The sequence below is a fragment of the Aquicoccus sp. genome (assembly GCF_041686535.1).
Lineage (GTDB): Bacteria > Pseudomonadota > Alphaproteobacteria > Rhodobacterales > Rhodobacteraceae > Aquicoccus.
The window spans coordinates 1-57139 of sequence record NZ_JAWLDS010000001.1; the positions used below are offsets into that span (position 1 = coordinate 1).

Sequence of the window (57139 nt, forward strand, 5' to 3'; positions counted from 1 at the left end):
CGGGCTTGTGCTCCATGATCCACTTGTCGGCCAGATAGTCGGTGCGCATCTTTTCATTCTGGACAAGGGAAATGGATTCGACCCCGCCGCCGACGGCGATGTCCATGCCGTCATGGATCACCTGCTTGGCCGCAGTGGCGATCGCCATCATCCCCGACGAGCATTGCCGGTCGAGGCTCATCCCCGCGACCGACACGGGCAGACCCGCGCGAATCGCCGCCTGGCGACCGATATTGCCGCCGGTGCTGCCCTGCTGGAGGGCCGCGCCGATGATGCAATCCTCGACTTCGGAGCCGTCGAGCCCGGCACGCGAAACCGCGTGGCTCACCGCGTGGCCGATGAGGGTTTGCGCCGATGTGGCGTTGAACGCACCGCGATAGGCCTTGCCGATCGGGGTACGGGCGGTGGATACGATAACTGCGTCACGCATGTCTTAATCCTTTTGGTCGAGTGAGATGCCACGCAACTGCGCGGCCATCCGGATATACTTGTTGGTCTGGTCGAAGGCCCCGGGCATTTCGGCCTGACCTTCCGGGTCGCGGATACGGGCCATGTTGGCCATCACCGCCTCGGGCGTCAAATCATCATCGCCCAGCGCCACGCCCGGCGTTTCGTAAACCTTGGTTTCGGCAAAGCACCCGCCGCCCGCGCCAAGGATCATTTTCGAGGGCGCGTCCTCGGCCACCAGCGCCAGAAGGCCCGGGGTGATGGTTTCGGGTTTCAGCAGAGGCAGCACCTCGGGCGGCAGCAATTCCTCGGTCATGCGCGTCGCCGCCGTCGGGGCGAGCATGTTGACGCGGATATTCTTGCGGTGGCCCTCCTGGTGCAGCACGTTCATCAGGCCAAGCATCGCCGTCTTGGCCGCGCCATAGTTCGACTGGCCGAAATTGCCGTAAAGCCCCGAGCCTGACGTGGTAAAGACAATGCGGCCGTATTCGCGTTCGGTCATGTGACGCCAGAGCGCATGGGTGCAGTTGACGCTCCCCATCAGGTGGACATCCATCACCAGCTTGAAATCCTCAAGGCTCATCTTGGCAAAGGTCTTGTCGCGCAGGATGCCCGCGTTGTTCACGAGGATATCGACATGGCCGTATTCGGCAATCGCGGCGCTCACCATCTCCTGCACCTGGTCGGGGTCGGCCACGTTGGCGCCATTGGCGATGGCATGTCCTCCACCCTCGCGGATCTCCTTCACGACCGCCTTGGCGGCCTCGCTCGATCCGCCCGATCCGTCGCGCGCAGCACCCAGATCGTTGACCACCACCTTGGCCCCGCGCGCGGCCAGGCCCAGCGCATGGCTGCGGCCAAGTCCAGCACCGGCACCGGTCACGATGGCCACGCGGCCGTCAAATCGAACTGTCATGATTCTCCTCCGAAATAGCGCCGCCCGATCCAGTCGGCGGCCAGCGCGGGTTTCTCCTCGCCCTCGATCTCGACCTCGACCGAGGTATGGGTGGTCACGAAGCCGGGCTTGCTCTCATCGAGCGCGGTCAGCGTGAAATGCCCCCGGATGCGTGCACCCGCCGGCACCGGCGACAGGAACCGCACCTTGTCGAAGCCGTAATTCACCCCCATCGCCACGTTTTCCAGCACCGGCATTTCATAGACCATGGCCGAGAGCATCGAAAGCGTCAGGAACCCGTGCGCGATGGTCGTGCCGAAGGGGGTTGCCTTCGCCGCCTCCAGGTCCACATGGATGAATTGCCAGTCCTCGGTGACATCGGCAAAGGCGTCGATGCGCTTCTGGTCGATGGTAAACCAGCTCGATGTGCCCATCTTCCTGCCCACGAGGGCGCGCATTTCCTCCAGTGTCAACGTTTGTGCCATGTCACAGATCCTCGTTGAACAGGCTGCCCTGCGCCTTCGACTGCATCCCGCCCGACAGCGGCAGGATCGCACCGGAAAGATAGGCTCCTCCCCGTCCGCAAAGGTATTGCAGCGCACCCGCGATATCCTCCGGGCTGCCCACGCGGCCCAGCGGCACGCCTTCGGCGGCCTTGTCCTGGCCCTCCTTGGTGGCAATGGCAAAGGCCGTCATCTTGGAGACGAACGGCCCCGGCGCGATGGCGTTCACGGTGATATGCTCGGGCGCAAGGTCGTTCGACAGAACCCGCGTCATGTGATGCACCGCCGCCTTGGACACGGCATAGGAATAGGTCTGCGTTCCTTTCGGAATATCCCCCATGACCGAGCCGACGTTGACCACCCGCGCCGGATCATCCCGCGTGGCCGCCTTGCGCAACAGCGGCAAGAGCTTCTGCGTGAGGTGGAACATCCCCTGCACGTTGAGCTTCATGAGCTTGTCCCACGCCTCGTAAGGGTGCTCGCCCAGCGGCGCCCCCCATGTGCGGCCCGCGTTGTTCAACAGGATATGCAGGGTGTCGGTGCGCGCCTCGACCTCTTTTGCGATGGCGTCGATGCCCGCTTCGGTCGCCACGTCGCCGCCGAACCCCTCGACACGGCCGGGCAGGCCCAGCGCGTTGACCTCGTTTGCCACCGCCTCGCAGGCATCGGCCTTGCGTGAACAGATCAGAACCCGCGCGCCTGCAGCGGCCAGCCCCTCGGTCGCCATGCGCCCGATTCCCGTCGCGCCCCCGGTGATAAGCGCCACCTTGCCGCTCAGATCAAACAGTGCCGATGGTGTCATGGTGCTCATGCTCATTCCTCCCTCAAAGCCCGCGCATGGCCGCGACGATCGCTGCATGGTGGCCGTAATCGCCGAGCCATTCTGCACCAACGCGGGCGCGTTTCATGAAAAACCCTGCGTCATAGTCATCGGTCATGCCGATGCCGCCATGCATCTGCACCCCCTCCATGACGGCCAGTTTCGCGGTCTGCGTCGCCCGTGCCTTGGCCACACTCACCGCCAGCTGCGCATCCTCCGGCGCCTGGTCGAGCACCCGGCCCGCATGGGCCACGGCGCTGGTCGTCACCTCGATCTCGGCGAAAAGATGCGCGGCGCGGTGTTGCAGCGCCTGGAACGATCCGATGGCGCGGTCGAACTGCTTGCGCTCCTTGAGATAGCCCAGCGTTATCGCCGAAATCCCCGCCGTGAGCCCCGAAATCTCGGCCGCCAGCGCCGCCTGGCCCGCGCGCAGGCCCGGGGCCAGCGCGGCCAGCCCGCCGCCGACCTCGCCCACCACGTCATCGCCCGTGGCCTCGACATCCTCGAATTCGAGCGTCGCGAAATCGCGCGCGTCGATGCTGTCTGCCGCGCCGCGCGCAAGCCCTGCGCGGTCTGCCTCGATGTCGAAAAGCGTGAGCCCCTCGTCGCCCTCGCCGCTTCGCGCCAGCACAAGCACCCGGTCGGCGCTGGCCCCGTCAGCGACGAACACTTTCCGCCCCGAAAGGCGGAACCCGTTGCCCTCTGGCCGCGCGTCCATCGCGGTCAGGTCTGGCGCATGCTTCGGCCCCTCGTCCACGGCCAGCGCGTAAAGCGCCGCGCCCTCGGCGATCTGAGAAAGCCGCTCCGACCCCGCCGCGCGCAACGCGCTGGCCGCGATCACCGCCGACGACAGGAACGGAGAAGCGGCAAGCGTCCGCCCCATCTCCTCGGCCAGGATGCCCGCCGCCCGGTGGCCCATGTCGGCCCCGCCATGCTCTTCGCCGATCAACACCCCGGCCCAGCCCATCTGTGCCATCTCGCGCCAAAGGCCCGGATCGAACGCCCGGCCCGCATCGCGGTTGGCGCGAAACGCGCTCACCGGTGCATTTTCATCCAGAAACCCGCGCGCAGCATCGCGCAGCATCACCTCGTCTTCGGTATCGACAAGTCTTTCCATCACCCGGCCCCCCTTATTTCGACGGCAATTCGAGAACGCGCTTCGAGATGATGTCGAGCATCACCTCGGACGTGCCACCCTCGATCGAATTGGCCTTGGAGCGCAGCCACGGCGCCGCCAGTCCTTCGCTCCAGTCGAGCGCATCGGAGCCGCGCGCCGACATGACGATCTCCTGCCGCCGCTTGTTGAGTTCGGTGCCGTAATACTTGAGCATCGCCGAGGCATGGCCCACCCCCGCGCCGCTTTCGGCGATGTCCTTGTAACGCTCCATGGTCAGGCCAAAAGCCAGGGTGTCGACCTCGAGCTCCATCGCCTGCGCACGGATCACCGGATCGGCCCCGGCCACCATGTCCATGTCGCCGATCGCCTCCGACAGGGTCGCGCCCGCGATCAGCCCGCCACCGCCCCCGCCGATCATCTCGCGTTCATGGGTAAGCAGGTATTTCGCCACGTCCCAGCCGCGATTCATCTCGCCCACGATGGCGCCCTCTTTCGGCACCTTCACGTTGTCGAAAAAGGTCTCGCAAAACGGCGACGCGCCCGAGATCAGGCGAATGGGCCGGGTCGTCACGCCGGGCGTTTCCATGTCGATCAACATGAAGGAAATGCCCAGGTGCTTGGGCGCCTCGCGGTCGGTGCGCACGAGGGCAAAGATCTTGTCGGCCTTATCCGCGTATGAGGTCCAGATCTTCTGGCCATTGACCAGCCAGTGATCGCCCATGTCCTCGGCCCGGGTCTGCACGTTGGCCAGGTCCGACCCCGCGCCCGGCTCGGAATAGCCCTGGCACCAGCGGATGCGTCCGGCCGTGATCTCGGGCAGGTGCTCGGCCTTCTGCGCATCGGTGCCGAACTTCAAGAGCGCCGGGCCCAGCATCCAGATGCCGAAACTCTCAAGCGGCGATGGCGCGCCCGCACGGTTCATCTCGTCGCGCAGGATCTTTTCCTCGTCCCGGCTCATGCCCCCGCCGCCATATTCCACGGGCCAGCGCGGACAGGTCAGCCCGCGGGCATGGCACCGCTCCAGCCAGTCCTTCTGCGCCTGCGAACGGAATTGCCATTTGCGCCCGCCCCAACAGATCGTATCCTCATTTCGCGGCTGCCCACGCAATTCTTCGGGCAGGTTGGCCGCGATCCATTCGGCGATCTCGGTGCGAAAGTCTTCCAGCTTGTCGGGCATCTCCGGTCCTCCCTGAAATGATGGGTCACGGCACACCGGAATCCGGCATGGTGCAAGAGGGCAGCGTACCTGACGGTGCGTCATTTGATCCATGCCGCAACGTCCCGCGCCGACCCCGGGGTTCTTTCTTGGAACAAATACTCAAACCCCGGCCCGACATCCGGTCAGGCACCGCGAGGACGCGGCACGGTTCAGCGCAGCACCTTGCCCTCCGGCCATTCGAGGCTGTAGTTCAGCTCGATCTCCCGCGTCTCGCCCGCACCAACCTCGATCTGCCAGCCCAGAACGCCCTTTCGGTCGTCCACGTCCACCTCTTGCGGGCGCGGTTGCGCGTTCCAGGTGATGACCAGGTCCTCCTGTTCGGAATAGGGCACCTGGTCGAGCAAGCGCAGGCGCCAATCCTCCCCGGTCAGGTTCTCCGCCTCGATCCGCACCCTCTCGGCCAGCCGGGTCGATCGGCTCAGAATGCCGCGGTCGCCCTCGACCCGCTCGGCCAGACGCTTGAGCCGCAATCCCTCGATCGGCCCGAATCCAAGCCGCGCCTTGCCGCCCGCCGGGATCATGCGCCCCCGCGTCTCACCCAGGTAGTCGCCATCGCGGAAAAGCTGCGTGGCGACGCTGGGCAGGATCATCTCGCCGCTCGTGTTGGTGAACTCGGCCACCAGGAATGCGGTCTCGTCACGCTTGGGCACGGCCAGCGCCATGACCTCGGCTGCCAAGGTCAGATCGTCCAGCGCAAGCCGCGACTGGTCCGCGCCCGAGGCGAGGTCAAGCGCGCCCTCGTAGCTGTAGGTCACGCTGAACCTGCCGATCTCGGTCTCGGCGCGATCCTCCGTCACCATCGCCTCGGCCGTCGGCATGTCGGCCATTGCCCCCGACTCCGCCTCTTTCTGCGATCGGACCATCGGCCCGATCTCCTCTGGGTCGCCGATGCGCCGCAATTCCGGCCAAAGCTCACCGGGCTCCACTGCGCCGCTGGGCTGATTGGTCGAAAGGCTGAGCGCGACCTCCTGCCAGTTCTCGCCGGTCTCCTGGTGCACCAGCGCCCCGCGGCCCAGCGTGATCTCCCCGGCCTCCATGTCGAGATACGCATCATAAACCGGGCTCCAGCCAGCATCGGGGTGGAAATAGGTGATCTCCAGCATCCCCTCAGTCGCGTCCTGCGCCGTGATGCCCACCGTGACAAGGTTGCGTGACCCGCTCTCGGGCACGAGTGCGGCCAGCGCCTGCCTTGCCGTCTCAAGCTCCCGCTCCAATGCCTCGACCTCGCGATCGACGGCGCGGGCCTCGCCCTCGGCCGCCAGCGCAGCCTGCCGTGCGGCCAGCGTTTCCTCGCCCACCATGCGCGCCACCTCGCGCAGCGTGTCCGCACCAACCCCGCTTAGCGCATCCCCCTGCCCGAGCTGGCGCAAGAAGGCGATACGCGTATCCGCTGCCTCGCCTGCCGCCCGGATCGCCGCGGCCTCGTCCGACTTGGCGCGCACCGCCTCTTCCAGCCGCGCGACCTCGTCGCGCGCGGCCCGCACGGCATCGCTCTCGTCGTCGGGGCGTGGCGGCACGAAATCCTCCCGCGTCGATACCGCCCCCATCCTGGCCCCCGTGACCCCGATTCGCAGGCTTTCCATCGGCGTGCCGCGGGGCAGGTCGATCAGGCGCAGCTCATGCACGCCCGCCGGGGCCTCGAACGGCACCGCCCGCGTGATGCGGGCCCCTTGCGGAAACAGCGTCACCTCGCCGACCCGGCTGGTCAGCGGGATCGTCTCGGCAAGCGCCAGGCTGGGCAAGAAGACGAGAACAAGGGGAAGGGCACGCATGGTCGGACTCTCCGGGCAAGAATACTGTCCCGATCAAACCCCATCGTACCTGCAATGAAAAGGGGCGCCCGCAAGGACGCCCCCTCGATACGCGACCTTTGGCCGGTCTCAACCCTTCTTGAGAACCTCGCGTCCCAGCAACTCGGCGATCTGAACCGCGTTGAGCGCCGCACCCTTGCGCAGGTTGTCGCTCACGCACCACAGGTTCAGCCCGTTGTCGATGGTCGAATCCTGTCGGATGCGGCTGATGAAGGTTGCGAAATCGCCGACGCATTCCACCGGTGTGACGTAACCGCCATCCTCGCGCTTGTCGATCACCATGAGCCCGGGGCTTTCGCGCAGGATGTCGCGGGCCTCGTCCTCGTCGAGAAACTCCTCGAACTCGATATTGATCGCCTCGGCATGGCCGACGAAGACCGGCACCCGCACACAGGTCGCAGTGAGCTTGATCGCCGGGTCGATGATCTTTTTCGTCTCGACCACCATCTTCCACTCTTCCTTGGTCGAGCCGTCCTCCATGAAGACGTCGATATGCGGAATCACGTTGAACGCGATCTGCTTCTGGAACTTCTTCGGCGGCTTGTCGTCGGTCGGGTTGTAGATCGACTTGGTCTGATCCCAAAGCTCGTCGATTCCCTCTTTCCCGGCGCCCGAAACCGACTGGTAGGTGCTCACCACCACGCGCTTGATCCGCGCCCGGTCATGCAGCGGCTTGAGCGCCACCACCATCTGCGCGGTCGAGCAGTTGGGGTTGGCGATGATGTTCTTCCTGGCATAGCCATGCACCGCCTGCGGATTCACCTCGGGCACGATCAGCGGCACCTCGGAATCATAGCGATAGAGCGACGAGTTATCGATCACCACGCAACCGGCCTTGGCCGCCTTGGGCGCGTAATCCCTGGTCGCCTCCGAGCCCACGGCGAAAAGCGCCATGTCCCAGCCGGTGAAATCGAATTGGTCGAGATCTTCGGTCTTGAGTGTCCTGTCGCCAAAGCTCACCTCGGTACCAAGGCTCCGGCGCGAGGCGAGAACGGCGATCTTGTCGATCGGGAATTCACGCTCGGCAAGGATGTTCAGCATTTCACGGCCCACATTGCCCGTGGCGCCGACAACGACGACATTATAGCCCATTTCGGGGTCTCCCATGTTTCAACGACGCGGGTCATACATGAGCCGCGCCCGGGTTGAAAGCGAAACCCGGGGCAGGACGCATGACTATGCCGTCCGGTCCTCGGCAAAGAGATAGATCACCAACCCGATCAGAACCGCGATGGCGAAAAACCCGAACAGCACCTGGTAGGAGTAATCCACGCCCCGCCCCGCGCCCTCGGCCGCGGTGTAAAGCTTGCCACTCGCCACCTGCATCAGGCCCACGCCACCGATCCCGAAGAGGTTCATCAACGTGACCCCCCGCCCCACCAGGTGCGGGGGATAGAAACTGCGCCCATGCGCCATGAGCACGGGAAACGAGGCACCGAAGAACCCCACCGCGGCACACAGGACCACCGCCCGCCAGACCACGTCATGCGGCAGCACCGCCAGCGCCGTGACCGCGGCAAGCCCGACAAGGTTGCCGAAAAAGATCACCCATTTGCGCGTGCCCATGATCCGGTCCATCGGCCCATAGGCAAAGGTACCCGCGATCATCGCCACCCCCATGATCAGCGTGACATTGCCCACCAGCGCGGGCGAGGCGGCAAACACATCCGCGAAATAGGGCCCGATCCACAGTCCCCTCAATCCCGCCGCCGGGGCATACTGGACCGCCATCAGCGGAAAGATCAGCCAAAGCGCCGGCATCTTCAGAAGATCGAGAACCGAACCGCGCGCCTCGCTCGCCACCTTGTCGGGGTCGCGCACCATCACGAAAAGGCCAAACGCCGTGGCCGCGCTCACCGCTGCCATGATCCACATCACCGGCCGCCAGCCCAGCGCCTCGACCGCCAGCGTCAGCGGCAGCGCGCTGGCCAGGTTGCCCACCGACCCCACGCCCAGGATCACCGCCGCAAGCGTGGCAAAGACCCGCGCCGAATAGACCTGCGCGAAAATGAAATAGGACGCCATCAGGACCGGCGAACAGCCCACCCCGATCAACAGCATCGCGGCACTCACATGCGCGGGGCTCTGCGCCAGCGCGAAAAGCACGGCCCCTCCACCACCGCCGATGAGCAGCAACACCGACGCGGTCAACCGCGGCCCCACCTTGTCCAGCGCCCAGCCCACCGGGATCTGCATCAGCGCGAAGGAGAGGAACCAGAACCCCGAAGCGGTGGCCAGCGCCTCGGCGCTCGCCCCGATATCGCGCCCGAGGACCTCGGTCAGAACCGCGAGAAACGCGCGGTAGAACTGGCTCAGCACATAGGCGAATGTCAGCAGAATCAAATCGGCGCGCATGGTCTCACTCCCCTCGTTCACGGGTTAAGTGACACGGGCGCGCCGGATGCACAAGATTTGGGCAGAAAAGAAATACCGCCCTTTCATCTTGCCCCAAATACTCCCGCCCGAGGCCTCCGCGGACGAAGCCGCAAGGCCGCGGACGAGATATCCTGCGCGGCGCAAGCGCTCCTTTTCGGTCGGCACGGGCGCATGAGGCCACATGAATGTTCCATCATCCGAGCAAAAGCGTCGGCAAGACCAGTGCCAGAGCTTTCGGATTGTGACCTGTCCGCTTGATTTTGAAGAATGGTTTTCCGTCCCGCATGTGCGGCCATTCGCTGCGCGACGCCGGAGTGACAGATATGCGGGACACTGCAGTCATTCAACTCGACCCAGCGAGTGTCCGGTCTTGCGCAGGACAACATGAGCCGCGTCCATACCAGTCGGGCCTTTTGACAATGATCAATGCGCGGCTTCTCCGCTTAAATAGACTGACTGCGCACACGCTCTCAGTTGGTGTTGTTTGAATCCAAGGATTTGGAATACGGGAGGCGTCGAAATGAGTGTTCCACACGACAGCTATGCAGCACGTGATTATTTGCGACCGTACCTGCCGTTCCTTCCGGATATGATGCGATTGCCAAGGGAACCGGATGAGGAGTGGTGGGCATGGCGGGATAGCCAGGTCCATCTCGACCGGATCGACGCCGATGGTGCCCCCCTGAAGATCATTCTCTTGCATGGCGGCGGCGGAAACGGTCGCGTTATTGGGGCCTTTGGAGCCCTCGTGCACAGCCTCGGCTATAGCTACGTGGCCCCCGATCTGCCCGGGTTTGGGCTGACGGTGCCCGGACCGGATTACGACCCCGATTACCGGTCGTGGGTCGCCCTGGTGGCGGATCTGATCGAACGCGAGCAAAGCCGCGATGGCCTTCCTGTCGTGGCCTTTGGCGGGAGCCTGGGCGGCATGCTGGCTTACAACGCGGCGGCAGCAAGCGGTAAGGTCCGGGGCGTGATCGCCACGACCCTCGCCGATCCCCGCAACATTGAAACCCTGGACGCGTTGGCCCGCAGCAAACTCTGGAGCCGGGTCGGCAATCTGTTCATGAACGTATTCCCGCAACTCACCGATCGCGTGACGATCCCGGCGCGCATGATTTCAAGAATGGATGCGATGACCAACGATCCCGCCTTTTCGCGCGTTTTCGTCGAGGATCCGCTGGTCGGCGGCGCGTGGGTGAAAATCGGCTTCTACCGGTCCATGGCACGCTATGATCCGCCCATCGCACCTGAGGCGTTCGACCTCTGTCCACTGTTGCTGGCACACCCCGCCGAAGACACCTGGACGCCGTTGTCGGTCAGCCAGCCGTTCTTCGACAAGCTCGGGTGCGACAAGGAGTTGGTGATGTTGGAGGGCTGCGGTCATCTTCCGTACGAGGAGCCCGGAGTTTCTCAATTGCGCGAGGCGGTCCGGCGCTTCTTGGATGGCATTGTTCAACATTCAATCACATAGGTCCGACTCAATCTGCGGGTTCTAAGGGTTGTTTTGCGGCTACGCTGACTGATGGAATTCGCCCACTGTTGCCGCGAAGGTAGTAGAAGCCGCCTCGAAAAGGATGTGTCAAAGCCGACATTCGTTCACGTCGCAGCATTCGGTACTACTGGGCTCCAACCCGCCGGTCGTTGCACCCTGCGCAAAAGGCCGCTCTCGGTGAGGGGCCGGGCCGCCTGATCCGAAACAGGATCAACCCCATCGGCCCGAAGCCCCCCGTCGCCTGACAATTCACCTCAGATACAGCGCCCGCCATCCACCTCCATGCAGATGCCGGTGATCATCCCTGCCTCTTCGCTGCACAGGAAGGCCGCCGCGTTGCCCATGTCCTCGGGCGTCGAGAACCGGCCCAGAGGGATGGTCGAGAGGAATTTCGCGCGCATCTCGGGCGTGTCCTCGCCCATGAACGAAGACAAGAGCGGCGTCTCGCCCGCCACCGGGTTGATCGCGTTCACCCGGATGCCGCGCGGGGCAAGCTCCACCGCCATCGCCTTGGTCGCGGTGTTCACCCAGCCTTTCGATGAATTGTACCAGTTGAGGTTGGGCCGCGGGCTCAGCCCCGCGGTGGACGACACGTTGAGGATCGCGCCGGTCCCGCGCTCCTTCATATGCGGCACCAGCGCCCGGGCAAAAAGATAGATCGACTTGCAGTTGACCGCGAAAACCCGGTCGAAATCCGTCTCGCTCACCTCCTCCATCGGGGCGGGCATATGCGTGACCCCGGCATTGTTCACAAGGATATCGACCCCGCCGAATACCTCGCGCGCCTCGTCCACCACGCGCGAAACGTCGTCCAGAACGGCCACGTTCGCTGCCGATCCGAACGACCCCGCGCCCAGGTCTTCGGCCATTTCCATCGCGCCTTTCTCGTTGATGTCCACCACCATCACCTGCGCGCCCTCTTCCACGAACTTGCGCGCGATCCCCGCGCCGAACCCGCTTGCCCCGCCAGTCACGATGGCGGTCTTTCCGTTCAATCTCATGCTCTCTCTTCCCTTTGTCTCATCGCGCCATCCGGCGCCGTTTGCTCAACACGCGCCCGCCACAGCGGCAACAGGCGCCGTGTCACGCGCTCGCGATCCTCGATCCATTCCGGCTCGGCCCTGTCATGGCCCTCGTGATAGCGCGGATCATCCGTGCCGGTGACGATCACCGGCGCGTCCCCGAACTGATCGGCGGTGATATCGACGATCCGCGGCAGATCGCGCACCACTACCCAGATATGCCCGCGCGTGCCCTGCGGCGCACAGAACCCGCAATCACAGCCCATCGGACAGCCGAAGGCAGGCCGGGCATCGAATCCCGCTTCCCGCAACACCTCGACAAGGAACCGCGACGACCGCCCGCACGTCCCTTGCGAAAGGCTGCGCAAACCCTTGAGGGAACCGGTCTTGCGGTGCCATTCCGCCCAATGTGGTTCAAGAAACGCACGCACCTCGCGCGCGATCCGTTCCAGTTGGGCGACGTCCTCATCCATGGAAGGCCGCAACCGTCTTGAGCACGGTGAACCCATAGAGTGCCTCGAAGCCTTTCTCGCGCCCGTGGCCCGATTTTCCCATCCCGCCAAAGGGCAGTTCGACCCCGCCCCCGGCGCCGTAATTGTTGATGAAAACCTGCCCCGCGCGGAGCGCCTTGGCAAGCCGCATCTGCCGCGCGCCGCTCTCGCTCCAGACCGATGCCACCAGCCCGTAATCGGTGCCATTGGCGATCGCCACGGCCTCCTCCTCGTCGTCGAAGGGAATGGCGACCTGCACGGGGCCGAAAATCTCGTCGCGGGCCAGCGCATGTCCTGCGGACACGCCGGAAAAGAGCGTCGGCACCACGAAATTGCCACCCTCGGGCGTGTCGATCAGCTGCGCCTGCCCGGCGGTTTCAAGGTCCGCACCCTGATCGAGGAACCCGCTCACGATCCCCTTTTGCTTGGCGGAAATCAGGGGCCCCACATCCAGGTCGCTCATCGCCTGGCCGACCCGTAATTGCCCATAGCGTTCGGCCATACGGCCCACGACCTCATCGTAAACCCCGCGCTGGACGAGGATGCGCGACGAGGCCGAACAGGTCTGCCCCGCGTTCTGAACCCCCGCATTCACGAGGAACGGCAGCGCCGCGTCGATATCGGCGTCATCGAACACGACCTGCGGGCTTTTCCCGCCCAGCTCCAGCGTCACCGGCACCACGTTCTTGGCCGCCGCCGCCTGGATCATCGCGCCGGTGGCGACCGAGCCGGTAAAGCTCACATGGTCTATGCCGGCATGCCCCGAAAGCGCGGCCCCGGCCTCGCTTCCCAACCCCGGCACCACGTTCAGAACACCATCGGGCAGCCCCGCCGCCTTGGCCAGATCGGCAAAGGCCAGCGCGGTCAGGCAGGCATCCTCGGCCGGTTTGAGAACACAGGCATTGCCCGCCGCCAGCGCGGCGCCGACGCTGCGCCCGATGATCTGCATCGGGTAGTTCCACGGCACGATATGTGCCGTCACCCCGTGCGGCTCGCGCAGCGTGTAAACCGTGTAACCATCGAGATAGGGAATGGTTTCCCCGTGCAGCTTGTCCGCCGCGCCGCCGTAAAACTCCATGTAGCGCGCCAGCGCCACCGCATCGGCCCGCGCCTGTTTGAGCGGCTTGCCCACGTCCAGCGCCTCCAGCCGGGCAAGCGCATCGACCTTTTCCTCGACCAGCTTTTGCAACCGCATCAGGATACGCCCGCGCTCCACTGCCGGGGTGCGCGACCATACGCCATCATATGCCTTGCGCGCGGCCGCAACCGCCGCGTCCACATCCGCCCCTTGCCCGCGCGCGATCTCGCCGATCTGCTCCCCGGTCGAGGGGTTCATCAGCGGCAGCGTCTGGCCAGACGACGGCGCCACCCATTCCCCCGCGATCAGGCATTTCGACGGGTCGAACCACAGGTCATCAAGGCTCATCTCACTTCCTTTCCTTCAGGCCGCGCCACGGTCCGGCAGAACCGGCGCCGCCGCGATCAGTGTTTTGGTATAGTCATGTTGCGGCGCGTCGAACACAAGGGCGGTCGGCCCTTCCTCGACGATCTCGCCCGCCTGCATCACCATCACCCGGTCGGTGATCGTGCGCACCACGCTCAGGTCGTGACTGATAAAGAGATAAGTCAGCCCGAACCGCCCCGACAGATCGGCCAGCAGGTCGAGGATCTGCGCACGGATGCTCACGTCAAGCGCGCTCACCGCCTCGTCGAGGATGATCAGCTCGGGCTTGATGATCAGTGCCCGTGCAATCGCGATCCGCTGCCGCTGTCCGCCGCTGAACTCGTGGATATACTTGTGCCGGTCCTCGGCCGAAAGTCCCACGCTTTCCAGCGCCTCGGCAATCGCGGCATCCCGCCTGGCCCCCGTGGGCGGGTCGTCCAGAAGGTGAAACGGCTCCGTCACCAGCGGCCCGACCTTCCAGCGCGGGTTGAAGCTTCCGAACGGGTCCTGGAACACCACCTGCATCCGGCGGCGCACCTCGCGGTTGGGCCGGTGCCCGGTAAAGACCGGCTCACCGTCCAGCAGGATCTCGCCCGACTGCACCTCTTCCAGTCCCAGGATGGCCCGGGTCAGGGTCGATTTCCCACAGCCCGATTCCCCCACGAGGCCAAGGCTCTCGCCCTTCGCGATCTCGAAACTCACACGGTTCACCGCGCGGAAATGCTCCTGCGGCGCGAAAAGCCGCGTGCGCGGCAGGGCATAGTCGCGCACCACCTCCCGCACCTGCAAGAGCGGCACGTCGCGTCGGGTCTCGTCGCGTTCGGGCTGATGCCCCGACGCCTCGAAGAGTGCGCGGGTATAGGGGTGGCGCATCTCGGCAAAGACCCGCCCCGTCGGCCCCGCCTCGACCACCTCGCCATGCCGCATGATCACGATCTCATGGGCCATGTCCGCCACCACCGCGAGGTCATGCGTGATCAGCATGAGGCCCATCCCGTCCTCGTCCACCAAGCGCCGCAACAGCCGCAGGATCTGCGCCTGCGTCGTCACATCGAGCGCCGTGGTCGGCTCGTCCGCGATCAGGAGCTTGGGGCGCAGTGCGATCGCCATGGCAATGACCACCCGTTGCCGCTGCCCACCCGAAAGCTCGTGCGGATAGCGCGACAGCGGGAATTTCGCCTCGGGCAGTTCACAGCGTTCCAGCGCCTCGCGCGCCCGCGCCATCGCCTCGGCGCGGCTCACATCGTCGTGGATCAGGATGGTCTCGGCCACCTGCGCGCCGATGGTCTGGATCGGGTTCAGCGCCGTCATCGGCTCCTGGAACACCATGCCGACCTCGTTGCCCCTGAGCCGGCACAGGCTCTGTTCCGACAGCGCCAGCATCTCATGCCCGTTCAACGTGACCCGCCCGCGGCACATCGCCCCGTCGGGCAAGAGCTGCATCACCGAGAACGCGGTCATCGACTTGCCCGACCCGCTCTCGCCGATCACCCCCACGATCTGCCCCGGCGCAACTCCAAGCGACACCCCCTTGAGGATCGCCTCGCCATGGATGTCCAGATCCAGCCCCTCGATCTCCAGAAGGCTCATCGTCCCACCCTCCTGATCTTCGGATCGAAAAGATCGCGCAGCCCGTCGCCCATCAGGTTCAGTCCCAGAACCGTCAGAAGGATCGCCAGCCCCGGGAAAATCGCCATATGCGGCGCGATGGAAATCATCGTCTGGCTGTCGGCCAGCATCCGCCCCCAGCTTGGCAGCGGCGGCTGCGCCCCCAGCCCCACGTAAGACAACGCCGCCTCGGCCAGGATACCGAGCGAGAACTGGATCGTCCCCTGCACGATCAGCAGGTTGGTCACGTTGGGCAGGATATGCTCGAAACTGATCCGCGTTGCCCCCTTGCCCGCCACCCGCGCCGCCATCACGTAATCGCGGGTCCAAAGCGACAGCGCGCCCCCCCTTGTCAGCCGTGCAAATACGGGAATGTTGAAGATCCCGATCGCGATGATCGCGTTAAGCGCCGAGGCCCCGAAAACGGCGGTGATCATGATCGCGATCAAGATCGACGGGAAGGCAAAGACGAGGTCGTTGCCCCGCATGATCACCTCGTCGAGGAGGCTGCCCTTCCTCGCCGCCGCCGCCAGGCCCAGCGGCACGCCAAAGCCCATACCGATCCCGACCGCCACCACCGCCACCGCGATCGAGGTGCGCGCGCCGACCATGATCATCGACAGGATATCACGCCCGAAATGGTCCGTGCCCAGAAGGTGCGCCCCGCCCGGGCCCTTCATCCGGTCGGGGACATTCATCGACGTGATGTCATGCGGCACCCAGGCAAAACTCACCACCGCGGCCAGCACGAAAACCGCCGTCAGGACCGCTCCGAGGACAAGGCTGCGCGAACGCAGCGCAGCGCCAAGAAACCCGGTTTCCGTCATCCCCGCACCCTCAGCCTTGGATCGACCGCCGCATAGGCGATATCGACCGCGAAATTCACCACGATCACCGCAAAGACCAACAGCATCACCACCGATTCCACCACGATCAGGTCACGCGCGCTGATCGCCTGGAACACCATCCGCCCCAGCCCGGGCAGGGAGAACACGTTCTCGATGATGATCGCACCGGCCATGAGGAACGAGAATTGCAACCCGATGATCGTGAGCACCGGGATGAGCGCGTTCCTGAGCGCATGGCGCCACAACGCCTGGCGCTTGGTAAGCCCCTTGGCCCGCGCCGTGCGAATGAAATCCTCCGACAGCGTGTCCAGCAGCGATGAGCGCATCACCCGCGCAAGGATGCTCGCCTGCGGAAGGGCCAGCGCGATCGCGGGCAGGGTCAGCGATTTCATCGCCGGAAGGAACCCGGATTCCCAGCCCGCAAAGCCCCCCGCGCTGAACCAGCGCAGGTTGATCGAGAATACCAGCACCATCAGCATCGCGAACCAGAAATTCGGAATCGCCACGCCCAGTTGTGTCAGCCCCATCACGCTCACATCCGCAACGCTGCCACGCTTGCTGGCCGCCCAGATGCCCGCCGGAAAGGCGATCAGCGTCGAAAGCGTCAGCGCATAAAGCGCCAATGGCAGCGAAATCCAGAGCCGCTCGCCGATCATCTCCGAAACGGGCGTGCGATAGGTATAGGAGGTGCCGAAATCACCACGCAACATCCCCCCGACCCAGGAAAGGTAACGCTCCACGAGCGTCCCGCTCAGCCCCAGCTGATCGCGCAAGGCCGCCAGCGTCTCCTCGGTGGCATTCATTCCCAGCATGTAGGCCGCCGGATCGCCCGGCACGACCTCGACGAACAGGAAAATCACCACGCTTGCCACGACGAGCGAAAGCGAAAGCGATACCAGACGTTTGAAAGCAAATCTCAGCATTTACGCGGCACCGCGCATGGCTTCTTCCCCATCTTTCATCTTGCCGGAAGTACTCCCCGCCGGAGGCCCCGGCCTGCACCTGGCACAGCTGGGCTGCCGCGCCCCCCGCCCCCCGGGCGCAAGGGGGTGGGTGGGCGGGCCTTGCGCCCGAGGGGGCGGCCCGCCGCGTTTCCCTCAACCTATTCCCAGTAAACCCCGGTCATGTCCACGGCCTGGGTCGGCGCGTCCTTCCAAAGGCCCCGCACGCCCGCCTTGGCCACGGTCGGCGTGGCCAGCTGGAAGAGATAGCCGTTCACGTAATCCTCGCTGATGATGGTCTGCGCCTGTTTGAGAAGTTCACTGCGCGCCTCCGGGTCGGTGGTGCGGCTCAACTCGTCCATCAACGCCTGGAAATCCGGGTTGTCATACTGGAAATAGTAATCCGGCCGGGCATAGATGTTGATGTCCATCGGCTCGGTGTGGCTGACGATGGTCAGCCCGAAATCCTTGCCGTTAAACACCTGTTCCAGCCATTGCGCCCATTCGAGGTTGGAAATCTCGGTCTCGATACCCACGGCGCGCAACTGCGACGCGAGGATCTCGCCACCCCGCCGCGCATAGGAGGGCGGCGGCAGCTTGAGCGTGGTTTCGAACCCGTCTTCATACCCTGCCTCGGCCAGAAGCTCTTTTGCCAGTTCCGGGTCATGTTGCGAGTTGCCGGTCAGATCGACGTAATCGGGATGGTGCGGCGCGAAATGCGTGCCGATCGGCGTGCCAAGGCCGAATTGCGCCCCGTCGATGATCGCCTGGCGGTCGATCGCATGGGAGATCGCCTTGCGCACCTTCACGTCGTCCAGCGGCTCGACCTTGTTGTTCATCGCCAGGATCGTCTCGCCCTCGGTGCTGCCCACGATCACCTCGAATCGCGGATCGTCCTCGAACTGGGGCAGGTTTTCCGGCGCGGGAAAGGCGGTGAACACATCCACATCCTCGGCCATCACCGCGGCAAAGGCTGCGGTCGGGTCGGAAATGAACTTGAACGTCACCTTGTCGAGCTTCGCGGCCTCGCCCCAGTAATCGGGGTTGCGCTCAAGCGTGATGTTGTCGCCCTGCACCCAGTTCGCGAACTTGAACGCGCCGGTGCCGATCGGCGCCTGCTTGATATCGTCGATGCTCTCGGGCGCCACGATCACCGCGTCGCCCCAGGCCATGTTGAACAGGAAGCTGCCATCGGGCTCCGACAGCGTGACCCGGACGGTCAGCGGGTCGACCACCTCGACCGTCTCGATCCCCTCGAAAAGCACCTTCTGCGCGTTGGCGCTGTCCTCGGCCCGGGCGCGGTCGAGGCTGAATTTCACGTCCTCGGCATCCATCGTGGTGCCGTCGTGAAACGTCACCCCCTCGGCAAGGTTGAAGGTATAGGTCAGCCCGTCCTCGGAAATCTCCCAGTCACGCGCCAGCCCGGGGATGATCGACCCATCGGCGTCGAATCGCGTCAGCCCTTCGAATACGTTGGAATAAAGCACCGAATCGATGGCGCCCGCGGCCGCGCCCGTCGGGTCGAGATGCGGCGGTTCAAGCTGCATCGCCACCACGATATCGCTCTTGGCCAGCGCCCCGCCCGTGGCCATCATCATCGCAAGCGCACTTGCCGCGCCCAGTTTCATGAAAGACATCCCGTTTCTCCCCGTCTTGTCCGGCCGCAATCGCGGCACCTCAATGTCATCTGCGCCACTCTCGCCGCAAAACCTCGCGGGATCAAGCAACTGCATCCCGGCAATCAGATCACCGCCTTTTCCAGGAACGGCCGCCCGCTCACTACCCGCTCGAACCCGAGCGGCGACAGGTCGAGCGTGCGAAACCCGCCATGCGCGATCAACTCGCTCACCCCGCGCCCCGTGGCCGGCGCCTGTTGCAGCCCGTGCCCCGAGAACCCGTTGGCAAACATGAAATTCTCCACCTCCGGGTGCGGCCCGATCACCATGTTGTGGTCCAGCGTGTTGAACGCGTAATGCCCCGCCCAGAGGTTGACCACCTTCACCGCCTCGAACGCCTCGGACCGTTCGGCCAGAGCGGGCCAGATCACCTCTTCAAAGATATCGTGATGCGGCTCGAAATCGTCCCAGTCCACGGCCACGTCCTCGGCCGGCGGACAGCCGGTGAGGAAATACCGCCCCTCGGGCCGGCAATAGACCCCCGTGGGGTCGATCATCAGCGGCAATTGCCCGCCCTTCACCCGCGCGCTGCCCTGTGGCGAGCGGGCACAATCGAACACGAACTGCGTGCGCTTGCGCGGCTCGACCGGAATGTGCAGTCCGGCCATGCCCGCCACCCGTGCCGCTCGCGGCCCGGCGGCGTTGACCACCCAGCCCGCGCCAATCTCCTCGCCGCCGGCCAGACGCACTCCCGTCACCCGCCCGGCTTCGCGCGCGATGTCCACGACTTCGCCGGTGACATAATCCGCCCCCAACTCCCGCGCCTTGCCGCGAAACCCGCGGATCAGCCCGGTATTGTCGAACCAGCCCTCGCCCGACCGCCCGTAAGAGGCCAGCCGGATGTCATCCACCCGCAGATGCGGAAACGCCTCGGCCAGTTCATCGCGCTCCCAGAGCACCACATCGGCCCCGCAGGACAGCTGCACCGCGTGGTTCTCCCGCAGGATCGCCTCCTGCTCCGGCGTGCGCGCAAGGAACAGGTATCCCCCCTCGTGGAAATTCAGATCGATGCGCGTGTCCCCCACCTGTGTCAGATCGGCAAAATCGCGGATCACCTGCCCGCCATACTTGCTGATCTCGACATTGATCGCGTTGGAAAACTGCGTGCGAATACCCGCCGCCGAAAGCGCAGTGGAACATTGCGCATAGCTCGGGTCGCGCTCGACCACGAGAACCGAGCCGTCGAAATCGGGGTTCGATGTCAGGTAATAGGCCACGGCCGACCCGATCACCGCGCCGCCCACGATCACCACGTCATAGCGGTCCCGCATCACGCTACCCCTCTTGCGCCGCAAGCGCCGCTTCGCGCATCTGGCTAAGCGTCACCCGCGGGGTCAGCGCCTCGGGCGAGATCACGAGGTCGAGCACCGCACCCCCCTTGGCCGCGCGCGCCCGCTCATAGGCGGCGGCGAAATCCGCCGTGGTCTCGACCCGCTCCCCATGAAAGCCATAGGCGCGGGCCAGTGCCGCGAAATCCGGGCTCAGCATCGTCGTGCCCGACACGCGGGCCGGATAATGGCGCTCCTGGTGGGCGCGGATCGTGCCGTATATCCCGTTGTTGAGGATGAGGATGATCGGCTGCGCGCCCGCCTGTGCCGCGCTGGCCAGTTCCTGGCAATTCATCTGGAAATCGCCATCACCCGCGAAACACACCACCTCGCGCGCCGGATGGGCCAGCTTGGCGGCGATCGCCGCCGGCACGCCATAGCCCATGGCGCCCGATTGCGGGGCGATATGGCGCATCGCCGGGCCATACTTGATGAACTTGCCCGGCCATATCGCGAAATTCCCCGCGCCATTGGTCACGATCGCATCCTCAGGCAGGACCGCGCGCAGATGCGCCATGACCCGCCCCATGTCCACCGGCGAAGGCTGCTCGGGCAAGTCGAACCCCGCCTCATAGGCCGCGCGCCCCGCCTGCCGCCACGCTGCCCAGTCGCCCGTCACCGGCCCCTCGGCCAGGGTCATGGCAAAAGCGTCATGCCCCGCCTGGATGCCCAGCGCGGGCTGATAGACCTTGCCAAGTTCCCCCTCGGCCTGGTGCACATGGATGAGTCGCTGTTTCGGGATCGGCACGTCAAGAAGCGTGTAACCGTCGGTCGAGTTTTCGCCAAAGCGGTTGTTGATCGCAAGGATCACATCCGCCTCGCCAATCAGCCGCTTCACCGATGGCACCATGCCCACCCCGGCCTCGCCACAGAAAACCGGCGAATTGTTGTCGAACCGGTCGGCAAAACGAAAGGCCGTCACCACCGGAATGTCGCTCGCCTCGGCAAAGCGTTGCAGTGCCGCGCGGCCCGCATCGCTCCAGTTGCTGCCGCCGTAAAGGATCACGGGGCGCTTCGCCGCGCCAAGTATCGCGCGCGCCTCTGCCACCGCCTGCGGGTCGGGCTGCGGTTCGGCGAGCCGTGCCATTGCCTCCAGCGGCGCGGCATCGCTCCGGCTTGTCAGCATGTCCTCGGGCAAGGCCACGACCACCGGCCCCGGCCGCCCCGTGGTGGCGGTTTTCCACGCCCGCGCCAGGATCTCGGGAATGCGGTCCACGTCGTCGATCTCGACCGCCCACTTGGCGACCTTGCCATACATCGCCGGATAGTCGATCTCCTGGAACGCCTCGCGCCCCTTCATCGCGGTGCCGACCTGCCCGACCAGCAGGATCATCGGCACGCTGTCCTGCATTGCCGTATGGACCCCGATCGCGGCATTGGTGGCGCCGGGTCCGCGCGTGACCATGCAGATGCCGGGGCGCCCGGTGATCTTGCCCCATGCGGCGGCCATGAACCCGGCCCCACCCTCGTTCCGGCACAGCACGAAATCGAGGCTCCCTTGCGTGTCATGCAGCGCGTCCAGCACCGCGAGGTAGCTTTCCCCCGGCACGCCAAAGGCTTTGGTGGCGCCCAGCCCGACAAGGCTTTGCACCAGCAGTTCACCACCGTTCCGCATCATGTCCCACTCCCTGTTCCAGCGACGCGATCACGGTTCGCGCGCCGCGTTAACCCTTTTTCGCCCCGTCACCCGCGGTGCGACCCGGCAGCCGGGAATCATACGCCCGGCAGCCGGATGTCACCCCCCGATTTCTCGCCGAAAAACCGTGTTAACCCCGCCGGCCGGACCGTTAACGCAAGAGGTCGAGCAATGACCGCCCCATCACCTGCGCGCTCTCGACCATATCGTCGATCCCGACATATTCATCAGGCTTGTGCGCAAGGTCCAGGATACCCGGCCCATAGGCGATGCAATTCTTGAGCCGCCCGATCCGGTCGATATGCTTTTGATCGTAAGTTCCTGGCGAGACAACATAATTTGCCTCCTTGCCCATCACGTCGGAAATCGCGCGGGCGACCGATTGCACCACCGGCGCGCTTTTCTCGGTCATCGAGGGCAGCACGCGCTGCAACTCGCGCACGTCGAAGCGGAAATTCTCGCGCCGGCCCTGCACCGTGGTCAGCACGTTAAGAATTTCGGACTGAACCTCGTCGATATCCTCCTCGATCAGAAACCGCCGGTCGATCACCATCCGACAGCTATCGGGCACGCAAGGACTTGGCAAACCTGTATAATCTTCTGCCTGCTCGTTCTCGCCGCCATGGATCGAATTTATGTTGAGCGTCGATTGCTTGGCCCCTTCCGGCACCACCGGCATATCGGTCCGCTTGGTCGCCAGGAGCGGAAACAGGCTCGTCTCCATCTCCGCCATCACCGCCCCCATGTGCCGCACCGCGCAATCGCCCAAAAACGGCATCGAGCCATGCGCGATCTCGCCATGGGTCTCGATCTCGGCCCACCACACGCCGCGGTGGCCAAGGCAGATCCGATCCTTGTTGAGCGGCTCGGGAATGATCACATGTTGCACGCGATCTGGGGAAAAGTATCCTTTTTCAGCAAGATAGGCGACGCCACCAAAGCCCCCCGACTCTTCATCGGCGGTCCCGCTGATCTCGATCGCGCCCTTGAAATCCGGGCAGACGGCGATAAAGGCTTCGGCCGCAACGATGCTCGCCGCGAGGCCGCCCTTCATGTCACAGGCCCCGCGCCCGTAAACCTTGCCGTCCTTCACCTCGCCGCCGAACGGGTCGGTGGTCCAGCCGCGCCCGACCTCGACCACGTCGATATGCGAGTTGAAATGCACGCATTCTCCGGGCTGTGCGCCTTCTTTACGCGCGATTAAGTTCCAGCGCGGATACTTGTCGCTGTCACCGATCGCGCCTTCGGCACGCACGAGTTCGGTCTGAAACCCGTGCCGCACCAGCCGCCGGTCGAGAAAATCACAGATTTCCCGGTAATTATCACCGGGCGGGTTGAGCGTGGGAATCCGAATCAGTTCCTGCGTCAGTTCCACCAGATCGGCGCGGCGCGCCTCGATTTCCAGCATGAGTTTTTCGGCAAGATCCATGTGACGCACTCCCTTTCAATTCCGGCGCGATGATGCGCGCGACTTTCGGAAGAGTGCAACCCCCAGTGCCCGGGGAATGTTGCATCGAGCTGATCGAAACCGGGGCGTGCAAACAGCACCCCGTTCAGAAGCGTTCACGAAACGTGCCCTGCCCGCTTTCCCGAGATTCGCGCCACGCCCAACATATCCAGCACCTTTGCCTCGATATGCTCGGCGCTCAGCCCTGCACGGGCATACATTTCGTCTGGCGCCCCCTGGTCGAGAAAGGCATCCGGCAACACCATCGAGCGGAATTTCAGCCCTGTATCGAACACGCCCTCATCGGCCAGCAATTGCGCCACATGGCTGCCGAAGCCGCCCACGGCCCCCTCTTCGATAGTGATCAACGCCTCGTGCCGCGCCACCAGGTCAAGAATCATCTCGCGGTCCAGCGGCTTGGCAAAGCGTGCATCGGCCACCGTCGGGAAAATGCCCATGGCTTCAAGGGCTTCGCACGCCTTCGTCACCTGGGCCAGGCGCGTGCCAAAGGACAGGATCGCGACCCGCGCACCCTCGCGGATGATCCGGCCCTTGCCGATCTCCAGCACTTCCGGCACCTCGGGGAGTTCCACGCCCACGCCCTCGCCCCGCGGATAACGGAACGCGATCGGGCCGCTGTCATGCGCCGCCGCCGTCGCCACCATGTGTCGCAACTCCGCCTCGTCGGCGGCGGCCATCACCACCATGTTGGGCAGCGTCGCCAGATAGGTGATGTCGAAACTGCCCGCATGGGTGGCCCCGTCGGCCCCCACCAGCCCCGCCCGGTCGATCGCGAACCGCACCGGCAGGTTCTGGATCGCCACATCATGCACGACCTGATCGTATCCGCGTTGCAGGAACGTGGAATAGATCGCGCAAAACGGCTTCATCCCCCCCGCGGCCAGCCCGGCACAGAAGGTCACGCCATGCTGCTCGGCGATGCTCACGTCGAAGCACCGGCTCGGGTAACGCTCGGCCATCAGGTTGAGGCCCGTGCCATCGGGCATCGCTGCCGTCACGGCGCAGATCTTGTCATCCTTCGCGGCCAGTTCCACCAGCGTTTCACCGAACACGCTTGTATAGCTCGGCGCGTTGCTGGGCGCCTTCTTCTGCGCCCCCGTCACCACGTCGAACTTCGCCGTGGCGTGGCCCTTGTCATCCGCGCGCTCGGCCGGGGCATAGCCCTTGCCCTTGCGCGTCAGCGCATGGATCAGTATCGGCCCCGTCGCCCGCGCCTTGACCGTGCGCAGCACCGGCAAGAGCTGATCGAGGTCATGCCCGTCGATCGGCCCGAGATAGGAAAAACCCAACTCTTCGAACAACGTTCCGCCCACCGTCATGCCCTTGAGCATGTCCCTGGCCCGCTTCGCCCCCTCCTGGAAGAATGGCGGCATCAGGCTCACCGCGCCCTTGGCGGCGGCCTTCAGTTCCTGGAACGGCGGCTCGGCATAAAGCCGTGTGAGATATGAAGAAAACGCTCCCACCGGCGGCGCAATGCTCATGTCATTGTCGTTCAGGATCACGATCAGGCGCTTCTTCAGGTGCCCGGCATTGTTCATCGCCTCGAACGCCATGCCCGCGCTCATCGCGCCGTCACCGATCACCGCCACCGCATCACCCAGCCCCTCGGGGCAGGCCCCGCCCAGATCACGCGCCACGGCAAAGCCCAGCGCCGCGCTGATCGAGGTCGAGGAATGCGCCGCCCCGAACGGGTCATAGGGGCTCTCGCTCCGCTTGGTGAACCCGCTCAACCCATCCTTCTGCCTTAACGTGCGGATGCGGTCGCGCCGCCCGGTGAGGATCTTGTGCGGATAGGACTGGTGCGACACGTCCCAGATGATCTTGTCCTTGGGCGCATCGAACACCGAATGCAGCGCCACCGTGATTTCGATCACGCCCAGCCCGGCCCCCAGATGCCCGCCGGTCTCGCTCACGGCCGAAATCGTCTCGGCCCGCAGTTCCGCGGCAAGCTGCTTCAACTGCGCATCGCTCAGCCGTTTGAGATCGGCCGGCGCATGCACCGTATCGAGCAAAGGAGTATGGGGTCGTTCGGCCATGGTGCCGCCTGAAACCTGTTCACATCTCGCGGGCAATAACGAAGCGCGCGGCCTCCCGCAAGCATTCGGCTTCCGCTCCGTACCCAGATAATGCCTCGCAGGCCACATCGACAAGCTCTCTCGCGCGCCCTTTCGCCGCATCCATCCCCAGCAGCGAGACAAACGTGGCCTTGCCGGCCTCGGCATCCTTGCCCACCGCCTTGCCCAGCGCCTCCGGGTCGCCCTCGACGTCCAGCACGTCATCGGCAATCTGGAACGCAAGGCCCAGCGCATCGCCGTAGGCTCTCAACGCAGTTGTTTCGGCGTCAGCGAGCCGCGCCCCGCACGTGGCCGACCAGGTGATGAGCGCCCCGGTCTTGCCCGCCTGCAACCGCGTGATCTCGTCCAGCGTCAGGGACCGCGCCGCGCTCTCGGCGGCAATATCCAGCGCCTGTCCCAGAACCATGCCCTGCGCCCCCGCCGCGCGCGCCATGCTCAGCACCAGGTCGGCGCGCACCTGCGGGTCGGGGCTGCATTCCTCGCGCGCCAGCAACTCGAAACACAGGCTTTGCAACGCATCACCCACCAGCACCGCAGTCGCCTCGTCCCATTTGCGATGCACCGTCGGCAGGCCCCGCCGCAGATCGTCGTCATCCATGCAGGGCAGATCGTCATGCACCAGTGAATAGGCGTGCAGGCACTCCACCGCGCTGGCCGCCCAGATCGCCTGATCGTCGGACATCCCGTACAGCCGCGCGCCCTCCATGACCAGGAAGGCGCGCAACCGCTTGCCTCCCGCACTGGCATAGCGCATTCCCTCGGCGACAGGCTCTTCGCCCAGCGGCGTCATCACCTCGCCCAGATGCGCCGCGACACGCGCCACAACCTCTGCTAACCGGTCCTGGAACATGGGCTATTGCCCTTCGACAGGCTTCAACCCCGCCGGGTTGCCCTCGTCATCGAGCGTGATCGCCGCGACCTTTTCCTCGGCTTCCTTGAGCTTGCTTTCGCAGCGCTTTTTCAACTCGGCCCCCCGCTCGTAAAGCGTGATGGATTCCTCCAGCGCCACGTCACCGCGTTCCAGCTTGCCAACCACCTGTTCCAGCTCGGCCATGGCCTCTTCGAATGTCATCTCTGAAACGGGTCGATCGGTCATCTCGTGCTCCTTGGCGGCCTGTTTGTCGCGCCACCATATCCGCGCCCGTCGCAGGGTTCAATTCGCCTCGTCTCATTTGAGTTGACGCGGCCCCATGCCCACCGGATGCTGCGGCCATGACCATCCTCGACAAGGACAATATCAAGCTCTACCCCGACGCGGCGCTGGACGCGCTGACCCGGCTCGAAACGCTTCTTGGCCAGATCCTCCCCGGAGCCGACGTCGAGCAGGCCCTGCGCCTCGTTCCCGGGAAACGCGCGGTTTTCCGTGGCCGCATGGCCGGGCACGACGTGGTGTTCCGCCTGCCGCTCGACGAGGCCAACCGCAAGGGCTTTGCCGAGGAATGGAACGAACTCACCCGTGCATGGGGCCACATGGCACAGGGTGCGAGTCGGGTGGCCGAACCGCTCTTTTTCGACCCTGACTCGGCGCTGATCGTTATCGCGCATGTCCCCGGCGAACCACTCCTCATGCATCTTTGGTCACTCGACGCCCCCGATCGCCTGCCCCTCGTCACCCACGCTGCCGGGTGGCTTCACGCCTACATGGCACCCACGATCACAAGCCGCGGCATCAATCGCCGCCCCTGGCGCAGATGGGCCGCCGCCGCCACCGCGAAACAGACCCATCCCGAACTGGCCGGGATAGAGACCCGCATCCTGCAAAAAATGCACAAGCTCTCGCGCCAGATGGGCGATCCCGACTGGCGTGTCGCCGTCCCGCACGGCGATTTCCACCTCAACAATCTGATCCTCGATGGCGACACGCTCACCGGCATCGACACCGGCGGCTCGAACCGGGCACCGATCTACAAGGACATGGCCCGCGCCCTCACCCACATGGCACGGCGCGGGATGCTGCCCTCGGGCCAGCGGCGCTTCGGCGTGGACGCGGGCGCGCTCGACGCCTTCACGGGCGCTTTCGCCCTTTCGGAGCGCGAAACCGACGCCTTCCTGCCCTACATGATCGCCTACGAGACCCTGATCCGCGTCGAACATCCGCAGATGTCGGCCGACCGCATCGCCCACGCGCGCGCCATGTCCGAAGCCCTGTTCGAGGATCTGCGCCAAATCACCTGAACCGTCACGCCACCCTCAATGCCTGAACATGCGCCGCCGCGCTCCGGCCAAGCGCATCGAGGTCATAACCTCCCTCCAGCACCGAAACCACGCGCCCGCCGCAATGCAGATCAGCCATGGCGCAGAGCTTTTCGGTCAGCCAGACAAAATCCTCCTCGACCCAGTTGAGGTTGGCAAGCGGATCGTCGGCATGGGCATCGAATCCCGCCGAGACAATGATCAGCTCCGGCTGGAACGCATCGAGCCGTGGGAAAACCGTCTCCTCGTATTCCGCCCGCATGACCGCCCCGTCACTTCCCGGCGCCAGCGGCACGTTCAGCACATTGTCATGCGCGCCGCGCTCGCTCGGGTCGCCCGTGCCCGGCCAAAGCGGCATCTGCTGCGACGTGGCAAGGAACGCCCGCGGCTCATCCCACAGCAGATCCTGCGTGCCATTGCCATGATGTACGTCGAAATCCACCACCGCCACCCGGCTCAGGTCATGGAAATCGAGCGCGTGTTTGGCCGCGATAGAGACGTTTCCGAACAGGCAGAACCCCATCGGCCGCGCCGTCTCGGCATGGTGGCCGGGCGGGCGGGTGGCGACAAAGGCATTTTTCACCTCGCCTGACAGGACCGCGTCCACCGCGGCCACGGCACCGCCCACGCCCCGCCGCGCTGCCTGCATGCTGCCTTCCGACATATGCGTGTCGGCATCGAGCGGCCCCGGCCCATGCGTCGCGATCATGTCGAGATACTTGCGCGGATGACAGCGCAGGATGTCCTCGTCCCGGCCGAGCGGCGCCTCGCGCCGATCCAGCGTGTCGAAATGCGCCAGCGCCGCCTCGACCGAACGCATCCGCGCCACCTGCTCCGGGTGGCCCGGTGGCGTGACGTGATTCAAACAGTCGGAATGGGTGAACAGTACCGTCATGTCTTTAGTGCCTCTTTCAGTTCATAGAGTGCCTGCAACGCCTCGCGCGGCGTCATTTCATCGGGATGAATCGTCTCTAACATGGCCTCAATGGCGCTTTCCTTCGCCACCGACGCGGGCGCCTCGACCGGCATGGCCGCGAAGAGCGGCAGATCGTCGATCAGCGCCTTCTTGGCATTGCCGCCCTCGCGCTCCCCCTTTTCCAACGCCTCGAGCACCACCTTGGCCCGTGCCACGACCGCCGGGGGCAGCCCTGCCAGCTTGGCCACCTGCACGCCGTATGACCGGTCCGCGGCGCCTTTGCGCACCTCGTGCAGGAAGATCACGTCGCCTTCCCATTCCTTGACCGCCACGGTCGCATTCTCGACCCGCTCCAACTTGGCCGAAAGCCCGGTCATCTCGTGGTAATGCGTGGCAAAGAGCGCCCGGCAGCCGTTCACGTCATGCAGATGCTCCAGCGTCGCCCAGGCGATCGACAACCCGTCATAGGTCGCCGTGCCGCGCCCGATCTCGTCAAGGATCACCAGCGCATGATCGTCCGCCTGGTTGAGGATCGCCGCCGTCTCGACCATCTCCACCATGAAGGTCGAGCGCCCCCGGGCAAGATCGTCACTGGCCCCCACCCGGCTGAAAAGCTGGCTCACCATCCCCACATGCGCCGCCCTGGCCGGCACGAACGATCCCATCTGCGCCAGCACCGCGATCAGCGCGTTCTGCCGCAGGAAGGTCGATTTCCCCGCCATGTTCGGCCCGGTCAAAAGCCAGATATCCTCGTCGGTCCCAAGGCTGCAATCATTGGCAATGAACGGCTCGCCCTCGGATTTCAGCGCCTGCTCCACCACCGGATGCCGCCCGCCCTCGATCACCAGCGCGCGGCTGTCATCGACCTTCGGCCGACACCAGTTCTCACCCCGCGCCAGATCGGCCAGCGCCACGCTGAGGTCCAGTTCGGCCAAGGCCCGGGCAGCGGTGAACAATCGGTCGGAAACACCAAGAATGGCCTCACTCAGCCAGGAATAGAGCCGCTTTTCGATCTCGATCGCCCGCCCCCCGGCATTGAGGATCTTCGTCTCCATCTCGGACAGGGGCACCGTGGTAAACCGCACCTGGTTGGCCGTGGTCTGGCGATGCTTGAATGCGTCGTTCCCGTGCATCTTCTCGGCATGGGTTGCCGTCACCTCGACGAAATAGCCCAGCACGTTGTTGTGCTTGATCTTCAGGCTCTGAATACCTGTTTCGCGCTGATATTCCGCCTGCATCGCGGCAATCACCCCGCGCCCTTCGTCCCGCAGCCGGCGGCAGTCGTCCAGTTCCTCGTCAAACCCTTCTGCGATGAAGCCGCCATCGCGCGCCAAGAGCGGCGGCTCGGCCACCAGCGCCCGGTCCAGCAGGTCGAGCAGTTCCCCGTGCCCCTCCAAGTCATCCACCGCCCCGGCCAGAAGCCCAGGCAGCTCCTCCCCGGCCAGCGACGCGGCTATCGCCTCGGCCTGGATCAACGCATTTCGCACCGCGGCAAGGTCGCGCGGCCCGCCCCGCTCCAACCCCAGCCGCGACAGCGCACGGTCAAGGTCCGGCACGCGCCGCAGCGCCTCGCGCAGATTGTCCGCGATTCGACCCTGATCCAGCGCAAATTGCACCGCATCGAGCCTGTCGCGCACCACCTCCAGCACCCGTGAGGGCGACGACAACCGCCGCTCCAGCAATCGCGCGCCCCCGGCCGTCACCGTCCGGTCGATCGCCGCCAGGAGCGAACCCTGCCGCCTGCCCGAAAGCGACCGGGTCAACTCGAGATTGGCCCGTGTGGCGGCGTCGATCTGCATCACCCGCGCAGCACCTTCGCGCACCGGCGCGCGCAGGATCGGCAACTTGCCTTTCTGCGTGATCTCGAGCCATTCGACAATCGCCCCCATGGCCGACAGCTCCGCCCGCCCGAACGCCCCGAACGCATCGAGCGCGCCAACGTCGAACAGCGCCTTGAGCCGCTTTTCCGCCGACCCGGAATCAAATGCCGACCGGGCCAATGGCGTCAACGACGCCCCCGATTCAGTCACTATTCCGGCCAGATCGCCCTCTTTCGCCTCCGACACCACCACTTCCGACGGCATCAGCCGCGCCAGTTCCGGCCCCAGCCGCACCGGCGCAAGCGGCATTACGTGAAACGCCCCCGTCGAGATATCCACCCAGGCCAGCGCCGCCTCGTCCCTGACCTCGGCATAGGCGGCGAGGTAATTGTGCCGCCGCGCTTCCAGCAGGCTTTCCTCGGTCAGCGTCCCTGGCGTGACAAGCCGCACCACCTCGCGCCGCACCACCGCTTTCGATCCGCGCTTCTTTGCCTCGGCCGGGTCTTCCATCTGTTCGCAGACCGCCACCCGAAACCCCTTGCGGATGAGCGTGAGCAGATACCCCTCGGCCGAATGCACCGGCACCCCGCACATCGCGATATCCTCATCGAGATGTTTGCCCCGCTTGGTCAGCGCGATATCCAGCGCCTCGCTCGCCGCCACCGCATCGTCAAAAAAGAGCTCATAGAAATCGCCCATCCGGTAGAACAGGAGCGCCCCGGGATACTGCGCCTTGATCTCCAGGTACTGCGCCATCATTGGCGTGACTGCGGATTTTGCGGATGTCACGAAAGCCCCCCGGTTTCCCTTTTGCCGACCTTACAAACCCCGCTCGCGACGCGAAAGGGCTTGTTTGTGTTGAGACGCGCCCCGGCCCCGTGTAAGAGACCCGGACCCCAGCCGAGGCGAACCCGATGTCCAAGACCAAGTACACCCGCGAAGACGCGCTGCAATTCCATCTCGAACCCACCCCGGGAAAATGGGAGGTGCAGGCCACCGTTCCCATGACCACCCAGCGCGACCTGTCGCTCGCCTATTCCCCCGGCGTGGCCGTGCCCTGCGAGGATATCGCCGAAAACCCCGAGCTCGCCTATGATTACACCAACAAGGGCAACCTCGTCGCGGTGATCTCGAACGGCACCGCGGTCCTGGGGCTTGGCAATCTCGGCGCCTTGGGCTCAAAGCCGGTGATGGAGGGCAAGGCGGTGCTCTTCAAACGCTTCGCTGATGTCAATTCGATCGACATCGAGCTCGACACAGAAGACCCGCAGAAATTCATCGACGCGGTCAAGCTGATGGGCCCAACCTTCGGCGGCATCAACCTCGAAGACATCAAGGCCCCCGAATGCTTCATCATCGAGCAGACGCTCAAGGAAGCGATGGACATACCCGTCTTTCACGACGACCAGCACGGCACCGCCGTGATCTGCGCCGCCGGGCTCATCAACGCGCTGCATCTCTCGGACAAGAAGATCGAGCATTGCCGCATCGTCCTCAACGGCGCGGGGGCCGCCGGTATCGCCTGTATCGAACTGCTCAAGCGCATGGGCGCCAGGCATGAAAACTGCATCGTCTGCGACACCAAGGGCGTGATCTGGCAGGGCCGGACCGACGGCATGAACCAGTGGAAATCCGCCCATGCCGTCAACACCGAGCTACGCACCCTCGAAGAGGCGATGAACGGCGCCGACGTGTTCCTGGGCGTGTCGGTCAAGGGCGCGGTGACGCCCGCCATGGTCGCCTCGATGAACGACAACCCGGTCATCTTCGCCATGGCCAACCCCGACCCCGAAATCACTCCCGAAGAGGCACACGAGGTCCGCGAAGACGCCATCATCGCCACCGGGCGCAGCGATTATCCCAACCAGGTCAACAACGTCCTGGGCTTTCCCTATCTCTTTCGCGGCGCGCTCGACATCCACGCACGCGCCATCAATGACGAGATGAAGATCGCCTGTGCCGAGGCATTGGCCAAACTCGCCCGCGAGGATGTGCCCGACGAGGTCGGCATGGCCTATGGCCGAAAGTTGAGCTTTGGCAGAGACTACATCATCCCCACCCCGTTCGATCCGCGCCTCATTCACACCATCCCGCCCGCCGTGGCGCGCGCGGGCATGCAGACCGGCGCGGCCCGGCGCCCGATCATCGACATGGACGCCTACGAGCTCACCCTCAAGAGCCGGATGGACCCCACCGCCTCGATCCTGCGCAGCCTCAACGCCCGTGCCCGCGCCGCCCAGGCCACGATGATCTTTGCCGAAGGCGACGACCCTCGCGTGCTGCGCGCCGCCGTGCAATATCAACGCTCCGGGCTGGGCCATGCGCTCATCGTCGGGCGCGAATCCGATGTCAGGGCCAAGCTCACCGAAGAGGGGCTGGCCGACGCGGTGGACGAGCTTGAGATCGTCAATGCCGCCAACACGCCGCATCTGGCCGATTACAAGGAATTCCTGTACCAGCGGCTGCAACGCAAGGGCTTTGACCGCCACGACATCCACCGCCTCGCCGCGCGTGACCGGCACGTATTCTCGGCGCTGATGCTGGCCCATGGCCATGGAGACGCGCTTGTGACGGGCGCGACCCGCAAGTCGGCCCATGTCCTCGATCTGGTCAACCACGTCTTTGACACCGACGCCGCCCATGGCGCCGTGGGCGTGACCGCGGTGTTGCACAAGGGCCGGATCGTTCTGATCGCCGACACGCTGGTGCATGAATGGCCCGACGAAGAGAACCTTGCCACCATCGCCATGCGCGCCGCCGATGTCGCCCGCCATCTCGGGCTCGAACCCCGCGTCGCCTTTGCCAGCTTCTCGACCTTCGGCTATCCACGCTCGGAACGAGCCGAGAAAATGCACCTCGCCCCCGAGGTTCTCGACCGGCGCGGCGTCGATTTCGAGTACGAGGGAGAAATGACGGTCGATGTGGCGCTCAATGCGCAGGCGCAACAGAATTACCCGTTCTCGCGCCTCACCGGCCCGGCCAACATCCTCGTCGTGCCCGCGCGCCATTCGGCCTCGATCTCGGTCAAGCTTATGCAGGAAATGGCCGGCGCCACCGTGATCGGCCCGATTCTCGCAGGCGTGGACAAGTCGATCCAGATCTGCTCATCCAACTCGACCGTGAACGACATTCTCAACATGTCGGTGCTGGCCGCCTGCAAGGTCGGCTGACCGGTTCAGCCGGTAAAGGGTGCCGCGCTTCCCCAAAGCTCGCGCACCTTGTCGTCACGCCCACAGGCCTCGCGATAGAACTTGTAGGCGGATGCCTTGCTCTTGGGCCCGGCTCGCGTCAGGACCAGTTCCTTGCTCTTGTAATAGTCCTGGTGGTAATCCTCCGCGACCCAGAATTTCCGGGCCTCCAGGACCGGCGTCACGATCTTCTGGCCCAGCTCCGCCTGCGCCTCGGCCTTTACCTCTTCGGCAAGTGCCTTTTCCGCATTGTCAGAGACGAAAATCGCCGTGCGATAGCTCTCGCCCCGGTCACAGAACTGCCCGTCCGCATCGGTCGGATCAATCGAGCGAAAGAACATTTCCAAGAGTTGCTCGCGGCTCACCTCATCGGCGTCAAACGTGATCTCCGCGGCCTCGTAATGCCCGGTTCCCCCGCGCGTGACCTGCTTGTAGGTGGGGTTGTCCACGTCGCCGCCGGTATAGCCGGACACGACCTCGATCACGCCCTCAACACGCTCGAAATCGGCCTCGACACACCAGAAGCACCCGCCCGCCACCACCAGCGTTTCGCGTGGCCCGGCCTCGGCCCGTGCGCATTGCAGCAGAACCGCAACCCCGATCAACAGGCTCAGTGCAAACGGCTTCATATCCTTCATCGACAGCATCACAGATACCTCCTTTCACCACAATGCCGCGAACCCCTGGCCCCGCCAATCCCCCGAAATGCGAAATCACGCACAGGTGAGGGCGCGTGACCCCTTGGCATCGCGCCTCAAATCGCTAGCGTTCCACTCAAAGGAGACCGCGATGCAAGACCACGTCACCACCCATCAGGCCCAGGAGGACGCCCGCAACGAAGAGATCCTCATCTGGCTCAACGGCCGCCTTGTCCCCAAGGCACAGGCCATGGTCAGTGTTTACGACTCCGGCTTCATGCTGGGCGACGGCGTGTGGGAGGGGCTGCGCCTCTACAACGGCACATGGGCCTTTCTGGGTGAACACATGGACCGCCTGTTCGAAGCCGCCAAGGCCATCGACCTCGACATCGGCATGACCCGGGACGAGGTGATTTCCGCCTTGTTAGAGACACAAAAAGCAAATGGCATGACCACCGATGCCCATGCCCGCCTGATGGTCACGCGCGGGGTGAAGACCCGCCCGTTCCAGCATCCTTCGCTCTCGCGACAAGGGCCGACCGTGACGATCATCATGGAGCATTCCAAACCATCGATACCCCGCCCTATCCGCCTTGCCACCGTGCCGCATATCCGCGGCCTGCCGATGACGCAGGATCCGAAGCTCAACTCCCATTCGAAGCTCAACTGCATCCTCGCCTGTATCGCCGCCGAAAAGGCCGGCGCCGACGAGGCGCTGATGCTCGATATCCACGGCTTCGTGAACACCACCAACGCCTGCAACTTCTTCATTGTCCGCAAGGGCGCGGTCTGGACCAGCACGGGCGATTACTGCATGAACGGCATCACCCGGCAAAAGATCATCGACCTTTGCCGCGAAAACGACATCCCCGTCCATGAACGCAACTTCTCCCTCGTCGATACCTATGGCGCCGACGAGGCGTTCCTCACCGGCACGTTCGGCGCCCAGACCCCTGTGGGCGAGATCGACGGCCGGCAGATCGGCACCGGCGACATGGGCCCCGTCACACTGCGCCTGCGCACGCTTTACAAGGCGCTCGTCGAAAAGGAGAGCGCCTGATGCGCATCGCCATGTGGTCCGGCCCCCGCAACCTCTCGACCGCGATGATGTATTCATTCGGCGCGCGGCCAGATTTCGCGGTGATCGACGAGCCCTTCTATGCCGCCTATCTCGCGAAAACCGGCCTCGCCCATCCGATGCGCGACGCTATCCTCGCCGCGCAACCACAAGACCCCGCACAGGTCGTTGACGAATTGTCAGGCCCTGTTCCGGGCAGAAAGCCGCATTTCTATCAAAAGCACATGACCCAGCACATGCTGCCCGCGATCCCTCGCGACTGGATGTCCGAGGTGGTCAATGTCTTCCTCATCCGCCACCCCGCCCGCGTGGTCGCCAGTTTCGGCGCGAAATACGACAACCCCACGCTGGGTGACATCGGCTTTGCACGGCAGGCCGAGCTTTTCGATCACACCCGCGCTTTGGGGCAGCCCCCCATCGTGATCGACAGTGCCGACATCCGCCGCGACCCCGAGGCGATGCTGCGCAAACTCTGCGAGGCAATCGGGCTGCCCTTCGATCCGGCGATGCTCTCCTGGCCAGCGGGCGGCCACAAGGATGATGGCGTCTGGGCACCGCATTGGTATGGCTCGGTTCACCGATCGACCGGCTTTGCCGCGGCCGAGGGCCCGCTCCCCGAACTGCCCCCGGACCGCGCCGCACTGGCCCGCGATGCGCTCCCGTTTTACGAAAGATTAGCCGAAGTTAAGATTTGATTGCCAAAATCGACCGCGCGCCCGGTTAACCCCGGAATTCCGCGTTAGCGGCATACGCAAAACAGCCGGGGGGTGCACGCATATCACCCCCCTTTGCCCCGAGACCCGAGGCACTGTTAACCACCGGCAATCATTCGCCGCCGACCCGGTTCTTGCGCATCGCCAACAGCCGCAAGCGCAACGCGTTGAGCTTGATGAACCCGGCCGCGTCCTTCTGATCATAGGCGCCCGCGTCATCCTCGAAGGTCACGTGTTCCTCCGAGTAAAGCGAATACTCCGACCAGCGCCCGACCGTCCGGGCCAAGCCCTTGTAAAGCTTCAATCTTACCGTGCCGGTCACGTAGTCCTGGCTCTTGTCGATCAGCGCCTGAAGCATCTCGCGCTCGGGGCTGAACCAGAAGCCGTTATAGATCAGTTCCGCATATTGCGGCATGATCTGATCCTTGAGATGCATCGCGCCGCGGTCCATCGTGATGCTCTCGATCCCGCGATGCGCCTCGAGCAATATGGTGCCGCCGGGCGTTTCATAGATGCCGCGGCTCTTCATCCCGACGAATCGCCCCTCGACAAGATCAAGCCGCCCGATCCCGTGCTTGCGCCCATATTCATTCAATGTTGTCAGCACCTTGGCAGGACTCATCGCCACGCCATTGATGCTCACCGCGTCGCCTTTTTCAAACCCGATCTCGATGAATTCCGGCTGATCCGGCGCATCCTCGGGATGCACCGTGCGCTGGTAAACATAGTCCGGCGCATCGACGGCCGGATCTTCCAGCACCTTGCCCTCGGACGAGGTGTGCAAGAGGTTGGCATCGACCGAGAACGGCGCCTCGCCGCGCTTGTCCTTGGCGATGGGAATCTGGTTTTTCTCTGCGAAATCAAGCAGCTTGGTGCGCGAGGTCAGATCCCATTCGCGCCATGGCGCGATCACCTTGATGTCGGGGTTAAGGGCATAGGCCGCCAGCTCGAACCGCACCTGGTCATTGCCCTTGCCCGTCGCCCCATGCGCCACTGCATCGGCGCCGGTCTCCGCCGCGATCTCGATCAAACGCTTGGAAATCAGGGGACGCGCGATCGAGGTGCCCAGCAGGTAGAGCCCCTCGTAAACCGCGTTCGCCCGGAACATCGGAAACACGAAATCGCGCACGAACTCCTCGCGCACATCCTCGATATAGATGTTCTCGGGCTTGATCCCCAACATCTCGGCCTTTTCCCGCGCCGGCTCAAGCTCTTCACCCTGGCCCAGGTCGGCGGTAAAGGTCACGACCTCGCAACCATATTCGGTCTGGAGCCATTTCAGGATGATCGACGTATCAAGGCCCCCGGAATAGGCCAGCACAACTTTCTTCGGCGCGGACATCGCTGTTCCCCTCGTTTGTTTGACCGCGCGATAAAGGGTTTTCCGCGGCAGGGCAAGGCGCAGGGCTTGCCTGCATCCGCGCTCTGCGCCACACAGGACGAATGAGCTTTCGACAGGATTTCCATATCCGGGCCCGTGCGGCCGAACGCGCCATGCGGCAGGTGTTTCCCGAAACACCGCTGCAACGCAACGTTCACCTTTCCGAAAGATTCGGCTGCGATCTTTACCTCAAGCGCGAGGATCTTTCGCCGGTGCGATCCTACAAGTTGCGTGGTGCGTTCAACGCCATGCGCAAGGTTCTGGATGCAGCACCCACGTCGCGGCTCTTCGTCTGCGCCTCTGCGGGCAACCACGCGCAGGGGGTGGCCTTCATGTGCCAGCATTTCGGCGTGCGGGGCGTAATCTTCATGCCGGTGACAACACCGCAACAGAAGATCCAGAAAACCCGCATCTTCGGCGGCGACACGATCGAGATTCGCCTGACCGGCGACTATTTCGATGACACGCTGGCCGAGGCGCAGCACTTTTGCGCAACCGAGGGCGGGCATTTCCTCGCCCCTTTTGACGACGACGACGTGATCGAGGGGCAGGCTTCGGTTGCCGTGGAAATCGCCGACCAGTTCGACGGCGCCCCCGATCGCATCGTCCTGCCCGTCGGCGGTGGCGGGCTTTCGGCCGGCGTGTGCCAGTACTTCGGCGATGCTGTACACTACAGCTTCGTCGAGCCAGAGGGCGGTGCCAGCCTCGCTGCCGCGATCCGCGCCGGTGGGCCGGCCACACTCGAAAAGGTCGATAGTTTCGTCGACGGAGCCGCTGTCGCAAGGATCGGGCAATCACCCTTCAAAACCCTGAAAAATATCAACATATCAGATGTTTATGCAGCACCCGAAGATCGCATCTGCACCACGATCCTCGACATGCTGAATGTCGAGGGCATCGTCCTTGAACCGGCCGGCGCCTTGGCTGTCGATGCACTGATCGACATGGCCGACCAGATCGCGGGAAAGCGCGTCGTTTGCATCACCTCTGGCGGAAATTTCGATTTCGAACGCCTTCCCGAGGTCAAGGAGCGCGCCCAGCGCTTTTCCGGGGTCAAGAAGTATTTCATCCTGCGCCTTCCCCAACGCCCCGGCGCATTGAAGGAATTTCTCAATGTCCTCGGCCCCTCGGACGATATTGCGCGCTTCGAATACCTCAAGAAATCAGCGCGGAATTTCGGATCGGTCTTGATCGGGATCGAGACCACGAAACGGGAAAACTTCGACACGCTGTTCTCCCGGCTGGACGAGGTGGGCTTCACCTACAGGGACATCACCAACGACAATATCCTGGCCGAGTTCCTGATCTGACATGATGAGCCAACAGTGGCACCCGGCTTCACGCTGTGTCGTTATTTTCCAGTGTTTTCAGGAAAGTGGCTTTGGAGGCATCATAAGTCTGGATGACCTCGCACAGATCGATCGACGTGTAATCCCCGGCGGCAGAGGCCGCCTCGCCCTTGGCGCAAAGTTCGGAGAAGGCGGTGAAACCAAGGTTCAGCGCACTGCCTTTGAGAAAATGCAAACAGCATTCGAGCTTGTCCGCGGGCAAGCCGGCGCGAAGCCTTTCCATGGCCTCTTCCACTTCTTCAAGAAACAGCTCGACGACTTCATCGAAATCCTCTTGACCGATGTCGTTGCGAAGTTCAGCTATCTTGTCCCAGTCAATCATGGCTCGTCTCGAAAGAGTGTTGGCATGGTCGAAACATGCCGCAACAATGTTAATCGATCCTTTTCACCTGGCCGAAACATCAGTCTGAATCGATTGTGAGTTAACGTTCACCCAACGTTAAATTCCATGCTGCTATGCCAGTTGAAATATTCCTTCGGGACTTTTCGAAACAGGCTGGCCAATGACACGAACGCCACGATTGGATGCCCCGCCCCTCAACGGAACGGCATCGGTGCACGATCGGGCGCCACGCGTTCTTGTCGTCGATGACAGCCGCCTGCAACGCCATATCCTCAAGGCATCGCTCAAACGCTGGGGCTACGAGGTGCTCGAAGCAGAGTCCGGGCACGATGCGATCGGTATCTGCAAAGACATCGAACCCGACATGGTGATCAGCGACTGGATGATGCCGGGCATGAACGGGCTGGAGTTCTGCAAGGCTTTCCGCGCAATGGATCGAGAAAGCTATGGCTATTTCATTCTCCTCACATCAAAGAGCGAAAAGAACGAAGTGGCGCATGGACTCGACAACGGTGCCGACGATTTTCTGACGAAACCGGTGAATGCGGCCGAATTGCGCGCGCGTCTCAACGCCGGCGAACGTATCCTGCGAATGGAACGTGAACTCACGGAAAAGAACCGCCTCATCAAACATGCGCTCGAGAAAATTCAATCGCTCTATTACTCGATCGACAGTGACCTGATCGAAGCCAAGAAGCTCCAGCAATCGCTCATCCGCGAGCGTTTTCGCGATTTCGGCTGCGCACAGGTCTCGCTCATGTTGCATCCAAGCGGGCACGTTGGGGGTGATCTCGTCGGGTTTTTTCCAGTGAACGAAACAAGGATCGGCCTGTTTTCCATCGATGTGTCCGGACATGGAATCAGCTCGGCCCTGATGACAGCACGGCTGGCCGGCTATCTTTCATCCACCGCGCCCGAACAGAACATCGCGATAAGGGCCATTGCCGGTGGAGGGCAGGATTCAATCAGCCCGGCCAGGGTGGTCGAAAACCTCAACCGCCTCGTCCTGGACGAAATGGATACCGAGCACTATTTCACCCTTCTCCTCGCTGATGTCGACCTTGCAAGCGGGCATGTGCGAATGGCACAAGCCGGGCATCCACATCCGCTGGTCCAGCGCGCAGATGGCACAATCGAACAGGACGGGCCCGGAGGGCTGCCGGTCGGGCTGTTTCCCGGTGCCTCCTACGAGGAATTCTCCGTCACCCTCCAATCAGGTGATCGGCTCATGATCTTTTCGGACGGTATCACCGAATGTCCGGACCCCGATGGCGTGCTGCTCAACGAGCAAGGCCTGGAGAGCATGCTTCATCGGCTTGCCGATATGCGGGGCACCACCCTGCTCGAATCGGTGATCTGGAACCTTTCGGAATTCGCCGGTAATGGCGATTTTCCCGATGATGTCTCGGCGGTCCTGTTCGAATATCAACGACTCGCAAGGTAACGCGCAATGAACATCCTGTCCCCCGCATTGCCAAGCTCCCGAGCGGCGAGGTCCGCGCCCATCCACACTGGAACATGATCCTCCTCGGACGCATCAGAAAGCGGCCGCACCGGTCGTGCAATGAAAACCTCGCACAGCTTTTCGGCCCAAAGATCGTATTCCGGCATATATGTGAAACGCCGAAACGCCCCGAGTCTCCGGGGCGATGCGATCTTCCAACCGGTTTCCTCGAACACTTCACGGTGCAAGGCATGAAGTGGCGACTCCCCGTCCTCGACACCTCCACCCGGCAATTGCAGTTCCTCGAAGGGCGCCATCTGAAACGTCAGGAGAACATCTCGACCAAATGGCAAGATCGCATAGACGCCGCGTCGTAAGACATGCCGCCGTAACCGTGTTGGCGGCGCACCGATCCTGCGTATCATGGGGTTTCCCTTGGACCTTCCATTGCCGCTCCTATATTCACGCGGTATGCCAAGGATCGGCCGCTAAGGAAACCCCATGACTTTCGGAACTAAAATCGCCTGGGACGACTCGGTTTTGCCGTTCCAACTCGACAATTCAGATATTCGCGGACGCGTCGCACGGCTTGACCGAACACTTGAGGGTATTCTTGCCCAGCACGACTATCCCCCGGTCGTCGAGGCGTTGGTCGCGGAAATGGCCCTGTTGACTGCCCTTATCGGGCAGACGATCAAAATGCGCTGGAAACTCTCGCTTCAGGTTCAATCGAACGGTCCCGTGCGCATGATTGCCACTGACTTCTTTGGCCCGTCCAACGAGGGCGAACCCGCACAACTTCGGGCCTATGCCAGCTTTGACCGCGAAAAACTGGGAAAAGGCCGGCCATTCGAGCAAGTCGGGGAAGGATATTTTGCGATCCTGATCGACCAGGGCAAGGGGATGACGCCCTATCAAGGCATCACGCCACTTGCCGGTGACTCTATTGCGTCCTGCGCTGAAGCCTATTTTGCTCAATCTGAGCAGTTGCCAACCCGGTTTTCACTTGGTTTCGGAAAATCCACCGAGGCAAGAGGCGTGGAACACTGGCGCGCTGGTGGCGTCATGCTTCAGCACATGCCAAAAGCCTCGCCGCTTGCGAAGGTTCAGGAGGGTTCGGGCAAGAAAGGGCTCTTGCAGGCGAACGACTTGGTCGATGGTGAAGACGGGGAAAACTGGAACCGCGCCAACCATCTTCTCGATACGGTGGATGAGATTGAACTCGTCGGCCCGACGATATCGCCCGCCGACCTTCTGGTCCGCCTGTTTCACGAAGAGGCGCCACGTGTATATGATGCACAGCCCGTACGCTTCGGCTGTACCTGTTCCGAAGATCGCGTCAGGCAGAGTCTTTCGATTTATTCGGCCAAGGATATCGAGAAAATGACCACTGAAGAGGGCCGGGTAACAGCTGATTGCCAGTTCTGCGGTCGCCACTACGATCTCGATCCCAAAACGCTCGGCTTCGAGGCACAGGAGCAATCGGATGGAAAAACATGATCCTTTCGGTATAATCCGAGCTGCCTTGGGTCGCCAGGGACGCCCATCGTCCGACTTCGACCTGAACCCCGATACTGTTCTGCCAGAAGGACGCCAACTGCGTCCCGCTGGCGTGCTGGTTCCACTTGCAGAAGAACGCGGCGACCTGCATGTCATCCTGACCAAAAGATCATCCGCGCTCAAACATCATCCGGGGCAGATCGCTTTCCCTGGTGGCAAGGTCGAGCCCGGCGATGCCGACGAAGCAGCAGCCGCGTTGCGAGAAGCGCAGGAAGAAATCGGCCTCCACCCCTCGAATGTCGAGGTTTTCGGGACGCTGCCAAGACATGAAACCGTTACCAGTTTCATGGTGACCCCGGTCATCGGCCGAGTCATAGAGCCCTTTGACGCCCGCCCTCAACCCGAAGAGGTCGAGGAGATTTTCTCGGTTCCACTTTCACATTTCGCCAATATTGAGCGATTCTCGGTTCAATCGCGCCGCTGGCTCGGACAACGTAGATACTACTACACGGCGCCCTTTGGCCCTTACTATGTCTGGGGCGCCACTGCGCGTATCCTGCGCGGACTGGCCGAACGGATGGCAGGTTGATGCATATCCCCGGCGATTGGTTCAGAAACGCTGATACGCAGTCGGTTTGCAGCGCATTGACCGAAGCAGGATACCAGGCGCTCTTTGTCGGCGGTTGTGTCCGCAATGCACTTCTCGGCACGGTGGTCAGCGACATCGACATCGCCACGGATGCCACGCCCGAGACCGTCACCATGCTGGGAGAAAATGCCGGCTTCAAAGTCATTCCAACCGGAATAGACCATGGCACCGTGACCGTGGTGTCCGGCGGAATTCCTCACGAAATCACGACTTTCCGCCGCGATGTCGAAACCGATGGTCGCCACGCGGTGATCGCATACGCCGACAATGTCACCGATGATGCGCGGCGGCGGGATTTCACGATGAACGCGCTCTATGCCGATCCTGATGGCAAGATCATTGATCCGCTTGGCAGCCTTGCCGATCTTGAGGCCCGGCGCGTCCGCTTCATCGAAGATCCGGTCGAGCGGATCCGCGAGGATTACCTGCGCGTCTTGCGGTTTTTCCGATTTCACGCCTGGTATGGCGATGCTCAGGCCGGGATCGACCCCGTGGGCCTTGCGGCCGTGGCGGAAAACCTGGATGGCCTCAGTGCACTCTCGCGCGAGCGCGTCGGTGCCGAGATGAAGAAACTCCTGGATGCACCCGATCCAGCCCCATCTGTTGCTGCGATGCGCGCGACCGGGGTGTTGAGCATCATTCTTCCAGGCGCAGATGACCGCACCCTCGCCCCGCTTGTTCACGCCGAGGCGTCGCTTGGTATTGCGCCTGACCCAATCCGGCGGCTCGCTTGCCTCGGCGGGGAGGATGTTGCCGACCGGTTGCGCCTTTCACGAAAGGAGGCCTCGCATCTGGCCAGTTTGCAATCCGCATCCGACTTGATGAAATCGCCCGATGTTCTGGCTTATAGGCGGTCGTACGCGATCGCGCGGGATATCATCCTTCTGAACGCCTCCCTACTGGGTCAGAACCCAAATCCTGACGACCTTGAGTTGGCCCAGATGGGCGCGACGGCAAGGTTTCCCATAAGGGCGCGAGACCTGATGCCGGAGTATCAGGGCCCAGCCCTTGGGCAGCGCATGAAAGCCTTGGAAGAAGCCTGGATTGCATCGGGTTTTCAACTCTCGCGCGAGGCTCTGCTCGCGCTGCCGGACGAGAGCTGAGGTATGCAGGTTTTCAAGATCGAGCGCCTTGGCCATCAGGGTGACGGAATCGCACCGGGACCTGTCTTTGCGCCAATGACGCTTCCCGACGAAGAGGTCAGCGGATCACTTGACGGCGACCGGCTCGCAGATATTCGCGTTCTCACCCCCTCACCCGAACGGGTTTCGCCACCCTGTCGCCATTTCAAGTCCTGCGGTGGATGCCAGTTGCAGCATGCATCTGACGCTTTGGTCGCCGAGTGGAAGGTCGAAATGGTGAAACAGGCCCTGGATGCGCACGGCTTGTCCACCCATTTTCGCCCGATCATCACATCACCCGCACAATCGCGCCGGCGTGCCGTGTTTTCGGCACGACGCAACCGGAAATCCGCACTTGCCGGGTTTCATGCCCGGGCATCGAACCAGGTCATCGCCACACCGAATTGCAAACTCGTCGATCGCGCTTTGCTTGCCGGTCTAAGGGTGTCTGAACGGCTTGCAGAGCTTTGCGCGAGTCGACGGAACGAGCTGAACGTCACGGTCACGCTCTCAGATGGGGGGCTCGACGTGTCCGCAGCGGGAGGACCAGACGCCGATCGTTCAAAGCTCGTGGAGATGGCAGGCTTGGCCGAGCGTTTTGATCTTGCCCGTCTTACCTGGAACAACGAGATCATCGTCACGCGCCGTCCACCCATCCATTCTTTTGCTGGGATCGAGATCGTTCCGCCCCCCAGCGCTTTCTTGCAGGCGACAAAAGAGGGCGAAACTGCCCTCCGCGATGCGGTTCAGGAGGTCGTTTCGGGCGCGAAATCCATCATCGATCTGTTCGCCGGCTGTGGCACCTTCGCGCTCCCCTTGGCGGCGCAGGCGCGCGTTCACGCGGTTGAAGCCAGCCATGACATGGTACAGACGCTCAACAAGGGTTGGCGCAACGGAAACGATTTGAGGCAAGTCACAAGCGAAACGCGCGACCTTTTTCGAAATCCAGTCCGCGCCGATGAACTCTCGTACCTCGACGCCTGCGTTATCGATCCTCCGCGCGCCGGGGCTCGAGCACAAGTCCACGAGCTTGCCCGCGCGAGTATCGCAAGAATCGCCTATGTCTCTTGTAATCCGCGTACCTTTGCCCGTGATGCCGCCGCATTGATCGACGCCGGATATGAACTCGACTGGGTCCAGGTCGTCGATCAGTTTCGCTGGTCCACGCATGTTGAACTTGCGTCATCGTTCACTCTCACATCGGCGTGAGCCGCAAAATAATGAGAAGGGCGTCGCCGCTACTGTAGTAGGATGCCAAAAACCGTGGGGCAGCAAGATGCAGATCATCAGGTTTCTCGTACTTGCACTGGCTCTGGCCGGACTTGCAGGATGCGCGTCGAAATTCCGAACTTATAATGGCCCCGAAGTTACACATGTTGTTGTAAACAAAGGCGATCGGGCGCTGTATCTTCTCCATCACGACGGGGTTCTGAAATCCTATCGTGTCGGTTTGGGCTTCGCGCCCAAGGGTCACAAACGCTTCGAAGGCGATGGAAGAACACCCGAGGGAACATACGTTATCGACCGACGCAATCCGAACAGCGAATTCCATCTATCCATCGGTGTCTCCTATCCGAACGAAGTCGACCGCGCCTATGCCAGTTCAAAGGGGCGCGATCCTGGTGGTGATATCTTTATTCACGGTCGCCCTTGGAAAAACCGAAGGGGTAGCCAGGACTGGACCGCTGGATGCATCGCAGTCACCAACAGTGAGATGGAAGAGATTTACGCGATGGTTCGAAACGGGACACCGATCACGATCAACCCCTGAAGGCTCATGCCTTCAGGATCCCATGATCATGGTCCACCAGATCTTGCCACTTTGTTCCTGAAACCACGCAAACCCAAGCTTTGTGGCGCGCTCGTCAAGGATGATCCGTCGCGTATCCTCCTGCTCCATCCATGCGCCAAGCGTTTCCAATTCCGTCTCGTAAGTCTCGGAAATCAGTTCACCCAGCATCTCGCCCTCATACCCGACACGCTGAACCCGGTCGACCGGAGAAGAACCGTCAGATCCAAAATGCCAAGGCCGGCTCTGGACCGACATGTCCCTCGAATGCGTTGCCGCCGCTGCATTCAGCTTCGAATCAAGCTCAACGCTCGGAGCGCCGGCGGCTTGTCGCAAGGCATTCACCGAATCAAGGACACGAAACTGGATCTGCGCAGTTGATCCGACAGATATGCGGTACAATCTTGGAAGGGGCTTTCCATCCGCGCCGAGTTGTGGCGTCGTGGTTGTAGCGCATGCTTGCAGCAGGAAAAGGCATGCAAGCAGAAAACCAAAGTGTCGATTCATGGTACCATCCCAGTTCTATTTCCCAGCCATAGCTTGACCATGCCACCTTTCAAACCCACAACGAGGTGTGTTGGCTTCCATGACGCTTGTTTGATTTGCGACTGCGTCTTTCAGGCAATATGATGCGACGCTATCTACCGGCGACATGAAGAGGACGCAATGAACCGTAACCCGATGCATAACATGAATCGCCGTAGTTTTGTTGCCGGCGGTGCTGCGATGCTTTCCACTCCGGCCATCGCGCAGAACATTGACGAAGAGGAAACGGTAGAGGTCGAACGTGACCTCAGCGAAGTGGTGCGGCGCAATATTTCAAGCTTTCGTTCGCTCGACTGGCAGCCTTATTTCCAGAATCTGAGCAATGGTGCGATCCTGGTCGACATCTCTTCGCGTGCACTTCATTTCTGGTCGGAAGATGAAGCAACCTACAAGCTCTATCCGACCAGCGTCCCGCTTACCGAAGACCTGACCCGCCTCGGTCGAACCAAGGTCGTTCGCAAGGTCGTCGGCCCAAGCTGGCGCCCGACACCCGCCATGAAAGAGCGCAATCCCGAATGGCCCGATTTCGTAGGCCCCGGCCCGGATAACCCGCTCGGCACACATGCGCTTTATCTTAGCTGGACATATTACCGCATCCACGGCACGCATGACACCCGCAAGATTGGCCGTCGATCCTCCAACGGGTGCATCGGTCTTTTCAACGAACATATCTCGGAGCTTTTCGAACTGACCAAAGTTGGCACACAAGTGTTGCTAATTTGACGACATTTCGACTGCCACGGGTTGCTCGCGTGCAAGATGGGTTTGCAATCTTTCAGGTTTGCTGATTATACGGTTGCACGAGGTAAGTCTTGAGTGCTTGCCATCTGTCATGATGCCTGATGGTGGGCGAATATCTGGAGGATAACATGAAGAAACTTGTTCTGGCTGCCGCTCTGACTGCTGCCGCTTCGACTGCATATGCCGGTTCGATGGACGACCCAGTGATTGAAGAGCCCGTCATCGTGGAAGAGACTGCAAGCTCGTCGGCTGGCGGCATCATCATTCCGCTGCTCGTTCTGGCCGCGATCGTTGCTGTTGCAGCAGACTGATTGCAGCAACACCTAGACAAGGAAAAGGCGGTGGATGAAACCACCGCCTTTTTCAGTTTTCAAGCGCCCGGCAAATATCAACCGATCCAACCTTTCAGGTTGTCCGTTATGATGTCCGATAGAACGTCTATGTGTGCTGGTTCAGCGTTGAGGCACGGAATATAGAGAAAGCTCTCTCCACCCGCTTCAACAAAGCTCTCCTGAATTTCTTCATTGATTTCTTCCAGCGTCTCGATGCAGTCGGCGGAAAAGGCTGGCGCTATGACTGCGATGTTCTTTTTGCCTTCTTCTCGGGCAAGTCGCGCAACTTCCTCAACGGTGTAGGGTCTCAACCATTCCTCGGGACCAAAGACAGACTGGAACGTGGTTGCAATCTTGTCATCCGCCCAACCCAACCGCTCTTTCAAGAGCCTTGTCGTCTTCTGGCACTGACAATGGTAGGGATCACCCTCCATCAGATAACGTTTCGGCATCCCGTGGTATGAGACGACCAACAGGTCAGGGGTGATTTCCGCCTTAGAATACGCAGCTTCGACCGATTGCGCGAGCGCATCAATATATTGCGGATTGTCAAAATAGGCCGGAACAGTGCGCGCAGCGGGTTGCCATTTTTCCTTCATGAGCGCGCGAAAGAATTCGTCATTCGCTGTGCCACTCGTGGCGCCAGCATAGTGCGGATAAAGCGGGAAGAAGAGAAGCTTCGTACAGCCTCTTGCAACCATTTCGCGCACCTTGGATCTGGTCGAGGGATTGCCGTAGCGCATGCAGAAATCAACCTCGACATCTTCACCAAATCTCTTGGTGATCTCCTCAGAAATCGCTTTGGTCTGTTCCTTTGTAATGGTCATCAAAGGGCTTTCGCCCTTATCTTCATTCCAGATCGACTTGTAAGCGGCCCCACTGGAAAACGGTCGCTTTGTCAGGATGATGAGTTGCAAGAGTGGCTGCCACTTCCAGGCCGGATAATCGATCACGCGCTGGTCTGACAGGAACTCGTTCAGGTAGCGCCGCATCGACCAGTAATCATAACCATCGGGCGTTCCAAGGTTTGCTATGAGTACGCCAATTCTCTGCCGTGGTATCGCGGGATGATCAGCTGCCGCATGCTCGGGAACCTTCAGATCTGAATCTTCGTCTTTCATCGCCTGCCCCTGATGGAAAAGTTCTTTGGAACAGATATGCCTTTGAAGAACCAGATCAATCTTTAAGTGGGTTTTCTTTTACGTTCAGTGCTTCGGCCAAACGCGCCTGTGCAGAACCGGGCCGCAAGGGCTGTGGCTGGTCAGCATCAGGTGCCCAGCCAAGCAAGAATATCAACTCGAAGGTTGCGATCAGGCGCCCGTCATCTCCAGCATGGGAATCCCGGTAGATACTCTCAGCACGGTCAAGAATCTCTCGCCTTGTCATGTGCTTGAGACGACCGGCCAATGCGTTTGTTTCACCCATGCCGCGAAGATCACGGACCAGATCCGCCAATGACTCGTAGCTTGCACGAATGGTCACACTATCGGCAACTGGCAGCGCAAAACCTGCCCGTTGCAACAATCCGCCAAGATCCCGGATCTCGGCCATCGGAGCAACGCGAGGGGAGAGGCCGCCCACCACGTCGGCCTCGGCCTGCGCGATCGCTGCGCGCAGTTCCGCAAGGGTCTGCCCGCCGAAAAGAACACCTAGAAAAAGACCATCGGGCCGCAACGCGTGGCGGCTCTGGATCAATTGGCCCACAGGATCATTCGCCCAGTGTAGCGCCATCGCGTGAACGACCAGATCATGGGCCCCAGCTTCAAGCAAAAGCGTATCGTCGTCCGCGATCTGTGGTGCATTCGGGATCAGATCGCACCAAAAATCACCCTGCCCCGACACGACAACCGGCTCGTTAAACACTTTGTTAACCACCCCCAAGCGATCCTTGAGCTCATCGAACGCGATTTCATGGACAAAGTTCACCGGTGCGTTTGCCGCACGGCGTCGATTTCGCAGGACTGCTGAACGACAAGTCAGGGTGGTCGGACGGTTCATTGGATTGAGAATAGGAGCGCAAGGGTGAAGATTCAAACCGTGTTGAAGATTCTCTACCCTCCACGTTGCATCAATTGCGGTGTGATGGTCGAAACCGATTTCGGCCTTTGCGGCAAGTGCTGGCGCGATACCCCGTTCATCGAAGGCCTTTGCTGCGATCTTTGTGGCACGCCACTTCCCGGGCAGTCTTGCGAAACCGAATACTGTGACGATTGCCTCTCCGCACTGCGGCCGTGGACCAGAGGCAGGGCTGTATTTCGCTATGGCGATATCGGGCGCAAGCTTGTGCTTGCCCTCAAACACGGGGACCGACAAGAGATCGCCCGGCCTGCCGGTTTGTGGCTGGAACGCGCAGCACGGCCGATCTTGATCGAAAACATGATCATTGCGCCGATACCGCTTCACTGGACCCGGATGATCAAGCGCCGATTCAATCAATCAGCCCTTCTGGCCCGTGAACTGGCCCGGAATACCGGTCTTCCATACTGCCCGGATCTCCTCGTGCGGAACGTCCGCACGAGGAGCCTCGAAGGACAGAGGCATGAGGCTCGGTTTGAAACAGTCTCGGGCAGCATCATGCCCCACCCGGGACGACGCCACCGCATGACGGGCCGTTCGGTTCTTTTGGTCGATGACGTGATGACGTCTGGCGCGACGATGACCTCGGCCGCCGAAGCGTGCCTTGCCGCCGGCGCAAGGGATGTTTTCTCCCTAGTACTGGCACGAGTTGCAAAGCATGACTAAATCCACGACAAGCACATAGTTATGTCGAGGAAGTTGTCATGAAACCTGTGGAAATCTATACTTCTCCAATGTGCGGCTTTTGTCATGCTGCCAAACGGCTCCTGAGCCAGAAAGGCGTTCAGTTTTCGGAAGTCGACATCTGGGCAGAACCGGGGCGGAAGGCCGAAATGATGCAGCGTGCCGGAGGACGCCATACTGTACCGCAAATATTTGTCGGAGAAACCCATGTCGGTGGTTGTGATGAGCTTTATGGGCTGGAACGGGCCGGAAAGCTCGACCCGTTGTTGGAAGCATGACATGTGATGCGCGCGGCCCTGATTCAGATCACGTCGGGAGAAGACCCGGGCGCAAATCTTGACGTTGTTCGCAGCCGGCTTCGGGAAGCCAAGTCAGGCGATGCGGACTTCGCACTAACCCCTGAAGTGACCAATTGCATATCGGGCAGCCACAAGCACCAGGCCAGCGTTTTCAGTCTTCAGGAAGACGACTCGACTCTCGCAACGATCCGCGAGGACGCGCGCGCACTCGGACTGTGGGTCTTGATCGGATCACTGGGGATGCAAACGCAGGACACCGACGGACGGTTCGCCAACCGCTCCTTTCTGATCTCGCCTCAAGGGCAGATTCTTGGCCAATACGACAAGATCCACATGTTCGATGTGGATGTTTCCGAATCCGAAACCTACCGCGAATCGGCCCGCTATCGCCCCGGCGACAAGGCGGTCATCGCCGAAACCGACTTTGGCAAGGTCGGGTTGTCCATTTGCTATGATCTACGTTTCGCATATCTTTACAGGGCTTTGGCACAGGCTGGTGCAACAATCCTGACTGTTCCTTCAGCCTTCTCTCCAGTGACCGGCAAGACACATTGGGAGCCCCTGTTGCGTGCGCGGGCCATCGAGACGGGGTCGTTCGTGCTCGCCCCGGCGCAAACCGGGTTGCACTATGTCAAGAATGGCCAGGCCCGCCGCACCTATGGGCATTCCATGGCGATCTCGCCATGGGGTGACGTTCTCGTCGATGGGGGAACGGAATGCGGGATCAGCTTCGTTGACCTAAATTTGGCGCAGGTGAAACAGGCACGGCAACGCATTGCCGCGCTGACCCACGACCGGAGCTTCGACGGACCGTCGACATGAGTGACCCGAGCAATGCACTTGCCGTCGCCCTTTTCAGTGAGATCCTGACCGCGGATCAATTGATCCGGAACCGGTTGTCGCGGGTCTTGCCCAAGGGCATGGAGATCTCGCATTTTTCCGTTCTCAACCACCTTGCCCATAGTGGAGACGAACGCACGCCGGCGCAGTTGGCCAAGAGCTTCCATGTAACCAGAGGTGCGATGACCAACACGCTGGGGAAACTGGAATGGGCAGGCTACGTGCATATACGCCCCGATTGGGACGACGCACGACGCAAATGGGTCGCAATCAGTCCGGCCGGAAGGCGCGCCCGCGATGCCGCAATCGCGGCCATCGGACCCATGATCGCCGAGATGATCGGCGAGTTGGGTGACAGCAAGGTCCGCGCAGTCTTGCCGATCCTGCGCGAACTGAGGCTCAAGCTGGAAGACGATGGTTAGACCGGCCGTAAGCTGGCGGTGACATAGTTCACGCTCAGATCTCGTTCCGAGATCGACCATTGCCAGCTTATCGGATTGAAAACGAAACCCTTTTTGTCAACGGGCCGCAAACCTGCCTGTTCCATCAGGTCGAACAGTTCATCGGGTTTGATGAACTTGTTCCATTCATGGGTGCCCTTGGGAAGCCAGCGCATGACGTATTCCGCTCCAACGATCGCCATGGCAAAGCTCTTGGGATTGCGGTTGATGGTCGAACAAACATGAAGCCCCTCCGGCTTCAGCAACTGGCGGCAAGCGGTAAGATAAGCGAGCGGGTCGGCAACGTGTTCGACCACTTCCATGTTCAGGACAACATCGAACGTCTCGCCGGCCTCGGCCATCGCTTCAGCGGTGGTGTGGAGATATTCAATGTGCAGCCCGGATTGTTCGGCATGGATTTGGGCGACGGGAATGTTTCGTGCGGCCGCATCCGCGCCGACCACAGTGGCCCCAAGTCGCGCCATGGGTTCGGACAAGAGCCCGCCGCCACATCCGATATCGAGAAGACGCAAGCCAGCAAAGGGCTTGGGCGCGTCGAGATCGCGGTCGAATTCGCCCGCAATCTGGCGGGTGATATAGTCGAGTCGACAGGGATTCATCAGGTGCAACGGCTTGAACTTGCCTGTCGGATCCCACCATTCGGCTGCCATGGCCTCGAACTTTGCGACTTCACCGGGATCGACAGTGTTCGGAGCGGCTTGCATTCTGGTCTCCATATGCTCAATTTGACACGCCCTATCATATAGGACGGTCATGGACAAATTCGGAGCCCACAAACCCGCGACAGATTATCTCTATCCTCAAATCGAACCCTTCGATCAACGGATGTTCGAGGTTGGCGATGGTCACAGGGTGTATGTCGAACAATCGGGCAGCCCCGAAGGTCAGCCCGTCGTCGTTTTCCACGGCGGACCGGGCGGCGGGTGCAGCCCGGCGATGCGCAGGTATTTCGACCCTGCACATTACCGCGTGATCCTGTTTGACCAGCGCGGTTGCGGTCGTTCAACGCCATTTGCGAGTGTCGAAGCAAATACGACATGGCATCTGATCCGCGATATCGAACTTATCCGCGAAAGCTTAATGATAGATCAATGGATCGTGTTTGGCGGCTCCTGGGGTGCGACGCTGGCACTGATTTATGCGCAAACTCATCCTGAGCGCGTGCAATATATGGCGCTGCGCGGGGTTTTCATGGCAACGCAGAAAGAGCTCGACTGGTTCTACGGCGGGGGTGCGGGCCAGTTCTGGCCGGATGTTTGGGACCAGTTTCGCGGGATCATTCCGGAAAGCGAACATCACGACCTGATATCGGCCTATCACAAGCGCCTGTTCTCCGGTGACAAGTCCGAGGAATTGCGCTTTGCCCGGGCTTGGTCATCCTGGGAAAATGCTTTGGCATCAGTGCATTCCACCGGCGCTGTGAGTGGAGGTGGAGGCGAGTATGCGCATGCGTTTGCGCGGCTGGAGAACCACTATTTCACGAATGCGGCGTTTCTGGACTATGATGGCCAACTGCTGGACCAGGTGGACAGGATGGCGGATATTCCCGGTGTGATCGTGCAGGGGCGATTCGACATGATCTGCCCGCCTGCCACCGCCTATACCCTTGCAAGCAAATGGAAAAAATCAGATTTGCGATTGATTCCGGTGGCCGGTCATGCCCTGTCGGAGCCCGGAATCAGTGCCGAACTGGTGCGGGTCATGGATGCGCTGCGGCGCTGAGCGCGCATGGTTAACCCTTGGCCGAAATCCCCGAAATCGAGGGGGTGACATGCGTATGACTCCCGGCTGTCGCCCGGCTGCCGCCCGGTTTGCCGGACCTCGTTAACCGAATCCGTGCCGATCACGCAACACGCGCGCATGTCGGGGGTTGCAGACTCACCCGGTGAGGCGTATATGCCCATCAACAGCGGCGCGTGAGGGTCCAAACCTGACGCACCACCGGGAAATATCGACGGGCCGCGCGCCCGTTTTTTTGTATCTGGACACATCATGAGCGACCTTATCGCAAAAACCGCGATTGACCGGCGCCTTGCCGGGATCATCGGCCCCGTCATCGAGGACATGGGGTTCGAGCTGGTGCGCGTGCGGTTGATGGGCGGACAGACCAAGACTCTGCAGATCATGGCCGAACGCCCCGATGGCGGGATCGAGGTTGATGAATGCGCCGACATTTCCGGCGCGGTGAGTGCGACCCTCGATGTGGAAGACCCGATCAGCGAGACCTACACGCTCGAAGTGTCGTCGCCGGGGATCGACCGGCCGCTGACGCGGCTCAAGGATTTCGAGGCGTTCGAGGGCTACGAGGCAAGGCTGGAAACATCGGAATTGATCGGCGGGCGCAAACGGTTCCGTGGCGTTCTGGCCGGGGTGGATGGCGATGAGGTTCTGATCAACATCGAACAGGACGGTGAAACGATGACGGTGGGCCTTGAGTTTGATTGGCTGGCCGACGCCAAGCTGGTGCTGACCGACGACCTGATCAAGGCGATGCTCAAGGCGCGCAAGGCGGCCGGGCATCTGGACGAAAGCAAATACGACGAGATTCATACCGATACCGGTTCCGAGGAGTGACGAGACATGGCAATCACATCTGCAAACCAGCTTGAATTGCTGCAAACCGCCGAGGCGGTAGCCCGCGAAAAGATGATCGACCCGGGGCTGGTGGTCGACGCGATGGAGGAGAGCCTCGCCCGCGCCGCCAAGAGCCGCTATGGCGCCGAGATGGACATTCGCGTGTCGATCGACCGCAAGACCGGCAAGGCGACCTTTACCCGCGTGCGCACCGTGGTCGAGGATGACGAGCTGGAAAACTACCAGGCCGAGATGACGGTCGAGCAGGCGAAACAGTATCTCGAAGACCCCAAGGTCGGCGATCAGTATGTCGAGGAAATCCCGCCCGTCGAAATGGGCAGGATCGCGGCACAGAGCGCCAAGCAGGTGATCCTGCAAAAGGTGCGCGAAGCCGAGCGCGATCGCCAATACGAGGAATTCAAGGACCGCGCGGGCACCATCATCAACGGTGTGGTCAAGCGCGAGGAATACGGCAACGTCATCGTGGATGTGGGCCGGGGCGAGGCGATCCTGCGCCGCAACGAGAAGATCGGGCGCGAAGCCTATCGCCCGAACGACCGCATCCGCTGCTATATCAAGGATGTGCGCCGCGAAGCGCGCGGGCCGCAGATCTTCCTGTCGCGCACGGCCCCGGAATTCATGGCCGAGCTGTTCAAGATGGAAGTGCCCGAAATCTATGACGGCATCATCGAGATCAAGGCCGTGGCCCGCGACCCGGGCAGCCGTGCCAAGATCGCGGTTGTCAGTTATGATGGCGGCATCGACCCGGTCGGCGCCTGTGTGGGCATGCGCGGCAGCCGCGTGCAGGCCGTGGTGAACGAGCTTCAGGGCGAAAAGATCGACATCATTCCGTGGAACGAGGATGTGCCCACTTTCCTCGTGAACGCGTTGCAGCCCGCCGAGGTGAGCAAGGTTGTTCTGGACGAGGATGCCGAGCGCATCGAGGTGGTCGTTCCCGACGAGCAGCTGTCTTTGGCGATTGGCCGGCGCGGGCAGAACGTGCGGCTGGCCTCGCAACTGACCGGGCTTGATATCGACATCATGACCGAGGAAGAGGAATCGGCACGCCGCCAGAAGGAGTTCGAGGAACGCACGCAGCTGTTCATGGATACGCTGGACCTCGACGAATTCTTTGCCCAGCTGCTGGTCGCCGAGGGTTTTACCAACCTCGAAGAGGTGGGATATGTCGAGCTTGACGAGCTTCTGGTGATCGACGGTGTGGATGACGACACCGCCAAGGAGCTTCAGGCCCGGGCGCGCGATTACCTGGAGGCGCAGTCCAAGGCGGCGCTGGAACACGCGCGCGAACTTGGAGTCGAGGACAGCCTGGTTGAATTCGAGGGGCTGACGCCCCAAATGATTGAGGCATTGGCCGAAGACGGCATCAAGACGCTGGAAGATTTCGCCACCTGCGCCGACTGGGAACTCGCTGGCGGCTGGACCACGGTGGCAGGCGAACGGGTCAAGGACGAAGGTCTGCTTGAAAAGTTCGACGTCGGCCTCGAAGAGGCGCAAAACATGATCATGACCGCGCGGGTCATGCTGGGTTGGGTTGACCCGACCGAGCTTGAATCCGGGGACGAAGAAGGCGAAAACGAGGAGGTCGAGGCCTGATCGCAGGTCTCGGGATCTTGGGAATGGGGCGCGCAAAGCGAACCGACGGTCACGACGAAGGCCAGACGCGCAAATGCATCGCCACGGGCGAGCTTTGTCCCAAGGCGCGGATGGTCCGTTTCGTCGTGGGGCCGGATGACGCGATCGTGCCCGATGTGATGGGCAAGTTGCCCGGGCGTGGCATTTGGGTCGGCGCCGAGCGTGCCGCGCTTGAAAAAGCGGTCGCCAAGGGCCTTTTCAAGCGCGCCGCGAAGCAGGCCGTAACGGTGCCGCCGGGCCTCGTTGACCAGGTCGAGGCATTGCTTGTGCGCCGCGTGGTCGACCTGATCGCGATGGCGCGCAAATCGGGCGCGGCGGTGGCCGGGTTCGAGAAAGTGAAGGATTGGCTATCCAAGGACGTGGCCGAGATCCTGTTGCAAGCAAGTGACGGATCCGGGCGCGGCAAATCGAAACTGAGCACACCGATGGGAGGGTATTTCATCGGCTGGCTCACGACAGAGGAACTTGGCCGGGCATTCGGGCGACAAACTGTTGTCCATGCGGCCATAGGCGCTGGAGGTTTGGCGCCACGTGTTGTAGAGGAAGCGGCAAGGTTGAAGGGCCTGCGCGTTTCCAGTGGCGGAACGACCCGCCCGAGAGGATGAAGAGAACCATATGAGCGATAGTGACGGCAAAAAGACATTGGGCCTCACGGGCGGCCGCCCCGGTAGCGTAAAGCAGAGCTTTAGCCACGGGCGGACAAAGAATGTCGTGGTCGAAACCAAACGCAAGCGCGTCGTCGTGGCCAAGCCCGGCGCGGGCAAGCCCGTGTCGCCGACAACGAAGCCGGCGTCGGGCAATCCGGCCAAGCGTCCGGCGGGCATTTCGGATGCGGAACTCGAACGCCGGATGAAGGCGTTGGCTGCGGCCAAGGCACGCGAATCCGAAGAGGCCGCCGAACGCGAAGCCGAGGAAAAGGCCCGAGAGGAAGAGCGCCAGCGCCGCCGCGAGGAAGCCGAGCGCAAGGAACGCGAGGAACGCGAGCGTGAAGAGGCGTTGAAGGCCAAGGCCGAAGAAGAGGAGCGTCAGAAGCGCGAGGCCGAAGAGGCCGCAAAGCGCGCCGCGGCCGCCGCGGCAGCGCCCCCCGAGGATGCGGCCGCCGCACCGCGCGCAGCCAAGACGGCCCCCAAGCCCGCGCCCGAACGCAAGACCGAACGCGAGGACCGCAACCGTGGTGCCAAGGCGCGCGACGATGGCGGGCGCCGGTCGGGCAAGCTGACCCTCAACCAGGCGCTCTCGGGCGGTGAAGGTGGACGCCAGCGGTCGATGGCCGCTATGAAACGCAAGCAGGAGCGCGCCCGGCAAAAGGCAATGGGCGGCCAGGTCGAGCGTGAAAAGATCGTCCGCGAGGTTCAGGTCCCCGACATGATCGTGGTCAGCGAACTGGCCAACCGGATGGCCGAACGCGTCGCCGATGTCGTCAAGTCGCTCATGCAGATGGGCATGATGGTCACGCAGAACCAGCCGATCGACGCCGAAACCGCGGAACTGATCGTCGAGGAGTTCGGCCACAAGGTGGTCCGCGTATCCGACGCCGATGTCGAGGACGTCATCAAGACCCAGGAAGATTCGCCCGACGATCTCAAGCCGC

General features: G+C 62.5%; 54 protein-coding genes and 1 pseudogene (1 of these 55 cut by a window edge). 23 read left to right on the forward strand and 32 right to left on the reverse strand.

The genetic code is table 11. The features are described 5' to 3' along the window. From ACESL9_RS00005 to ACESL9_RS00045, 9 genes and pseudogenes are all read right to left on the reverse strand, one after another. Positions 1-430: pseudogene (locus ACESL9_RS00005) on the reverse strand (acetyl-CoA C-acyltransferase); the annotation flags it as partial. Between the two features lie 3 nt (positions 431-433). Next, on the reverse strand, positions 434-1363 hold the full coding sequence (locus tag ACESL9_RS00010; protein ID WP_372610478.1) for an SDR family NAD(P)-dependent oxidoreductase: 930 nt from the start codon (positions 1361-1363) through the stop codon (positions 434-436). Beyond that, positions 1360-1827 carry a MaoC family dehydratase gene (locus ACESL9_RS00015; RefSeq protein ID WP_372610476.1) on the reverse strand — a complete coding sequence of 156 codons (468 nt, stop codon included), beginning with the start codon at positions 1825-1827 and terminating at the stop codon, positions 1360-1362. Before ACESL9_RS00015 ends, ACESL9_RS00010 begins: the two co-directional genes overlap by 4 nt. 1 nt (position 1828) lies before the next feature. Further along, positions 1829-2647, reverse strand: a complete 819-nt coding sequence (locus ACESL9_RS00020) for an SDR family NAD(P)-dependent oxidoreductase (protein WP_372610709.1) — start codon at positions 2645-2647, stop codon at positions 1829-1831. A 22-nt stretch (positions 2648-2669) separates the two neighbouring features. Then, complete coding sequence (locus tag ACESL9_RS00025; RefSeq protein ID WP_372610474.1) at positions 2670-3782, reverse strand: acyl-CoA dehydrogenase family protein; 1113 nt, start codon at positions 3780-3782, stop codon at positions 2670-2672. A gap of 13 nt (positions 3783-3795) precedes the next feature. After that, positions 3796-4959, reverse strand: coding sequence for an acyl-CoA dehydrogenase family protein (locus ACESL9_RS00030; RefSeq protein WP_372610472.1), 1164 nt, complete (start codon positions 4957-4959; stop codon positions 3796-3798). A gap of 191 nt (positions 4960-5150) precedes the next feature. Continuing rightward, the gene (locus tag ACESL9_RS00035; protein ID WP_372610470.1) at positions 5151-6773 is read right to left on the reverse strand and encodes a DUF4139 domain-containing protein; all 1623 of its coding nucleotides are present in this window, start codon (positions 6771-6773) and stop codon (positions 5151-5153) included. Between the two features lie 108 nt (positions 6774-6881). Then, the gene (locus ACESL9_RS00040; protein WP_372610707.1) at positions 6882-7904 is read right to left on the reverse strand and encodes an aspartate-semialdehyde dehydrogenase; all 1023 of its coding nucleotides are present in this window, start codon (positions 7902-7904) and stop codon (positions 6882-6884) included. Positions 7905-7988: 84 nt separating this feature from the next. Then, positions 7989-9167, reverse strand: a complete 1179-nt coding sequence (locus ACESL9_RS00045; protein WP_372610468.1) for an MFS transporter — start codon at positions 9165-9167, stop codon at positions 7989-7991. Positions 9168-9708: 541 nt separating this feature from the next. On the opposite strand from ACESL9_RS00045, the gene ACESL9_RS00050 reads away from it, so the two are divergent. Then, a complete protein-coding gene (locus ACESL9_RS00050) occupies positions 9709-10662 on the forward strand; it encodes an alpha/beta hydrolase (protein WP_372610466.1) in 954 nt (317 codons plus the stop codon). A 275-nt stretch (positions 10663-10937) separates the two neighbouring features. On the opposite strand, the gene ACESL9_RS00055 is transcribed toward ACESL9_RS00050, so the two are convergent. The 13 genes from ACESL9_RS00055 to ACESL9_RS00115 all read right to left on the reverse strand — a co-directional run bounded on the left by ACESL9_RS00055 (position 10938) and on the right by ACESL9_RS00115 (position 26316). Then, positions 10938-11684, reverse strand: coding sequence for an SDR family oxidoreductase (locus tag ACESL9_RS00055; RefSeq protein WP_372610464.1), 747 nt, complete (start codon positions 11682-11684; stop codon positions 10938-10940). Continuing rightward, positions 11681-12178, reverse strand: a complete 498-nt coding sequence (locus ACESL9_RS00060; RefSeq protein WP_372610462.1) for a hypothetical protein — start codon at positions 12176-12178, stop codon at positions 11681-11683. Before ACESL9_RS00060 ends, ACESL9_RS00055 begins: the two co-directional genes overlap by 4 nt. Beyond that, a complete protein-coding gene (locus tag ACESL9_RS00065; protein ID WP_372610460.1) occupies positions 12171-13622 on the reverse strand; it encodes an aldehyde dehydrogenase family protein in 1452 nt (483 codons plus the stop codon). Before ACESL9_RS00065 ends, ACESL9_RS00060 begins: the two co-directional genes overlap by 8 nt. 15 nt (positions 13623-13637) lie before the next feature. Further along, positions 13638-15230 (reverse strand): ABC transporter ATP-binding protein, encoded by a 1593-nt coding sequence (locus ACESL9_RS00070; RefSeq protein WP_372610458.1) that lies wholly within the window; start codon positions 15228-15230, stop codon positions 13638-13640. Further along, positions 15227-16075, reverse strand: a complete 849-nt coding sequence (locus tag ACESL9_RS00075; protein ID WP_372674369.1) for an ABC transporter permease — start codon at positions 16073-16075, stop codon at positions 15227-15229. The genes ACESL9_RS00070 and ACESL9_RS00075 overlap by 4 nt, the downstream gene beginning before the upstream one ends. Beyond that, positions 16072-17019: an ABC transporter permease gene (locus tag ACESL9_RS00080; RefSeq protein ID WP_372610454.1), complete on the reverse strand. Its 948-nt coding sequence runs from the start codon at positions 17017-17019 to the stop codon at positions 16072-16074. The genes ACESL9_RS00075 and ACESL9_RS00080 overlap by 4 nt, the downstream gene beginning before the upstream one ends. Positions 17020-17198: 179 nt before the next feature. Next, positions 17199-18674: an ABC transporter substrate-binding protein gene (locus ACESL9_RS00085; RefSeq protein WP_372610452.1), complete on the reverse strand. Its 1476-nt coding sequence runs from the start codon at positions 18672-18674 to the stop codon at positions 17199-17201. A 104-nt stretch (positions 18675-18778) separates the two neighbouring features. Then, positions 18779-19984, reverse strand: a complete 1206-nt coding sequence (locus ACESL9_RS00090) for an NAD(P)/FAD-dependent oxidoreductase (RefSeq protein ID WP_372610450.1) — start codon at positions 19982-19984, stop codon at positions 18779-18781. Between the two features lie 4 nt (positions 19985-19988). Continuing rightward, complete coding sequence (locus ACESL9_RS00095) at positions 19989-21659, reverse strand: thiamine pyrophosphate-dependent enzyme (protein ID WP_372610448.1); 1671 nt, start codon at positions 21657-21659, stop codon at positions 19989-19991. Positions 21660-21828: 169 nt separating this feature from the next. Then, a complete protein-coding gene (locus ACESL9_RS00100; protein ID WP_372674371.1) occupies positions 21829-23106 on the reverse strand; it encodes an acetylornithine deacetylase/succinyl-diaminopimelate desuccinylase family protein in 1278 nt (425 codons plus the stop codon). Between the two features lie 134 nt (positions 23107-23240). Further along, a complete protein-coding gene (gene dxs, locus ACESL9_RS00105; protein WP_372610444.1) occupies positions 23241-25181 on the reverse strand; it encodes a 1-deoxy-D-xylulose-5-phosphate synthase in 1941 nt (646 codons plus the stop codon). Between the two features lie 19 nt (positions 25182-25200). Beyond that, positions 25201-26070: a polyprenyl synthetase family protein gene (locus ACESL9_RS00110; RefSeq protein ID WP_372610442.1), complete on the reverse strand. Its 870-nt coding sequence runs from the start codon at positions 26068-26070 to the stop codon at positions 25201-25203. Positions 26071-26073: 3 nt separating this feature from the next. Next, positions 26074-26316, reverse strand: coding sequence for an exodeoxyribonuclease VII small subunit (locus ACESL9_RS00115; RefSeq protein ID WP_372610440.1), 243 nt, complete (start codon positions 26314-26316; stop codon positions 26074-26076). Between the two features lie 116 nt (positions 26317-26432). Here ACESL9_RS00115 and ACESL9_RS00120 point away from each other — a divergent pair, with 116 nt between their 5' ends. Then, entirely contained in the window at positions 26433-27395 is a 963-nt protein-coding gene (locus tag ACESL9_RS00120) for a phosphotransferase (protein WP_372610438.1), read from the forward strand. A 4-nt stretch (positions 27396-27399) separates the two neighbouring features. Here ACESL9_RS00120 and ACESL9_RS00125 read toward each other — a convergent pair whose 3' ends face one another. Together ACESL9_RS00125 and mutS are read right to left on the reverse strand one after the other, a co-directional pair. Continuing rightward, positions 27400-28308 (reverse strand): histone deacetylase family protein, encoded by a 909-nt coding sequence (locus ACESL9_RS00125; RefSeq protein ID WP_372610436.1) that lies wholly within the window; start codon positions 28306-28308, stop codon positions 27400-27402. Continuing rightward, the gene (gene mutS / locus ACESL9_RS00130) at positions 28305-30908 is read right to left on the reverse strand and encodes a DNA mismatch repair protein MutS (protein ID WP_372610434.1); all 2604 of its coding nucleotides are present in this window, start codon (positions 30906-30908) and stop codon (positions 28305-28307) included. Before mutS ends, ACESL9_RS00125 begins: the two co-directional genes overlap by 4 nt. Before the next feature lie 155 nt (positions 30909-31063). Here mutS and ACESL9_RS00135 point away from each other — a divergent pair, with 155 nt between their 5' ends. Next, a complete protein-coding gene (locus ACESL9_RS00135; RefSeq protein WP_372610432.1) occupies positions 31064-33319 on the forward strand; it encodes an NADP-dependent malic enzyme in 2256 nt (751 codons plus the stop codon). Between the two features lie 5 nt (positions 33320-33324). On the opposite strand, the gene msrA is transcribed toward ACESL9_RS00135, so the two are convergent. Continuing rightward, positions 33325-33984, reverse strand: coding sequence for a peptide-methionine (S)-S-oxide reductase MsrA (gene msrA, locus ACESL9_RS00140; protein ID WP_372610431.1), 660 nt, complete (start codon positions 33982-33984; stop codon positions 33325-33327). Between the two features lie 142 nt (positions 33985-34126). Here msrA and ACESL9_RS00145 point away from each other — a divergent pair, with 142 nt between their 5' ends. Together ACESL9_RS00145 and ACESL9_RS00150 are read left to right on the forward strand one after the other, a co-directional pair. Continuing rightward, a complete protein-coding gene (locus ACESL9_RS00145; RefSeq protein ID WP_372610429.1) occupies positions 34127-35035 on the forward strand; it encodes a D-amino acid aminotransferase in 909 nt (302 codons plus the stop codon). Beyond that, entirely contained in the window at positions 35035-35748 is a 714-nt protein-coding gene (locus ACESL9_RS00150) for an HAD family hydrolase (protein ID WP_372610427.1), read from the forward strand. The genes ACESL9_RS00145 and ACESL9_RS00150 overlap by 1 nt, the downstream gene beginning before the upstream one ends. Before the next feature lie 130 nt (positions 35749-35878). Here the strand turns inward: ACESL9_RS00150 and ACESL9_RS00155 are convergent, their stop codons facing one another. After that, the gene (locus tag ACESL9_RS00155) at positions 35879-37159 is read right to left on the reverse strand and encodes an argininosuccinate synthase (RefSeq protein ID WP_372610705.1); all 1281 of its coding nucleotides are present in this window, start codon (positions 37157-37159) and stop codon (positions 35879-35881) included. Between the two features lie 50 nt (positions 37160-37209). Here ACESL9_RS00155 and ilvA point away from each other — a divergent pair, with 50 nt between their 5' ends. Continuing rightward, positions 37210-38457 (forward strand): threonine ammonia-lyase IlvA, encoded by a 1248-nt coding sequence (gene ilvA, locus ACESL9_RS00160; protein WP_372610425.1) that lies wholly within the window; start codon positions 37210-37212, stop codon positions 38455-38457. Between the two features lie 28 nt (positions 38458-38485). Here ilvA and ACESL9_RS00165 read toward each other — a convergent pair whose 3' ends face one another. Beyond that, a complete protein-coding gene (locus ACESL9_RS00165; protein WP_372674372.1) occupies positions 38486-38818 on the reverse strand; it encodes an Hpt domain-containing protein in 333 nt (110 codons plus the stop codon). Positions 38819-38999: 181 nt separating this feature from the next. Between ACESL9_RS00165 and ACESL9_RS00170 the strand changes: the two genes are divergently transcribed. Further along, on the forward strand, positions 39000-40283 hold the full coding sequence (locus ACESL9_RS00170; RefSeq protein WP_372610421.1) for a PP2C family protein-serine/threonine phosphatase: 1284 nt from the start codon (positions 39000-39002) through the stop codon (positions 40281-40283). On the opposite strand, the gene ACESL9_RS00175 is transcribed toward ACESL9_RS00170, so the two are convergent. After that, positions 40265-40708 carry an NUDIX domain-containing protein gene (locus tag ACESL9_RS00175; RefSeq protein ID WP_372610419.1) on the reverse strand — a complete coding sequence of 148 codons (444 nt, stop codon included), beginning with the start codon at positions 40706-40708 and terminating at the stop codon, positions 40265-40267. The genes ACESL9_RS00170 and ACESL9_RS00175 overlap by 19 nt on opposite strands. 76 nt (positions 40709-40784) lie before the next feature. On the opposite strand from ACESL9_RS00175, the gene ACESL9_RS00180 reads away from it, so the two are divergent. The 5 genes from ACESL9_RS00180 to ACESL9_RS00200 all read left to right on the forward strand — a co-directional run bounded on the left by ACESL9_RS00180 (position 40785) and on the right by ACESL9_RS00200 (position 45324). Next, on the forward strand, positions 40785-41783 hold the full coding sequence (locus ACESL9_RS00180) for an Hsp33 family molecular chaperone HslO (protein WP_372674373.1): 999 nt from the start codon (positions 40785-40787) through the stop codon (positions 41781-41783). Next, the gene (locus ACESL9_RS00185; RefSeq protein ID WP_372610415.1) at positions 41770-42372 is read left to right on the forward strand and encodes a CoA pyrophosphatase; all 603 of its coding nucleotides are present in this window, start codon (positions 41770-41772) and stop codon (positions 42370-42372) included. Before ACESL9_RS00180 ends, ACESL9_RS00185 begins: the two co-directional genes overlap by 14 nt. After that, positions 42372-43535 (forward strand): CCA tRNA nucleotidyltransferase, encoded by a 1164-nt coding sequence (locus tag ACESL9_RS00190; RefSeq protein ID WP_372610413.1) that lies wholly within the window; start codon positions 42372-42374, stop codon positions 43533-43535. The genes ACESL9_RS00185 and ACESL9_RS00190 overlap by 1 nt, the downstream gene beginning before the upstream one ends. Positions 43536-43538: 3 nt before the next feature. Next, entirely contained in the window at positions 43539-44762 is a 1224-nt protein-coding gene (locus ACESL9_RS00195; RefSeq protein ID WP_372610411.1) for a class I SAM-dependent RNA methyltransferase, read from the forward strand. Positions 44763-44829: 67 nt separating this feature from the next. Beyond that, positions 44830-45324, forward strand: coding sequence for a murein L,D-transpeptidase family protein (locus ACESL9_RS00200; RefSeq protein ID WP_372610409.1), 495 nt, complete (start codon positions 44830-44832; stop codon positions 45322-45324). A gap of 12 nt (positions 45325-45336) precedes the next feature. Here the strand turns inward: ACESL9_RS00200 and ACESL9_RS00205 are convergent, their stop codons facing one another. Continuing rightward, positions 45337-45849, reverse strand: a complete 513-nt coding sequence (locus ACESL9_RS00205; protein ID WP_372610407.1) for a CAP domain-containing protein — start codon at positions 45847-45849, stop codon at positions 45337-45339. Positions 45850-46008: 159 nt separating this feature from the next. On the opposite strand from ACESL9_RS00205, the gene ACESL9_RS00210 reads away from it, so the two are divergent. Together ACESL9_RS00210 and ACESL9_RS00215 are read left to right on the forward strand one after the other, a co-directional pair. Further along, entirely contained in the window at positions 46009-46611 is a 603-nt protein-coding gene (locus tag ACESL9_RS00210; protein WP_372610405.1) for a L,D-transpeptidase, read from the forward strand. Positions 46612-46757: 146 nt separating this feature from the next. Then, entirely contained in the window at positions 46758-46940 is a 183-nt protein-coding gene (locus ACESL9_RS00215) for a hypothetical protein (RefSeq protein ID WP_372610703.1), read from the forward strand. 77 nt (positions 46941-47017) lie between these two features. Here the strand turns inward: ACESL9_RS00215 and hemH are convergent, their stop codons facing one another. Together hemH and ACESL9_RS00225 are read right to left on the reverse strand one after the other, a co-directional pair. Then, entirely contained in the window at positions 47018-48082 is a 1065-nt protein-coding gene (gene hemH, locus ACESL9_RS00220) for a ferrochelatase (protein ID WP_372610403.1), read from the reverse strand. 55 nt (positions 48083-48137) lie between these two features. After that, positions 48138-48959, reverse strand: a complete 822-nt coding sequence (locus ACESL9_RS00225) for an SAM-dependent methyltransferase (protein ID WP_372610401.1) — start codon at positions 48957-48959, stop codon at positions 48138-48140. A gap of 24 nt (positions 48960-48983) precedes the next feature. Between ACESL9_RS00225 and ACESL9_RS00230 the strand changes: the two genes are divergently transcribed. The 4 genes from ACESL9_RS00230 to ACESL9_RS00245 are packed head-to-tail and all read left to right on the forward strand — an operon-like array spanning position 48984 to position 51282. Beyond that, positions 48984-49703 carry a ComF family protein gene (locus ACESL9_RS00230; protein WP_372610399.1) on the forward strand — a complete coding sequence of 240 codons (720 nt, stop codon included), beginning with the start codon at positions 48984-48986 and terminating at the stop codon, positions 49701-49703. A 38-nt stretch (positions 49704-49741) separates the two neighbouring features. Beyond that, entirely contained in the window at positions 49742-49999 is a 258-nt protein-coding gene (gene grxC / locus ACESL9_RS00235) for a glutaredoxin 3 (RefSeq protein WP_372610397.1), read from the forward strand. 6 nt (positions 50000-50005) lie between these two features. Further along, positions 50006-50842: a carbon-nitrogen hydrolase family protein gene (locus ACESL9_RS00240; protein ID WP_372674374.1), complete on the forward strand. Its 837-nt coding sequence runs from the start codon at positions 50006-50008 to the stop codon at positions 50840-50842. Continuing rightward, positions 50839-51282, forward strand: coding sequence for a MarR family winged helix-turn-helix transcriptional regulator (locus ACESL9_RS00245; protein ID WP_372610393.1), 444 nt, complete (start codon positions 50839-50841; stop codon positions 51280-51282). Before ACESL9_RS00240 ends, ACESL9_RS00245 begins: the two co-directional genes overlap by 4 nt. Here the strand turns inward: ACESL9_RS00245 and ubiG are convergent. Continuing rightward, the gene (gene ubiG / locus ACESL9_RS00250; RefSeq protein ID WP_372610701.1) at positions 51279-52025 is read right to left on the reverse strand and encodes a bifunctional 2-polyprenyl-6-hydroxyphenol methylase/3-demethylubiquinol 3-O-methyltransferase UbiG; all 747 of its coding nucleotides are present in this window, start codon (positions 52023-52025) and stop codon (positions 51279-51281) included. The genes ACESL9_RS00245 and ubiG overlap by 4 nt on opposite strands. Before the next feature lie 49 nt (positions 52026-52074). Here ubiG and pip point away from each other — a divergent pair, with 49 nt between their 5' ends. From pip to infB, 5 genes are all read left to right on the forward strand, one after another. Next, the gene (pip, locus tag ACESL9_RS00255; RefSeq protein WP_372610391.1) at positions 52075-53043 is read left to right on the forward strand and encodes a prolyl aminopeptidase; all 969 of its coding nucleotides are present in this window, start codon (positions 52075-52077) and stop codon (positions 53041-53043) included. A gap of 267 nt (positions 53044-53310) precedes the next feature. Then, positions 53311-53895: a ribosome maturation factor RimP gene (rimP, locus tag ACESL9_RS00260; RefSeq protein WP_372610699.1), complete on the forward strand. Its 585-nt coding sequence runs from the start codon at positions 53311-53313 to the stop codon at positions 53893-53895. Positions 53896-53901: 6 nt separating this feature from the next. After that, positions 53902-55509 carry a transcription termination factor NusA gene (gene nusA / locus ACESL9_RS00265; protein WP_372610390.1) on the forward strand — a complete coding sequence of 536 codons (1608 nt, stop codon included), beginning with the start codon at positions 53902-53904 and terminating at the stop codon, positions 55507-55509. A gap of 23 nt (positions 55510-55532) precedes the next feature. Continuing rightward, a complete protein-coding gene (locus ACESL9_RS00270) occupies positions 55533-56153 on the forward strand; it encodes an RNA-binding protein (protein ID WP_372610388.1) in 621 nt (206 codons plus the stop codon). A 10-nt stretch (positions 56154-56163) separates the two neighbouring features. Next, positions 56164-57139 carry the beginning of a translation initiation factor IF-2 gene (infB, locus tag ACESL9_RS00275; RefSeq protein WP_372610386.1) on the forward strand. The gene runs 1511 nt beyond the window's last position, so only the first 976 of its 2487 coding nucleotides appear in the window; its start codon is at positions 56164-56166; its stop codon lies beyond the right edge, outside the window.

Coding starts and splice junctions, on each gene's coding strand:
- ACESL9_RS00075 (WP_372674369.1), bottom strand. CDS start 16,075: ATGACGGAAACCGGGTTTCTTGGCGCTGCGCTGCGTTCGCGCAGCCTT.
- ACESL9_RS00015 (WP_372610476.1), bottom strand. CDS start 1,827: ATGGCACAAACGTTGACACTGGAGGAAATGCGCGCCCTCGTGGGCAGG.
- grxC (WP_372610397.1), top strand. CDS start 49,742: ATGAAACCTGTGGAAATCTATACTTCTCCAATGTGCGGCTTTTGTCAT.
- ACESL9_RS00040 (WP_372610707.1), bottom strand. CDS start 7,904: ATGGGCTATAATGTCGTCGTTGTCGGCGCCACGGGCAATGTGGGCCGT.
- hemH (WP_372610403.1), bottom strand. CDS start 48,082: ATGAAAGACGAAGATTCAGATCTGAAGGTTCCCGAGCATGCGGCAGCT.
- ACESL9_RS00185 (WP_372610415.1), top strand. CDS start 41,770: ATGGAAAAACATGATCCTTTCGGTATAATCCGAGCTGCCTTGGGTCGC.
- ACESL9_RS00145 (WP_372610429.1), top strand. CDS start 34,127: ATGCAAGACCACGTCACCACCCATCAGGCCCAGGAGGACGCCCGCAAC.
- ACESL9_RS00025 (WP_372610474.1), bottom strand. CDS start 3,782: ATGGAAAGACTTGTCGATACCGAAGACGAGGTGATGCTGCGCGATGCT.
- ACESL9_RS00050 (WP_372610466.1), top strand. CDS start 9,709: ATGAGTGTTCCACACGACAGCTATGCAGCACGTGATTATTTGCGACCG.
- ACESL9_RS00215 (WP_372610703.1), top strand. CDS start 46,758: ATGAAGAAACTTGTTCTGGCTGCCGCTCTGACTGCTGCCGCTTCGACT.
- pip (WP_372610391.1), top strand. CDS start 52,075: ATGGACAAATTCGGAGCCCACAAACCCGCGACAGATTATCTCTATCCT.
- ACESL9_RS00060 (WP_372610462.1), bottom strand. CDS start 12,178: ATGGATGAGGACGTCGCCCAACTGGAACGGATCGCGCGCGAGGTGCGT.
- ACESL9_RS00085 (WP_372610452.1), bottom strand. CDS start 18,674: ATGTCTTTCATGAAACTGGGCGCGGCAAGTGCGCTTGCGATGATGATG.
- ACESL9_RS00020 (WP_372610709.1), bottom strand. CDS start 2,647: ATGACACCATCGGCACTGTTTGATCTGAGCGGCAAGGTGGCGCTTATC.
- ACESL9_RS00090 (WP_372610450.1), bottom strand. CDS start 19,984: ATGCGGGACCGCTATGACGTGGTGATCGTGGGCGGCGCGGTGATCGGG.
- dxs (WP_372610444.1), bottom strand. CDS start 25,181: ATGGCCGAACGACCCCATACTCCTTTGCTCGATACGGTGCATGCGCCG.
- ACESL9_RS00270 (WP_372610388.1), top strand. CDS start 55,533: ATGGGGCGCGCAAAGCGAACCGACGGTCACGACGAAGGCCAGACGCGC.
- ACESL9_RS00030 (WP_372610472.1), bottom strand. CDS start 4,959: ATGCCCGACAAGCTGGAAGACTTTCGCACCGAGATCGCCGAATGGATC.
- ACESL9_RS00170 (WP_372610421.1), top strand. CDS start 39,000: ATGACACGAACGCCACGATTGGATGCCCCGCCCCTCAACGGAACGGCA.
- ACESL9_RS00180 (WP_372674373.1), top strand. CDS start 40,785: ATGACTTTCGGAACTAAAATCGCCTGGGACGACTCGGTTTTGCCGTTC.
- ACESL9_RS00010 (WP_372610478.1), bottom strand. CDS start 1,363: ATGACAGTTCGATTTGACGGCCGCGTGGCCATCGTGACCGGTGCCGGT.
- ACESL9_RS00200 (WP_372610409.1), top strand. CDS start 44,830: ATGCAGATCATCAGGTTTCTCGTACTTGCACTGGCTCTGGCCGGACTT.
- ACESL9_RS00115 (WP_372610440.1), bottom strand. CDS start 26,316: ATGACCGATCGACCCGTTTCAGAGATGACATTCGAAGAGGCCATGGCC.
- ACESL9_RS00175 (WP_372610419.1), bottom strand. CDS start 40,708: ATGATACGCAGGATCGGTGCGCCGCCAACACGGTTACGGCGGCATGTC.
- mutS (WP_372610434.1), bottom strand. CDS start 30,908: ATGATGGCGCAGTACCTGGAGATCAAGGCGCAGTATCCCGGGGCGCTC.
- nusA (WP_372610390.1), top strand. CDS start 53,902: ATGGCAATCACATCTGCAAACCAGCTTGAATTGCTGCAAACCGCCGAG.
- ACESL9_RS00205 (WP_372610407.1), bottom strand. CDS start 45,849: ATGAATCGACACTTTGGTTTTCTGCTTGCATGCCTTTTCCTGCTGCAA.
- ACESL9_RS00055 (WP_372610464.1), bottom strand. CDS start 11,684: ATGAGATTGAACGGAAAGACCGCCATCGTGACTGGCGGGGCAAGCGGG.
- ACESL9_RS00035 (WP_372610470.1), bottom strand. CDS start 6,773: ATGCGTGCCCTTCCCCTTGTTCTCGTCTTCTTGCCCAGCCTGGCGCTT.
- ACESL9_RS00095 (WP_372610448.1), bottom strand. CDS start 21,659: ATGATGCGGAACGGTGGTGAACTGCTGGTGCAAAGCCTTGTCGGGCTG.
- ubiG (WP_372610701.1), bottom strand. CDS start 52,025: ATGCAAGCCGCTCCGAACACTGTCGATCCCGGTGAAGTCGCAAAGTTC.
- ACESL9_RS00135 (WP_372610432.1), top strand. CDS start 31,064: ATGTCCAAGACCAAGTACACCCGCGAAGACGCGCTGCAATTCCATCTC.
- ACESL9_RS00045 (WP_372610468.1), bottom strand. CDS start 9,167: ATGCGCGCCGATTTGATTCTGCTGACATTCGCCTATGTGCTGAGCCAG.
- ACESL9_RS00150 (WP_372610427.1), top strand. CDS start 35,035: ATGCGCATCGCCATGTGGTCCGGCCCCCGCAACCTCTCGACCGCGATG.
- ACESL9_RS00165 (WP_372674372.1), bottom strand. CDS start 38,818: ATGATTGACTGGGACAAGATAGCTGAACTTCGCAACGACATCGGTCAA.
- ACESL9_RS00210 (WP_372610405.1), top strand. CDS start 46,009: ATGAACCGTAACCCGATGCATAACATGAATCGCCGTAGTTTTGTTGCC.
- ACESL9_RS00190 (WP_372610413.1), top strand. CDS start 42,372: ATGCATATCCCCGGCGATTGGTTCAGAAACGCTGATACGCAGTCGGTT.
- ACESL9_RS00065 (WP_372610460.1), bottom strand. CDS start 13,622: ATGAGCCTTGATGACCTGTGGTTCGACCCGTCGAAATGCCTGATCGCG.
- ACESL9_RS00070 (WP_372610458.1), bottom strand. CDS start 15,230: ATGAGCCTTCTGGAGATCGAGGGGCTGGATCTGGACATCCATGGCGAG.
- ilvA (WP_372610425.1), top strand. CDS start 37,210: ATGAGCTTTCGACAGGATTTCCATATCCGGGCCCGTGCGGCCGAACGC.
- msrA (WP_372610431.1), bottom strand. CDS start 33,984: ATGCTGTCGATGAAGGATATGAAGCCGTTTGCACTGAGCCTGTTGATC.
- ACESL9_RS00110 (WP_372610442.1), bottom strand. CDS start 26,070: ATGTTCCAGGACCGGTTAGCAGAGGTTGTGGCGCGTGTCGCGGCGCAT.
- ACESL9_RS00100 (WP_372674371.1), bottom strand. CDS start 23,106: ATGGATCTTGCCGAAAAACTCATGCTGGAAATCGAGGCGCGCCGCGCC.
- ACESL9_RS00195 (WP_372610411.1), top strand. CDS start 43,539: ATGCAGGTTTTCAAGATCGAGCGCCTTGGCCATCAGGGTGACGGAATC.
- ACESL9_RS00120 (WP_372610438.1), top strand. CDS start 26,433: ATGACCATCCTCGACAAGGACAATATCAAGCTCTACCCCGACGCGGCG.
- ACESL9_RS00225 (WP_372610401.1), bottom strand. CDS start 48,959: ATGAACCGTCCGACCACCCTGACTTGTCGTTCAGCAGTCCTGCGAAAT.
- ACESL9_RS00125 (WP_372610436.1), bottom strand. CDS start 28,308: ATGACGGTACTGTTCACCCATTCCGACTGTTTGAATCACGTCACGCCA.
- ACESL9_RS00245 (WP_372610393.1), top strand. CDS start 50,839: ATGAGTGACCCGAGCAATGCACTTGCCGTCGCCCTTTTCAGTGAGATC.
- ACESL9_RS00240 (WP_372674374.1), top strand. CDS start 50,006: ATGCGCGCGGCCCTGATTCAGATCACGTCGGGAGAAGACCCGGGCGCA.
- ACESL9_RS00080 (WP_372610454.1), bottom strand. CDS start 17,019: ATGCTGAGATTTGCTTTCAAACGTCTGGTATCGCTTTCGCTTTCGCTC.